Genomic DNA, 57,271 nt, shown 5'->3' with positions numbered 1-57,271 from the left:
CGAGCCCGATCCCGACGGCGGGCACCGGCGTCACGACGACGGGCGGGGCCGGGGCGAGCCCGGCGGCGAGGACGGCGAGGGCGAACTCCCGCTCCGGGGGCTCGGCGCAGTCGTAGCCGTAGTGCGCGGCCACGCGGGCCACGGCGCGGGCGCAGGTCGCGGTGGTGAGCACGGTGTCCAGGGCGAGCGCCGCGGCGCCCGCGACGAGGCCGGCGGCGGCGCTCGACGCACCCGCGGCGGCCCCGGCCGCCGCCCCGCTCAGCCCGCCGCGGACCCCGGCCGCGGCCACGTGGACCCGCGCGAGCGAGCCCCGCACGGCCCGGAGGTCCTCGACGTCGAGCCGGCGCAGGTCGGGCAGCGCCGCCACGTCGTGACCGGCCTCGACGAGCACGGCGAGCACCCGGTCCGCGCGGCCCGCGGTCCACCAGCCCAGCGCGAGCCCGGCGTCGCGCAGCGGCTCCCCGACCACACCGACCACCGCGGTACCGACGACCTCGTCCACGAGCCCGGCTCCCGGCACGTGCCGCAGCCCCGTGACGACCCACGAGCCGAGGCGGCCCCACCACCCCGGCCCGGCCTCGGCCCGCGTCCGCCAGCGCTCCGCGGCCTCCCAGGCGCGCGCGTCACCGGTGGACATGCAGCCGGCCCCGACGGTCACGGAGCGCACGGTAGGCACGCCGGAGGGCGTCGCCGTGGAGGACACGTGGACGGCGGGTGAACCGGCGGTATCGCTCCGGCAGCAGGTCAGCCCACGGTCACCCAGTCGGGCGGATCCTCGGCGAACGGCACGTCGTACTTCTCGTGCAGGAACCGTTCGCGGTAGAGGTGCTCGGCGGCGTCGACGACCCGTGCGAGCAGGCGTGCCGAGAGCACCGCGCCGATCCCGATCCCGGCCACCGGGACGAGCTGGGCGAGCTCGCGCTGCCCGATCTGGGAGAGCAGTCGCTGGTGCACCGCGGCGGCCAGCCGGCGCAGCTGTCGCTGGCGGCGCTTCTTCTTGACGCCCTCGGCGGCCTGGCTGATCAGCCCGGCGACCTCCTCGTAGGCGCCCGGCGCGTCGGCGTCGCTGGAGAGCCCGACGGCGAGCACGGCGAGGGCGAGGACCTGCTCGGACCGCTTGGTGACGTCGTAGCCGTAGTACGCCCCGACGTGCGCGACCGCGCGGGTGCAGGCGGCGACGGTCAGCAGCGCGTCCCCGGTCAGCGACGCCGCGATCACCGCCACGCCGGGCAGGCCGCCGATCCCCAGCAGCGAGGAGCCGCCGGTGGCCGCGCTGGCGCCGGAGGTCAGCAGCAGCGAGGTGGTCCCGCCCTGGACCGCCGCGAACACGGGGTAGGCGAGGTCGAGGCGCGGCATCGCGGCCTGGACGTCGGTCACCTCGAGCCGACGGATGTCCTTGAACTCGGCGACGTCGTGTCCGAGCGCGCGGTAGCGGGCGAACACCGCCTCCCGGCGGACCGTCGCCGCGCCCGCCCCGGCGCCGGCCGCGGCGAGCTGGTGCAGCACGTCGTGCACGCCGTCGTCGACCTGCTGGATCCCGGGGATCCGGCGCAGCCCGGACTGCACGAGCGCGCGGATCTCCCCGAACGAGTCGCGCAGGGGCGACAGGAGCGGGCTCGTCGAGTTGACGCGCTCCTTCCACTCCTGCACCTCACGCCACTGGTCGGCGTCGGTGGCCGGCGCGGGCTCCGTCGTTTCGACCGTCACGTCACGGAACGTACCCACTCGGCGCCCACCTGCGTCACCACGACGTCCACCGCGTCCCGGGTGCCCTCGGCGGCGGCGAGGGCCTGCTCCTGGCGTTCGAAGGCCGCGCGGTGCGGGGCGTAGCCGGCCCAGTCCTCCCGTTCCCGCAGGCGGGCGTCGCGGTCCGCGGCCGCTGCGTCCACCCAGACCGAGAGCGAGGCCAGGTCCCGCAGCGGTCGCGCGGCCGCGCCCACGCCCTCGAGGACGAGCAGCCCGGACACGGCCCGCCGTCGGGGGGCCGCGACCTCGCCGCGCCGCCAGTCCCAGGGCGCGACCTCCGGGACCGCGCCGCGCCGCAGCGGCTCGAGCAGCTGTTCGGCGGCCCGCCGCGGGCCGGCGGCGAGGCCGTCCCACCCCAGGTAGAAGGCCTCGATCGACTGGACGGTGACCGCCGGGTCGACGCGGCGCAGCGCGCGGGCGAGGGTCGTCTTGCCCGCTCCGGAGAACCCGTCGACCACCACGACGACGGTCGACCCGACCCGGCGCCCGGAGGAGCGCGCCGACGTGAGCAGGTCCGCGGGGGTGATCGTCTCGATGGGCGGACCCTACCCCCAGGGGTGACCCGTCCTCCCCCGTTCGAGAGCCACCGGGTTTCCGACCGCTGTGACCGGTGGCACAGATGGGGCACGGACGACACGACCGTCGGGAGCAGCGATGACCGGGCGCCAATACTCGACCACCGACATCTCCGCCGCCACCTTCTGGGAGGGGACCGCGGAGGAGCGGGAGCGCACGTTCGCGTACCTGCGCGAGCACGAGCCGGTGTCCTGGCAACGCCCGATCGAGAACGCGGTCGCCCCCGACCCGGAGGACCGGGGCTGGTGGGCGGTGGTCCGGCACGCCGACATCAGCGAGGTCAGCACCTCGAGCGACGTCTTCTGCTCCGGGCAGGGCGTCATGTTCGACCAGCTGACCCCGGAGTTCCTCGAGATGACGCAGTCGTTCCTCGCGATGGACAACCCGCGCCACAACGACCTGCGCAAGCTCGTGCAGGCGGCGTTCACCCCGAAGCGGATCCGCCGGATCGACGACCAGGTGGAGCAGGCCGCACGGGAGGTCGTCGACGCGTTCGCCGGCGACCCGTCGGGTGAGCTCGAGTTCGTCGAGGGCTGCGCCTCGCGGCTGCCGCTGCGGATGTTCTCGGCCATGTTCGGGGTGCCGGAGCACCTGCAGGAGCAGACGGCGGCCGCCGCGCAGGACATCGTCAGCTGGGCCGACCCCGAGCACCTCGCGGGCCGCGAACCGGCGCAGGTGCAGGTCGAGGCGGCGCAGACGCTGCACCGGATCGCGGCCGAGATCGTCGCGGACCGCCGCGAGCACCCCGGCGACGACCTGTTCACCGGTCTGGCGCAGGCCGAGGTCGACGGGCAACGGCTCACCGACGCCGAGATCGGCGCCTTCTTCGTGCTCCTCGCGGTGGCGGGCAACGACACCACGAAGCACACCTCGACCCTGACGGTCAAACACCTCACCGAGCACCCGGACCAGCGCGACTGGCTCGCGGGGGACCTCGAGGAGCGGATCGGGACCGCGGTCGAGGAGTTCATCCGGTACGCCTCGCCGGTGATGACGTTCCGCCGGACGGCGACGCGGGACACCGAGCTCGGCGGCCGGCCGATCGCCGAGGGCGACAAGGTCGTCATGTTCTACGCGTCGGGCAACCGGGACGCCGAGGTGTTCGACCGCCCCGAGGTGTTCGACCTGTCCCGGGAGAAGAACCCGCACGTCGGGTTCGGCGGCGGCGGGACGCACTACTGCCTGGGCAACCAGCTCGCGAAGACGATGCTGCGGGCGCTGTTCCGCCAGCTCCTCACCCGCGTGCCCGACATCCGGGTCACCGCCGACCCGGAGCTGCTCGGGACGAACTTCATCCACGGGGTGAAGCGCCAGCCGGTGGCGTTCACGCCGGAGGCCCGCTGAGCGACGGGGTGCATGCTGGTCGGCGTGCCACAGCGAGTGCTGGTCGCCGACGACGACCGCGCCATCCGGGAGTCGCTCGCCCGCGCCCTCGAGCTCGAGGGGTACGACGTGGTGGGGGCGGTCGACGGCGTCGAGTCGCTGACCCGGGTGCGCCGGGAGAGCTTCGACGCGCTGGTGCTGGACGTGATGATGCCGGGGGTCGACGGGCTCGCGGTGTGCCGCGTGCTGCGCGCCGACGGCGACCGCACACCGGTGCTGATGCTGACCGCCCGCCAGGAGACCGCGGACCGGGTCGCGGGCCTCGACGCGGGCGCGGACGACTACCTGCCCAAGCCCTTCGAGCTCGACGAGCTGCTCGCCCGGCTCCGCGCGCTGCTGCGCCGGGCCTCGTTCGCCCCGACCGACGAGCACGAGGAGCGCGGGGCGCTGCGGGTCGGGGCGCTGCACGTCGACCCGGCGGCCCGCCGCGCCTGGTGGGCGGACGAGGAGCTGGCCCTGTCGAAGACCGAGTTCGACCTGCTCGAGCTGCTGGTGCGCAACGAGGGCATCGTGCTCGACCACACCACCGTGTACGAGCGCATCTGGGGCTACGACTTCGGCGCGGACTCGAAGAACCTCGCCGTGTACGTCGGCTACCTGCGCCGCAAGCTCGCCGCGGCGGGGGCGCCGGCCCTGATCCACACCGTGCGCGGGGTCGGCTACACGGTGCGGCGGCCATGAGTCTGCGGACCCGCTTCGCGCTGGCCTTCGCCCTGGTCAGCGTCATCGTGGCGGGGCTGGTCGGGGTGCTGAGCTACCACGCGGCCGCCGAACGGATCACCCAGGCGACCGACACCACGCTCGCCGCGGCCACCACGGCGGTGGCGGACGGGCAGACCGGGGTCCTCGCGCCGATCGCCCCGCCGGCCTCCGACGACGGGTCCGGCGGCGGCCCGCGTGGCGGACCCGGGGGCGGACCCGGGGGCGGACCCGGTGGCGGACCGCGCGACGGCCGCCCCGGCCGCGGGGACGACCACGGCCGGCTCCAGGAGCTCGTCGGACGCAGCATCGCCCCGGACGGGACACCGACCTTCCTCGGCGGGCGCGACGTCGCGATCCCGGTCACCGACTCCGCCCGGGCGCTCGCGACGACCTCGGTCGCGGGCGTCACCGACACCGCGCAGACCACGATCGGGGACGACACCTACCGGGTGCTCACCACCTCGCAGGGCGCGGGCCGGGGCGCGTGGCAGGTCGCGATGGACATCGACCTGAGCCGCCGCGTGCTGCGCGGCATGGCGAACGAGATCGCGGTGGTGAGCCTCGTCGTGCTGGTGGTCGCCGCCGGGGCCGGGTGGCTGGTCGCGTGGCGCATCACCCGACGTCTGGAGCGGCTGACCGGGCTCGCGGAGCAGGTCACCGCCCGCGGCGGCAGTCCCGCGGAGGTGCCGGTCGACGGCCGTGACGAGGTGGGCCGGCTCGGCGCCTCGTTCGCGACCATGGTGGGCCGGCTGGCGGCGTCGCGGGAGGCGCAGGACCGGCTCGTGCAGGACGCCGCGCACGAGCTCCGCACGCCGCTGACCAGCCTGCGCACCAACGCCAGCGTGCTGCAGCGGTTCGCGGAGCTCTCACCCGAGGCCCGTGACCGGCTGATCGCCGACGTCCGGGGCGAGACCCGCGAACTGTCGCACCTCGTCGACGAGCTCGTCGCGCTCGCGCTCTCCGGCGGGGACGCCGACGAGCCCGAGGACGCCGTCGACCTCGACGCGGTGGTCCGCCACGTCGCGGCCCGCATCGGCCGCCGCACCGGCCGACAGGTCGAGGTCGACTCCGACGGCTCGGTGGTGCGGGGGCTCCCGGCAGCGCTGGAACGGGCGGTCGGCAACCTCGTCGAGAACGCCGCCAAGTTCGATCCCTCGGACCGGCCGCTGGAGGTCCGCGTGCACGCGGGCGGCGTCACCGTCCGCGACCACGGGCCCGGCATCGACGTCGGGGACGTCGAGCGGGTCTTCGACCGGTTCTACCGCGCGCCCGCCGCCCGGGGCCTGCCCGGCTCCGGGCTGGGCCTGGCCATCGTCCGCGACGTCGCCGACCGTCACGGCGGCGAGGCGTTCGTGACCTCCCCCGCCGGCGGCGGCGCGCAGGTCGGCTTCACGGTGGCGCCGGAGCGGCTCTTACCGGACTCCGAAGCGGACCACGTCGGGACTTCACCGCAGGACACGACCGTGGGTGGCACCTGATCGACCCGCCGTGGGCGATCACGTCCACGAGAGGTCCCCGCCGTGAGCGCCGACGACCAGCCCGACCGCGAGCCCACCCCCGGTCCCGCCGACGAGCCCACCGCCGAGACGAGCGCCGAGCCCACCGCCGAGCCCACCGCCGAGACGACCGCGGAGCAGCGCAGCGGGTCGCGGTGGGAGCCGGGCGCCCAGGAGACGACCCCGGTCGCCGCCCAGGGTGCGCCGGCTGCCCCGGCTGCGTCATCGCGTCCGCGCCCGCGCTGGTTGCGCGTGGTCGGCGCGGTCGTCGCCGCCCTGGTGCTCGTCGGTGGCGGCTTCCTGGCCGGGCTCGCGGTCGGCGACCACGACGGGCCGCGCGGCGGGGGCCCGGGCATCGGGCGTCAGCACGACGGCGACGGTGGCGGCCGCGGGGGCGGTCGCGACCGTGACCGTGCCGAGCGCGGCCGTGGGGGCCCCGGGCAGCAGGGAGCGCCGGTCCAGCCGGTCCAGCCCGCCCAGCCCGCCGTGCCCGGCCAGCCCGCGGTGCCCGGCCAGCCCGCGGTGCCCGGCCAGCCCGCGGTGCCCGGCCAGCCCGCGGTGCCCGGCCAGCCCGCGGTGCCCGGCCAGCCCGCGGTGCCCGGCCAGCCCGCCCAGCCCGGCCTGCCCGCCCAGCCCGGGGCCGTGCAGCCCGGCGTCGCCGTCACGGGCGCATGACCGCCGTCGTGCACGGCCCCGCCCGGCACGCGGCGCCGCCGGGCCCGTCGGCCCCCTCCACCGCACCCGCCGTCGTCGACCGTCGCGTCCGCACCGCGGCCGAGGCCGCCCTGTGCGCCGCGCTGGTCCTGGTCACCTTCTGGTGGGCCACCGGAGGCGGGCTCTCCGACCTCGGCGGCTGGGCCACCGGCCTCACCTCGCTCGGCCGGCTGACCGGCCTGCTCGCCTCGGTCCTGCTGCTGGTCCAGGTCCTGCTCATGGCCCGGATCCCCGTGCTCGAGCGCGCCTTCGGCCAGGACCGGCTGGCGGTGATCCACCGGCTCGTCGGCTTCACCTCGTTCACCGGCATGCTCGCCCACATCGGCCTGATCACCTGGGGCTACGCGGCCGGCGACCTCGCCGCGACCCCCGGCGAGCTGTGGGGCCTGACCGTCTCCTACCCCGGCATGCTGCTCGCCGCCGCCGGGACGGCGTGCCTGGTGCTCGTCGTCGTCACGAGCGTGAAGGCGGCCCGGGCGGCGCTGCGCTACGAGTCGTGGCACCTGCTGCACCTCTACGCCTACCTCGGCGTCGGGCTCGCCCTGCCCCACCAGCTCTGGACCGGGCAGGAGTTCCTCGCCTCCACCGCCCGGACGGTGTTCTGGTGGACGCTGTGGGCGGTCACCGCCGCTGCGGTCCTCGTCCACCGGGTCGCCCTGCCCCTCCGGCGCACGCTGCGCCACCGCCTCGTCGTGACCTCGGTCGTGGACGAGGGCGACGGCTGCTCGTCGGTCTACCTCGCGGGCCGGCACCTCGACGACCTGCCGGTGCGCGCCGGGCAGTTCCTCACCTGGCGCTTCCTGTCCGGGACCGGCTGGAGCCGGGCACACCCGTACTCGCTGTCCGCGGCTCCCGACGGGCGCAGCCTGCGCATCACCGTCAAGAACCTCGGGGACGGCAGCGGCCGGGTCGCCGGACTGCGTCCCGGGACCCGCGCGCTCGTCGAGGGCCCCTACGGCCGGCTGACCGACCGGGTCCGGACGGCGCCGAAGGTCGCCTTGGTCGGCGCCGGCATCGGCATCACCCCGATGCGGGCACTCGCCGAGGAGCTCACCGGCGACGTCGTCGTCCTGCACCGCTTCACCGGCAGCGCCGTCTTCGCCCGCGAGTTCGCCGTCCTCGCCGCCGAACGCGGCTTCGGTCTCGTGCCCCTGCCCGGACCCCGCCGGGCGCACGACTCGTGGCTCGGCTCGGGCGTCGGGGCCGTCGACGACCTGGCCGCCCTGCGCGCCCGCGTCCCCGACGTCGCGGAGCGCGAGACCTACGTCTGCGGTCCCGAGTCCTGGACCCGCCTCGTCGTCGGGACCCTCCGCGCGGCCGGCGTCCCCGCCGACCGCATCCACACCGAGACCTTCGGATGGTGAGCGTGCCTCCCCTGCGCTTCGACCGCGGCGCCCGCCGTATCGCCCTCTGGGGCCTGACCACCCTCAGCACGGTGGCGCTGCTGTTCTCCTACAGGACGTCGACCTCGTCCTCGACGGCCGCCGAGGCGGCCCCGACCACCTCGGGCGCCACCACGACCACGGCCGCCGCGCCCTCGACGGCGAGCACCAGCACCTACTCGGGGACCGTGACCGGCGCCGCGGCCGACACCCGGTGGGGGCCGGTCCAGGTCCGCGTCACCGTCGCGAGCGGGACGATCACGGCGGTCGACGTCGTGCAGCAGCCGGACAGCAACGGCCGCGACGAGGAGATCAACGCCCAGGCCGTCCCGGAGCTCGTCAGCGAGACGCTGCAGGCCCAGAGCGCCCAGGTCGACGTGGTCAGCGGCGCGACCTACACCTCCGAGGGCTACGTGCAGTCCCTGCAGAGCGCCCTCGACCAGGCGGGGCTGGCGTGACCGCCGCGACCGCGCCCGTCGCCCGCCGCGTGGAGCACGTCATGGGCCTGCCGATCGGCCTGGCGCTGCGCGGTCGGCATGCCGCGGGACCGGCGGCGGACGCGGCGTGGGCGGCCGTCCTCGCCTCCCTGCGCGAGGCCGACCGGGTGTTCAGCACCTATCGGGCCGACTCCGTGGTCCGCCGGATCGACCGGGGGGAGCTGGGCCTCGACGACGCCCCGGCCGAGGTGCACGAGGTGCTGGCGATCGCCGCGCGGGCCGCGCGGACCACCGACGGCGCGTTCTCGGTGTGGCGCGACGGCCGCCTCGACCCGAGCGGCGTGGTCAAGGGGTGGGCGGTGCAACGGGCATCGGCGCTCCTGCGCGACCTGCCCGACACCGACGTCTGCCTCTCCGCCGGCGGGGACCTCGTGGCGTGGTCGGACACCGTGCCGTGGCACGTCGGGATCGAGGACCCCCGCGACCCGACCCGCCTCGTGGCGACGGTGCCCGTGACCGACGGCGCCGTCGCGTCCTCGGGCACCGCCCACCGCGGCGCGCACCTCGTCGATGCCCGCACCGGCGCCGCGCCCACCGGCATCGCCGGTGTGACGGTGCTCGCCGGCTCGCTGACCGACGCGGACGTCGACGCCACCGCGGCCTACGCCCTCGGTCGCGACGCGCTCTCCTGGCTGCGACGGCGCGTGGGGCGGACCGGTCTCGTGGTGTGGGCCGACGGCACCGCCGCGCCGTTCGGGGAGGCTCTGGGACGATCTCCGGCATGACCACCGTGACGACGGCGGGTCTCACCGCCGCCGAGGCCGCACGGCGGGCCCGCGAGGGTCGGGCGAACACCCCGGTCCGCGGCTCGAGCCGGACCACCGCGACCATCCTGCGGACCACCGTCTTCTCCTTCTACAACAACATCCTGTTCGTCATCGGCATCGCGCTGCTCGCGCTCGGCCGGTACTCGGACGCCCTGGTCAGCGTCGGGCTCGGCATCATCAACGCCGCGCTGTCGGCGGTGCAGGAGCTGCGGGCCCGCCGCGCGCTCGACCGGCTGCAGCTGCTCGCCCGCGAACCGGTCACCGTGCTGCGCGACGGGGTGGAGACCGAGGTGTCCCCGGCCGACGTCGTGGAGGGCGACGTGCTGCGGGTGCGCGGCGGGGCCCAGGTGGTGGTCGACGGGCCGCTCGTCGAGGGCGCCGTCGAGGCCGACGAGTCGCTGCTGACCGGGGAGGCCGACCCGGTGCCCAAGGCCGTCGGGGCCACGCTGCTCTCGGGCAGCGCGATCGCCTCGGGCGAGGGATGGCAGGAGGCCGCGGCGGTCGGCACCGCGAGCCACGCCGGGCGGCTCACGCTGGCCGCGCGGGCCGACACGACCGACGTCACGCCGCTGCAGTGGCGCATCGACCTCGTCGTCCGACTGGTCATCCTGCTCGTGCTGCTCATGAGCGGCGCGATCCTCGCCCAGGCCCTGCTCGAGGGCTCCACGGTGCTGCGCTTCGTCCAGACCTCCGCGGTGCTCTCCGGGCTCGTGCCCTACGGCCTGTTCTTCCTCATCGCGGTCGCGTACTCGGTGGGCGGCGCGCGGATCGCGGGTCAGGGCGCCCTGGTGCAGCAGACCAACGCGGTGGAGGCCGTCAGTCGCGTCGACGTCGTCTGCACCGACAAGACCGGCACGCTCACCAGCGGCGACCTCGCGCTCGTCGAGACGCTCCCGATCGGCGAGTCACCGGTGCCCGAGCTGCTGGGCACGTTCGCCCGCTCGGTCCGCAGCACCAACGCCACCACCGCGGCGCTCGTCGACCTCCCCGGACGGCGGGTCGTCCCCGACGACGAGGTCGAGTTCCGGTCCGCGCTGCGCTGGAGCGGCCTGGTGCTGCCTGCTGCGGCGGCGCCGGAGGCGTCCGCGCGCCGCACGCTCGTGCTCGGTGCGCCCTCGGCGGTGCTGGACCGGCTCGCCGACGACGAGGTGACCGTCGACCTGGTCGAGCGCGAGTCCCGCGCCCGCGCCGAGCGCGGCTTCCGCGTCCTCGTGCTGGCCTCGTCGTCGGGGCCCCTGCGCGACGCCGACGGCCGCCCGACCCTCCCGCGGCTGCGCGCCGAGGCCCTGGTGGTGCTCGGTGACGAGCTGCGGCCCGGCGTCGAGGACACCCTCGCGGTGCTCGCGGCCGACGGGGTGGCGGTCAAGGTGATCTCCGGCGACGACCCGGTGACCGTCGCGGCCCTCGCACGCCGGGCCGGGCTGGTCGGGGCGTCGCTGACGGGCGCGCAGCTCGCGGCCCTGACCGGCGACGCGTTCGACGACGCGGTCGACGCGACCACGGTGTTCGGGCGGATCGCGCCGGAGCAGAAGGAGGAGATCGTCGCCGCGCTGCGCCGCCGCGGGCACCACGTGGCGATGGTCGGGGACGGCGTCAACGACGCCCGCGCGCTCAAGCGCGCCCACGTCGGCGTCGCGATGCGCTCGGGCAGCGCCGTGACCCGCGACGTGGCCGACATCGTGCTGCTCGACGACTCCTTCGCCACGTTGCCGCCCGCGCGGACCGAGGGCCGGCGGATCGTCGCCGGGGTCGGATCGTCGATGTACCTGTTCCTCGCCCGCGTGACGACGCAGATGCTGGTGATCCTCACGGTCACCCTGCTCGGGCTGGGCTTCCCGTACACGCCGACGCAGGTGGGCCTGACGCTGTTCACGGTCGGCCTGCCCACGTTCTTCCTGACGATGTGGGCCCGCCCGGCGCCGCCGTCCGAGGACCTGCTGGTCTCCCTGGCCCGCTTCGTGCTACCGGTCGGCATCCTGACCGCGGGGTTCGCCACCGCCGTCTACGCCTACCTCTACCGCCTCGTCTCGGACGGCCTGGCGAGCGGGGGGACGCGCGGGGTCGAGCTCTGGGAGGACTACACCGGCCTCGCCCGCACCGACCCCGACTTCGTCACCGCCTCGGCCACCCTCGGCGCGCAGAGCGGGCTGTCGGTGTTCGTCTCCACCACCGCGATCGTGCTGATCCTGCTCCTGGAGCCCCCGCACCGGATCTTCACGGCGTGGCGGCCGGTGTCCGACGACCGGCGCCCGACGTGGCTCGCGCTCGGTCTGTTCGTGGCCTTCGCCGTGGTGCTGGTGGTGCCGGCGACGCGCTCGTACTTCGGCCTGACCGCGCCCGATCCGCCCGTGCTCTACGTCAGCGGGATCGCGCTCGCCGCCTGGTTCGCGGTGCTCACGGTGACCCTGCGGTACCGGCTCCTCGAGCGGGCCGTGGGGCTGACCCCGGCGGGCGACGAGCGCGCGGGGACGCGCACCCACCACTAGAAGACGGTGACCCCGTCCCCCGGACGCAGGCGATCGAAGAAGGTCGTCGCGTCGGCGGCGGAGAGGTGGATGCAGCCGTTCGACGAGGTCGTCAGGCTGCCCTCGTGGAAGGCGATCCCGCCCTTGGCGAAGTAGACGGCGTGGTGCATCGGCTCGTCGAACTCGGAGCTGAACGCGTCCGCGTCCTTCCACAGCACGTGGAAGGAGCCCGTGGGCGTCGCCGAGGACGTCGGGCCGGGCGGGCGCAGGAAGGTCTCCGCGCCGGGCAGCATCGTCACCGGACCGACCGTCACCGTCCCGTCGCGCTGCAACCACGCCTTCCGGGCGGCGAGGTCCACGCACGCGCTCGCCGTCGCCGGGCACCGGGCGAGCTCCGCCGGGGTCACGACGGCGGGTGCCGCGGGCGGGGGTCCCGGGGCGGCGGCGGGAGTCGGCGGTGCGGCCGTCACCGCCGCGGCGACCGGCGTCGAGGTGTGGCGGTCGGCGACCAGCACGAGCACCGTGCCCATGGCCAGGAGCACCACGACGGCGGCCAGCGCCACCGGCAGGGTGCGCCGCGTGCGGGCGGGACGGGCCGCGGGAGCCCCCCGACCCGACGTCGGGACGGCTCGGTCCGGCGAGGCCACCGGGCGGCGCGGGGCGGCCGGTCGTCGGGCCCCGGCGTCGACGCCCCGGCCCGTGGCCCGTCCCGGCGGGCGGGGCTCGATCGGCGTCGGACGGGCGGGGGAGCGGTGGTTCCGCACGCGGGTCCGGGCGGAGTGGCGGGAGGCGATGGCGCGACTCCTCTCTCCCCGACGACCCGGACCGACCCACGGTAGCCACGCCCCGCGCCGCCGCCGGGCGCGGGGCCGGGGGTCGACCCTCGATCGGGGTGGACGAAAACCCCAGGTCGGGACGTTCGGCGACGATCAGCGCCGTTCGAGGAGCAGCACCGGGATCGTCCGGGACGTCCTCGCCTCGTAGTCGGCGAAGCCCGGGTACCGCTGCTTCTGGGTCTCCCAGATCGGGTCGCGCTCGTCGGCGGGCAGCTCGCGGGCGCGGACCGGGACGGTGTCGATGCGCCCGCCGTCCCCGACCTCGATCGACGCGTCCGGTCGGTCGAGCAGGTTGTGGTACCAGTCGGGGTTGTCCGGCGCGCCGCCCTTCGAGGCGAACACCGCGTACGCGTCACCCACCTGCTGGTACATCATTGGGCTGAGGCGCTCCGCGCCGCTGCGCCGCCCGACGTGGTGGAGCAGCAGCAGCGGGGCCCCCTCGAACTGCCCGCCGACGCGTCCGCCGTGGGAACGGAACTCCTCGATGACCCGCTGGTCGAAGTCGCTCATGACCTCATCCTGGCCCCGTGCCTGACGTCCGCGCGGGGGAGGTGGACCCGGTCCTGCTCGCGGAGTTCGGGCCGCTGGAGCTGTGGACGGCGACGGTGGTCGTGGTCCGCGCGGCCGCCCGGGCCGGCCGGGAACGGCTGGGGCGGCTGTCCGGGTCCTTCCACGCCGCCGAACGGATCCGCGAGCGGGGCGGGCGGCTGCTCGACGTCGCCTACCCGACCTTCGAGCGGCAGACCGGTCTCGACCCCGCCGTCCCGCCCACCGCGCTGGAGCGGGGCGCGCGGGAGGTCGTGGTGACGGGAGCGCTCGCGTCCACCCACCCGGTCGACGACGTGCGCCTCGCCGTGCTCGCCGAGGTCGGCGTCCCGCTGACCGCGCTCGACGCGGCGGCCACGATCGGCCCCTGGCGGCTGACCGCGACCCGCGGCGAGCCCTACTCCGACGGCACGCCGACCACCGCCGGCGACCTCGTGGTGGCGGACGCACGCGGACCCGTCACACCCGTCGTCGGGGACCCGCCGCGGCGGCTCGCGGCCGGGCCGCGGACGCGGGAGGTGGTGCTCTGCGCCGTGCGGGTGCCCGGGATCGAGAGCTGGGAGGTCAGCGAGGCGGTCTGGCGGGCCGCGAACTACCTCGCGGGGACCTGATCTGGCGTGTCCCGGGTCCGGCGCGCACACTCACCGGGGTCTCACGTGAGGAGGGGTCGTCGTGACGTCCACCGAACCGCGACCGGATCTCGCGCTCGCGATCCTCGACGCGCCCGAGACGGTCGCCTCGCGCCGCGGGCTGCGTGACCAGGTCGCGGCGCTGCAGGAGCGGCTCCGGCAGGTCCTGGAGGTCGACTGGGCGCCCGAGGTGCTCGCCGCGGCGGCCGTCGTCCCGGTCGCGGAGCGGCCCCGGCTGCTCGACCTGGGCGAGCTCGAGCGGGTCCGCGACGACCTCGTCGCCGCGCTCGACGCCGTCCGTGGGGCCGTGCTCGCCCGGCGGGCCCGGCACGCGGAGAACCGCGCCCTGCTCGAGCGGATGTTCGACGACCCGGACGCGCACCGCGGCGTCCGGCTCACCACCGACGACCTCGGCCTGCCCGGCTGCTGCCGCTGGCAGGTGGCCCCGGTGCTCGGGGTGGTGGGGCGGCTCGCCGGCTGGTGGCGGGTCAAGGTGTCCTCCGGCTGCCCTTGACGTCCCGGCCGCGACCCGCCGTGGCGGGGGTCGTCGAGACCGTCGGGGGGCGCGGCTAGCGTCCCGGGGCATGGCGCTCCACGTCCACCGCGCCGAACGGGCGGACACCCTCGCGGAGGCGCTGGCGGCCGTCCTCGCCACGCCCCCGGAGGACCCCTTCGCCCCGGACGTCGTGGCCGTGCCCACCCGCGGTGTCGAGCGGTGGCTCGCGCAGCGGCTCTCCCACCACCTCGGCGCGGGGGCGGGGGACGACGGGGTCTGCGCCAACGTGCGCTTCCCGCCGCCGCGGGAGCTGGTCCGCCGGGCGAGGGGCCTTCCCGACGACGGGCCGTGGCGGCCCGAGCGGCTCGTCTGGCCCCTGCTGGAGACGATCGACGCCTGTGCCGGCGAGCCCTGGCTGGCGCCGCTGGACACCTACCTGGGCGTGGTCGGCGACGCCACCGGCACCCGCGCCGGCCGCCGCTTCGCCGCGGCGCGCCACCTCGCGCGGCTGTTCGACGCCTACGCCGAGGACCGGCCCGCCATGGTGCGCGACTGGGCGGCGAAGGACGACGCGGACGTCCCGGCCGACCTGCGCTGGCAGTCCGAGCTGTTCCGGCGCCTGCGCGAGCGGCTGGGGGAGCCGAACCCCGCCGAGACGCCGGCCGCCGGGGTGGTCGGCACGGACCTGCCCGCCCGGGTCTCGGTGTTCGGTCCCACGCGGCTGTCCACCACCGAGCTCACGGTCCTCGCCGCGCTCGGCGCCGACCGCGAGGTCCACCTCTGGCTGCCGCACCCCTCGCCCGCCCTGTGGGACGCGGTGCGCGGCGGCGGGCCGGTGGTGTGCCGCCGGGAGGACCCCACCGCCGACGTGGCCGCCCACCCGCTGCTGCGCTCGCTGGCCCGCGACGCCCGCGAACTGCAGCTCCGGCTGCCGGCCGACGCGCTCGAGGTGCACCACCCGGCGTCGGGACGGCCCCCCGCGACGCTCCTGGAGCAGCTGCAGGACGACCTGCGCCACGACCGGGCGCCGGCCGGGGTCGCGCTGCCGCCCGACGAGAGCGTGGTGGTGCACTCCTGCCACGGGCCCGACCGGCAGGTCGAGGTGCTGCGCGAGGCCGTCCTGGGCCTGCTCGCGGACGACCCGACGCTGGAGCCGCGGGACGTCGTCGTCATGTGCCCGGACGTCGAGACGTTCGCGCCGCTGGTCACGGCGGCCTTCGGCGGTGACGAGGCGCCCGACGCGCACCCGGGCCACCGCCTGCAGGTCCGGGTGGCCGACCGTGCGCTCACCCAGGTCAACCCGGTGCTCGGGGTCCTCGGCACGGTGCTCGACCTCGCCGACGCCCGGCTCACCGCGAGCGAGCTCCTCGACCTCGCGGAGAGCGAGCCGGTCCGGCGGCGCTTCCGGTTCGACGCCGACGACCTCGAGCGGCTGCGGGTCCTCGTCGGGCGCGCCGGGGTGCGCTGGGGCCTGGACCGCGCCCACCGGGCCGACTACAAGCTCGGCCGGGTCGGCGAGAACACCTGGGAGGCGGGCCTCGACCGGCTCCTCGTCGGCGTCGCGATGTCCGGCGACGAGCAGGTGTGGCTCGACTCCGCCCTGCCGCTCGACGAGGTCGACTCCCGCGACGCCGACCTGGTCGGGCGTCTCGCCGAGCTGGTCGACCGGGTCGCCGAGGTGCTCGGGCGGATGCGCGGAGGCGCCGACGGCGGGCAGCCGCTCGGGGCGTGGCTGGACGCGCTGGGGTGGGCGCTCGACGCGCTCACGGCCACCGTCCCGGCCGACGTCTGGCAGCTCACCCAGGCCCGCGCCGTCCTCGCCGAGGTCCGCGACACCGCGTCCGCCGCCGACCCGCCGGTGCTCACCCTGCACGACGTCCGCGCCGTGCTGTCCGACCACCTCGCCGGCCGCCCGACCCGCGCGAACTTCCGCACGGGCACGCTGACGGTGGCCACGCTCCTGCCGATGCGCAGCGTCCCGCACCGCGTCGTCTGCCTGCTCGGCCTCGACGACCAGGTGTTCCCCCGCCAGCGCGCCACCGACGGCGACGACGTCCTCGCCCGCGACCCGCACGTGGGTGAGCGGGACGCCGCGGCGGAGGACCGCCAGCTGTTCCTCGACGCCGTCCTCGCGGCCACCGAGCGGCTCGTCGTCGTGCACTCCGGGGCCGACGAGCGCACGGGCGCCCCGCGGCCCCCTGCGGTCCCCGTCGGCGAGCTGCTCGACACCCTCGACGCGACGGCCACCGTCGGCGGCCGCCCCGCGCGCGAGCACGTCGTGCGCCGCCACCCGCTGCAGCCGTTCGCGCCCCGCAACTTCCGCGCGACGGCGGGGCGCCCGTTCAGCTTCGACGCCGGCGCCCTCGACGGCGCCCGCTCGCTCGTGACCGGACGCCGGACCCGTCCGGTGTTCCTCGAGGGGCCGCTCCCGCCGCGCGCGGCACCCGAGGTGGACCTCACCGACCTCGTGCGCTTCGTCGAGCACCCGGTGCGCGCGTTCCTGCGCCAACGGCTCTCCCTGGTCGCGCGCGGCGAGGAGGAGGAGCCCGACGAGGCGTTGCCGGTCGCGCCCGACGCGCTGGCCACCTGGGCGATCGGGGACCGGCTGCTCACCGACCGGCTCGCGGGCCACGACGTCACGGCCTGCATGGAGGCCGAACGGCGCCGGGGGACGCTGCCGCCGGGGGCGCTCGGGGTGGCCCTGCTGCGCCGGGTCGGCCGACAGGCCGAGGCGATCAAGGTGGCCGCCGATCCGCTGTGGGCGGAGCCCGCACGCGACCTCACGGTCGCGGTCGCCCTCGACGGCGGCCCCACCGTCGTCGGCACGGTCTCCGGGGTCCGCGGGTCGACGCTCGCCTCGGTGAGCTTCTCCCGCCTCGCGCCGAAGCACCGGGCGGCCGCCTGGGTGCAGCTGCTCGCCCTGGCCGCCGCGCACCCCGGCGAGCGGTGGTCGGCCGCCACCATCGGCAAGGGCGGGCGGGACGAGCCGACGGCGCGGGCCGACATCACGGGGCTCGACCCCGACCACGCCCGCGCGGTGCTCGCCGACCTCGTGGCGCTGCGGGCCGAGGGGCTGCGCGAGCCGCTGCCGCTGTTCGCGAAGGTCTCCGAGCGCTACGTCGCCGACCGCCCCCGTCGGACCACGAAGCAGGCGTTCGACTCCGCGCGGCGCGAGTGGTCGTCGCGGTACGGCGAGGCGAACGAGCCGCCGCACGTCCTGGTCTGGGGTCGCGACCGGCGGCTCGACGACGTGGCGGGCCCGGCCGGGGACGTCGAGTCGACCCGGTTCGGCGAGCTGGCGGTGCGGTTCTGGAAGCCGCTGCGCGAGGCCGAGACCGGGCGGGAGGAGCACTACCGATGACCGCCCCGACCGCGCCCGTGCGGGCGTTCGACGTCCTCGGCGACCTCCCCGAGGGCACCACGGTGCTCGAGGCCAGCGCCGGCACCGGGAAGACCTACACGATCGCCGCCCTGGCCGTGCGCCACGTGGCCGAGGGGCGGGCGACGCTCGACCAGCTCATGCTCGTCACCTTCGGGCGTGAGGCCACCCGCGAGCTGCGGGAGCGGGTCCGGGAGCGGTTCGTCGCGGTGGAGCGGGCGCTGCGGGCCGACGCCCGGCCGGACGACCCGCCGACCGACCCGGTGACCGCGCTGGTGGTCGGCGTCGAGCCGGCGGAGCGCGCCCGGCGGCGGCGCCGCCTGGCCCACGCGCTGGCGCACTTCGACACCGCGACGATCGCCACCACCCACCAGTTCTGCCAGGACATGCTGGCCGGGCTCGGGGTCGCGGGGGACACCGACGCCGACGCGGTGTTCGTCGAGTCGATCGACGACGTGGTGTCCGAGGTCGTCGACGACTTCTACGTCCGCGCCTACGCCCCCGAGTCCGCGGGCCCGCCGCCCTTCGACCACGCGACGGCCCTCGTGCTCGGGCGGGCCGCGATCGGCGACCCGACGGCGCGGCTCGCCCCGGCGCCCGGCGAGACCACCGGTCCCGCCGACGCCCGCGCGCGCTTCGCCGCCGCCGTGCGCACGGAGGTCGAGCGACGCAAGCGCGACCGCCGCCTCTTCACCTTCGACGACATGCTCACGCGCCTGCACGCCGCGCTGACCGACCGGGTCCTCGGCGAGGCGGCCCGCGCGCGGTTGCGGGAGCGCTACCGCGTCGTGCTCGTCGACGAGTTCCAGGACACCGACCCGATGCAGTGGGAGATCCTGCGGGTCGCCTTCCAGGGGCACTGCCGCCTCACCGTGATCGGCGACCCCAAGCAGGCCATCTACGCCTTCCGCGGGGCCGACGTCGTCAGCTACCTCGCCGCCGCCGACTCCGCGGACGCGCGGGCCACGCTGGCCGTCAACCACCGCAGCGACGCCGGACTGCTCTCCGCCCTCGACCGGGTCTTCGCCGGGGCGGCCCTCGGCGACGACCGGATCGTCGTCCGGCCGGTCGGCGCCGCCCACCCCGGGCCGCGGCTCGCGGGCACCCCGGCCGACACGCCCTTCCGGCTCCGGGTGCTGCCGCGGGCCGGTCTGCGTGCGAACTGGAGGACGGGCCTGCCCGAGATCGGCCCGGTGCGGGAGGCGGTCGTCGCGGACCTCGTCGCCGACCTCACCGCGCTGCTCGCCGCCGACTCCACCTGGGACGGCCGGTCGCTCGGGCCCGGGGACGTCGCGGTCCTGGTCCGCACCAACGCGCAGGCCGACCAGGTGCGCGACGGGCTCGCGGAGGCCGGGGTGCCCGCCGTGCTCGCGGGGGCGGCCAGCGTGTTCTCGACGGCCGCGGCCCGCGAGTGGCTCGCGCTGCTGGAGGCCCTCGAGCAGCCCGGTCGGGCCACCCGGGTCCGCGCGGCCGCGCTGACGTGCTTCGTCGGCACCCGCGCGGCGGACCTCGACACCGACGGATGGGAGGGCGAGAACGCCGCCCTGCTCGCGGACGTCGGCGAGAACCTGCGCCGGTGGGCCGCGGTCCTGCGCGACCGCGGGGTCGCGGCGCTGCTGGAGGCCGTGTCGACCACGACCGACCTCACGCGGCGGGTGCTGGGCACCGTCGGCGGGGAGCGGCTGCTCACCGACGTGCGCCACGTCGGGCAGGTGCTGCACGCGCAGGCCTCGGCGGGCCGGCTCGGCGTCGTCGCGATCACCGAGTGGCTGCGGCTGCGGATCGTCGAGGCCGAGCAGCGTCGGGCGGACGCGCGGCCGGAACGGACCCGGCGGCTGGAGTCGGACGCGGACGCGGTCCAGATCCTCACCGTGCACAAGTGCAAGGGCCTCGAGTTCCCGGTGGTCTACGTGCCGTTCGGCTGGGACCGCTGGGTCCGGGACACGCCCGAGGAGGTGCTCCACCACGACGCGGCGGGACACCGGGTCCGCGCGGTCGGCGGCCCCACCGAGGGCGCCGCCTGGGGCGAGCACTGCCGGGTGCACCGCCACGAGGACGACGGCGAGGACCTGCGGCTGCTCTACGTCGCGCTCACCCGGGCCCGGAGCCAGGTGGTCGCGTGGTGGGCGCCGTCCACGCACACGGCCGCGTCCGCGCTCAACCGGCTGCTGCGCAGCCCGGGACGCGGGCCGGGCCGGGAACCGGACGCGATGGTGACGTTGGCCGACGACGCGGCGGTGCTCGAGGAGCTCACCGCGCTCGCGGGTCCCGACCTCGCCGTCGAGCCCGTGGTGGCCCGGTCCGCGGTGCCCTACGTCCCCGCGGCCGAGGAGCACGGCACCCTGCGGGTCGCCCGCTTCGACCGCGAGCTCGACCTCGCCTGGCGGCGGTCGTCGTACTCGTCGCTGACCGCCGACGCGCACGCGGCGCACGCGGCCGACGCCGCGACCTCCGAGCCCGAGGAGGCCGCGCTGACCGACGAGGCCGACCTGGAGGTGGCCGCCGCGTCCGCGGCGGGGCTGCCCTCGCCGATGGCCGACCTGCCCGTCGGGGCGGCGTTCGGCGTGCTCGTGCACACCGTGCTGGAGACCGTCGACACCGCCACCGGGGAGTTCGGCCCCGCGCTCGTGGAGGCGGCGGCCGAGGCCATCGCGCGCCGGCCGGTCGCGGGGGTCGGGGCGGCCGAGCTGGCGGCGGCGCTCGAGCCGGTGCTGCGGACCCCGGTGGGCACGTCCTCGTCGGGCCCCTGGACCTACGGCGACGTGACCCCGGCCGACCGGCTGGCGGAGCTGGACTTCGAGCTGCCGCTCGCCGGGGGCGACCACCCGTCGTCGACCACGGTCACCCTGGGCGGCGCCGCCGCGCTGCTGCGGGCCCACCTCCCCGCCGACGACCCGCTGGCCGACTACGCCGACGTCCTCGAGGGGCTCTCCGGCCAGGTGCTGCGGGGCTATCTCACCGGCAGCATCGACGCGGTGCTGCGCGACCCCGACGGCCGCTTCGTCATCGTCGACCACAAGACGAACTGGCTCGGTCCGGTCTCGACGACGGGTGTGCCCGACCCGCTGACCACGGCGCACTACGGCCCCGAGCAGATGCGCAGCGCGATGATCCGGGCGCACTACCCGTTGCAGGCGATGCTCTACGGGGTCGCGCTGCACCGCTTCCTGCGCTGGCGGGTGCGCGGCTACGACCCGGCGCGGCACCTGGGCGGCGTCGCCTACCTGTTCCTGCGGGGCATGTGCGGGCCCGACACGCCCGTCGTCGACGGCACCACGAGCGGGGTGTTCCGGTGGTCGCCGCCGCCGTCGCTGGTGGTGGCCCTGTCGGACCTGTTGGCGGGAGACGCAGCGCAGCGGAGCTCGACCACGGGAGCGGGAGACGCAGCGCAGCGGAGCTCGACCACGGGAGCGGGAGACGCAGCGCAGCGGAGCTCGACCGATGAGGCGGCGGGAGGGGGGTCGTCGTGACCGTGGACCTCACGGCCGAGGAGGGCGTGCGCCACGCGGTGCGGGCCACCGGCCTGCTCGCGGCCTTCACCGACCGCGGCGTCCTCGCCCCGGCCGACGCGGCGGTGGCCCGGCGGCTCGGCCGGCTCGGCCGGGAGGACGACGACGAGGTCCTCCTCGCGGCGGCCCTCACGGTCCGGGCGCTGCGCAGCGGGTCGGTGTGCCTGGAGCTGGCCGACGTCGACCGCGTCGTCCTCACCGACGACGGCACCCTCGACGACACCTCCGACCTGCCCTGGCCCGCCGACCCGGCCGCCTGGGCGGCGCGGCTGGCCGCGAGCCCGCTCACCCGGCCCGGCGGGCCGCTACGGCTCGACGACGGGCTGCTGTGGCTGGACCGCTACCGACGCCAGGAGGACGAGGTCCACGCGAGCCTCACGGCACGTGCGACCGCCCCGCCCCCCGCCGTCGACGCCGACCGGCTGCGGGCCGCCCTCGACCGGCTCTTCGTGGACGCCGCGCCCGACGACCGGCAGCGACTCGCGTGCGCGGTCGCGACGCTGCGCTGGACCGCCGTGATCGCGGGCGGCCCGGGCACCGGCAAGACGACGACGGTGTCGCGGCTCCTCGCGGTGCTGCGCGACCAGGACCCGGCGTGCCGCATCGCGCTCGCGGCGCCGACCGGCAAGGCGGCCGCCCGCCTCGGTGAGGCGGTCGCGGCCGAGGCGCTCCCCGCGGGCGACCGGGACCGCGTCGGGGAGGTCACCGCCTCGACCATCCACCGGCTGCTCGGCTCGAGGGCCGACACCTCGTCGCGCTTCCAGCACGACCGGCACCGGCGGCTGCCACACGACGTGGTGATCGTCGACGAGACCTCGATGGTGCCGTTGACGCTGATGGCCCGGCTGCTCGAGGCGGTCCGCGACGACGCCCGCGTGGTGTTCGTCGGCGACCCCGACCAGCTCGCGCCGGTCGAGGCCGGTGCGGTGCTCGGTGACCTCGTGTCGGCCCCCGAGCTCGGGGAGCACCGGCCCGGGCCGGCCGAGCTGGAGGCGGTGGGCTGCAGCGCCCGCCCCGGCGCGAACGGCGTCGTCCGGCTCGACCGGAACTACCGCAACAACGCCGACATCGCCGCGCTCGCCCTCGCGATCCGGCAGGGCGACGCCGACGGGGCGCTGGCGTGCCTGCGTGGGGCCGGCTCGCTGGAGTTCGTCGAGTCGGCCGACCTCACCGACCGCGAGCCCGCCGGGCTCGAGGGGCTGCGCGAGGAGATCGTCGGCGGGGCCCGGGAGGTGGCGGCCGCCGCGCGAGAGGGCGACGCCCGGCAGGCCCTGTTCGTCGGGGAGGAGCACCGGCTGCTGTGCGCCCACCGCCGCGGGCCCTACGGCGTCACCCGGTGGGCCGCGCAGGTGGAGCGGTGGCTCGACGAGGACGGCGGGGTGGACGCGGACCGCGAGGACGGGGCGGTGTGGTGGCCCGGCCGGCCGCTGCTGATCACCGAGAACGACTACGACCTGGGGCTCTACAACGGCGACACGGGCGTCATCGTGGCGCGGGGCTCCCGCACCGTGGCCGTGTTCAGCCGGGGCGACGTGCCGCTGGAACGCGTGCCCGCCCTGCTCGGGGACGTCAGCACCGTCCACGCCATGACCGTCCATCGGGCGCAGGGCAGCCAGTACACGAAGGTGACGGTGCTGCTCCCCCCGCCGGAGTCGCCGCTGCTCACCCGGGAGCTGCTCTACACCGCGGTCACCCGGGCGCGGGACCGCGTGCGGGTGGTCGGCTCGGCCGAGTCGGTGCGCGCCGCGGTCGAGCGACCGATCTCACGGGCGTCGGGCTTCGCACGTCACCGGTGACCGCACGGGGTGGGCCGGGTATAAGAGCAGCCATGGACCCCGCCCTGGCCCGGAACCCCGCGGCAGCACCCGACACGTCGCCGGAGAAGCAGAGCGAGCTGAAGCTCAACGTCGGGATCGGCATCATCGGCACGATCCTGTCGCTGTTCAGCGCGGTCATCTTCTTCACGCCGGTCGACGAGCCGATCCTGGCGATCATCTTCCTCGTGGTCACGATCGTCTCGGCCGCCGTGACCTTCCGCTTCTACGGGCGGCTGAAGAAGGCCCGCGCGAACTCCTCCGGCGGGGGGCACTGACCGCTCATCGGACGACGACGAGGCCGAGGGCGCGGCAGACCGCCGCGGCCTGGGCCTCGCTGATGATGGCCCCGCGCAGGGTGCGCGGGGCATCGTCGGAGAGCCCACCCAGGTCGGCCCCGCGCAGGTCCGCCCCGACGAGTCGGGTGTGGCCGAGGTCGACGTCGCGCAGCACGCAGTCGACGAGCACGGCGTCGCGGAGGTCTGCGCCCCGCAGGTCGGCCTCGGAGAGGTCCACGCCGCGCAGGTGCACGCCCCGCCACACGACGTCCTGCAGGTTGGCCAGCCCGAGGCTGCAGCCGTCGAGCCGGTAGGAGACGGCGAGCCCGCGCAGTCCCGACAGGTCGGCGCCGATCATGCGGCACTCCGTGAAGCGGGTCTCGGTGAGCAGCGCCCCGGTGAGCCGGACGCGGGAGAGGTCAACTGACTCGAACACCGCGTCGGTGAGGTCCGCGTCGACGAGGAGCGCCCCGGCCAGGGAGCCGCCGCGCACCGTCACCCCGTCCAGCGTCGCGCCCCGCAGGTCGGCCCCCGGGAGCCGGCACTGCTCGAGCGTGACCCCCGAGAGGTCGAGCCCGGCCAGGTCCGGCTCCTCCGCCACGACGTCGCGCACAGTCCCGCCCGCGGCCAGCAGCGAGCGCACCTGCGGGCCGGTCATCTCCGTCACGCGGCCATCGTCCTCCGCGCTCGAGTGGTCACCGCGCCAGGTCCGGAGGCCCGGGTTCCTGCGTGGTCGACCACGCGGGACGGGGTGGGACGGCGCGCCTACCGGTAGCCCCGGTACCCGGCCCAGGCGAGCCGGCGACCGCGGCGGGGGTCGGACTCGATGCGGTCGTGGGCGTCGATGATCCGGGTGAGCCGGTCCTCGGCGGTGTAGCGCGGCCAGTGCGAGGCGGGCGCCCCGGTGCGGGCGAACGTGGTCCAGTCCCGCTGCACGCTCCGGGAGATCAGGCGCAGCGCGCGGCGTCCGCCGAGCATCGTCAGGACCCGCCCCGCGCGGGAGCTCGCGAGGCCGAACACGGCGTACAGCTCGGAGCCGTGCGTCGCGCGCAGCCCCAGCAGCCGGAGCAGGCGCGGCGCGAGATCGTAGCGGTAGGCGTAGACGGGGTTCCCGGCCGAGCTGTGGCCCTCCATCACCTGCACCGAGGGGTACCAGAACAGGTAGTCGCCGCCGAGGTCCTTGCGATGCGGCGTGCCCCGGTAGGCCGCGAGGACCTGCTCGCGCAGGTCGGGCTGGGTCGCGGCGAAGACGGCCTCGGCGCGCTCGTCGGTCACCATCAGGTCGAGGCGCAGCCCGGGCAGTTCGAACAGGCGGCCCTCGGTGTCGTTGGTCCCGATGATCAGGGGGACCGGGTGGGCGCCGCCCGCGGCGAAGACGTCGAGCGGGGCCTCGGGCAGCAGGTCCCCGTCGACGACGGGGGCGGTGAGCAGGACGCCGGGCGTGTCGTCGGCGGCGTGGCGGAACCGCCGGGCGGCGTGCAGGAGCTGGTCGGTCGAGGCCGCGTCGAGGAGCTCCACGGCCTCGCCGGACCGGCCGAGGACGTGCTCGAGCTCGGTGACGAAGCGCCGGCCCCAGCCCGCGGCCCGCTCGCGGGAGTAGGCGACGCCGGGCGCCGAGCTCTGGGCGATCGCGCGGTGGAACAGCCCGCGCGCCCGCGGCACCGTCATCAGGGTGGTCACCGAGATCGCGCCGGCGGACTCGCCGAAGATCGTGACGTCGTCGGGGTCGCCGCCGAACGCGGCGATGTTGTCGCGGACCCACTCGAGCGCGGCGATCTGGTCGCGGAGGCCGAGGTTCGACTCGACCGGCCGCTCCGCGGTGCCGAACGCGGAGAAGTCGAGGTACCCGAGCGCGCCCAGCCGGTAGTTGACGCTGACGTAGACGACGTCGCCGCGCTCGACGAGTCCGTAGCCCCGGTAGGTCGACGCGGAGGCGGCGCCGACGACGAAGGCGCCGCCGTAGAACCACACCATGACCGGGCGGGGACGGTCGGCGGGCGCGGCGGGGGCGACGACGTTGAGCGTCAGGCAGTCCTCGCCCATCGGGGTGTGCTTCCCGGCGCCCAGGAACTCGCCGGTCTTCTCCTGGGGCGGGACCGGCCCGAAGCTCGACGCCTCGCGCACGCCCTCCCACGGCTCGGGTGGCTCGGGGGCGCGCCACCGCAGCGGACCCACGGGCGGCGCCGCGTAGGGGATGCCCCGCCACGTGACGAGCCCGTCGCGGGCGCGGCCCCGCAGCACACCCGTCGTCGTGACCACCTCGGCACCGGTACGCGTGCGTTCCACTCCGCCCACTCTGCCACTCGTGGTGGCGGCCCGACGGCGCTCCCCGCTCGGCCGTACGCGAGAACACGAAGAGTGACACCATCAGGTGGGATCCGCCCGATCAGTGGGGCGTGTCGGCTTGTCAAGCCCCAGAATCGCGAACGTGGAGGCGGAGGTCGCGGCAGCGTTGTGGCAGGTCGAGGCTGCCTTCGTCGCGCACCCCGCCCGGGACGTCCTGGAGAGCTGCACCCCGCGCCAGGGGCCGGTGGTGCTCGCGGAGGCCGATCCGCTGTCCCTCGCCCTCGGACTCGGCACCACGATCGGCGCCCCGGACGACGTCCGCGCGCTGACGCCCTGGCTGTTGCGGGCGGTCGTCACCGACGACCGCGTCGACCTGCACTCGGTCCTCTCCCGGATCGCGGTGTTCTGGGGCGACTGGACGACCGCCGAGCGCACCGCGGTGCGCGACTTCGTCGACACCCTCTGGGTCGCGCTGCTCGACCGGCACCCGGGGCCGCACCCGGACCTGCCGGTGGCCACCGCCACCTCGTTCCTCGACGACGCCTCCGGGCTCGGCGACGGACCCGGCCGCCTGCTCGGCATCTGGGAGTACAAGGACACCGCGAGCGCGGACCACCACCTCGCGGAGCTGGTGATCGACGCGCACTACGGCGCCCGGGTCGATCCGGCCGTGGTGGTCTGGACGCGGGCACGGGCGCAGCGCGAGCGCCTCGACCGGGCGGCGCGGCGGGACCGCGACGAGCCGTGGGCGGGTGCACTGGGAGCGGCACTCGATCTCCTTGCGGTCGACCCGAATTAGCGACAACGTTTTCCGGACAATCCACCCTTGGTGACCGCGCACCGTGGTCGCAACGCCGGGTCGAGGGGTGCCGCCGCCCCCCACACCGGTCGTGGCCGCGGTCCGCCGCCGTTCCGCTGCGTGGCCCGGGAGAGCCGTCCGAGCACGGGTCGGGGACCTGTTGACGCCTTCCGGTGACGGAGGGTCACAGGTGGGGCGCAACGGTCGTTGACCTGCCGACGCCGCACCCCGGAGCGGCAGCTCCCCACGACACGACCGTTCAGGAGACTCCCCATGATCACGAAGCTCGGTATCGCGGGTGTCGGCGTGGCCGCCGGCCTCGTCGCGCTCGCGCCGCTCGCGTCCGCCACCGAGTCGCACGGCGGCCCGCAGGGCGGCGCCGGCTCCTCCACCTGCTCGGTGGCGGGTGGCTCCGCCGAGGCGGCCAACGCCGGGGGTGGCGGGCTGATCGACGCCGTCGTCCAGGCGCCGGTGGGCGGGCTCAACGCCGCCAACATCGTCTGCAACCGCATCCTGAACGACAACATCACCGACAACGTCGTCGACGTCTCCGTCCTGGGCGACGGGCTCGACCTGCTCGGCCTGCTCGGCCTCTGATCCGCGACCACCAGGAAGGACACGCCATGCAGCTGCGCAAGCCCGCCGTCATCACCCTCGGCGTCACCGCCGGCCTCGTCGCCCTCGCGCCGTTCGCCTCGGCCCACCAGTCCGACCACGGCGGCGACCGTCCGGCCCCGGCGCCGGCCCCCAGCTCGACCTGCTCGGCGCTGGGTGGCACCGCCGGCGCCACCAACGGCGGCGAGGGCGGCCTGCTCGCCAACGTCGTCGCGCAGGCCCCGGTCGGCGGCGCCAACGTCGCCAACATCCTGTGCAACTCGATCCTGAACGACAACCTCAGCCGGAACCTGGTCGTCCTCGACCTGCTCTGAGCCCCGGGCACCGTTCTGTCGACGGCCCGGCCACCGCACGGTGGCCGGGCCGTCGGCGTCCGCGGGGGTCCGTCGATCCCCTGAACGGGACGTTTCCACGACGGAGATCCACTCCGCGTGGTTGCTCTACGTGGGTTGCCTCCCCGAACCGTCGACGCGTCCGGCCCCTCGAACCGGTGGCGGATCGAGGACCACCTGAGCTGTCCGTGAAGCTGAACAACACCTTTCTTCCACGGGTGCAGCAGCGGGCAACGCCTTCCGGTGACCTGGAGTCACGTTTTCTGTACAGGCCCGTTCTCCCTGGTGACGTCGCCGACCGGCGGCACCACCCGTGACGCTCCCCAGGAGAAAACGTGATCACCAAGTTCGGCATCGTCGGTGTCGGCGTGCTGGCCGGCCTCGCGGCCGTCGCCCCGCTGGCCTCCGCCTCCGAGTCGCACGGCGACCACCACGGCCACGGCGGCCACGGCGCCTCCTCGACCTGCTCGGTCGCGGGTGGCGAGGCCGGCGCCCTCAACACGATCAACGGCGACTCGCTGGCCAACGTCGTCGCGCAGGCGCCGATCGGGGGCGCGAACGTCCTCAACCTGACCTGCAACGAGATCCTGAACGACAACCTGAACGGCAACTCGGTCGTGGTGAGCGTGCTCGGCACCGAGCTGCCCGGCCTCCCGTTCTGACCCCCTGCTGACGCGCGCGGAGACACGATGAACACGACGAAGATCGCTGCGGTGCTGCTGGGCGCCGGCGCCGGCCTCATCGGCGGGGCGCCGCTCGCGTTCGCCGGCGACATGCCGAGCCACGACAGCGGCGACCACGGCCACCACGCCACGCACGAGGGTCACGGGGACCACCACGGCAAGCGTGGCGGCGGGGACACCTGCTCGGTCGGGGGCGGCAGCGCCGGCGCCGAGAACCCCGTCGACGGCGACGCCCTGCTGGGCAACATCATCGCCCAGGTGCCGGTCGGCGGGCTCAACGCCGCCAACCTCACCTGCAACTCGGTGTTGAACCACAACCTGAACGGCAACGAGCTCGGCCTGGACCTGCTCTAGTCGCGTCCTCGCTGCTCGACGGCCCGGTCACCCCTTCCCCCAGGGTGACCGGGCCGTCGTGCGTCCGGGATCCGTGACAGGCTTGGCGGGTGGACGAGGACAGCCCACTCCCCGCGACCTGGACCGGCGACCCGCTCGTCCGGGAACTGCTGCGGCGCGGCATCGGCGGAGCGGGACCCTGGTCGCCCGCGCGCCGCGTCGGGGACGAGCACCTCGCCGAGGCCGAGGGCGACGTCGGGACCGCGATCCGGCGCCTGACCACGACCCACGTGCGGCTGGCCGCGAGCTCCGGGCTGCTCACCAGCCTCGGCGGCGCCGCCACGATGCTGCTCACCGCGCCCGCGGGCGCGACCGGCCTCTACCTCGTGTGCACCCGGCTCGCCGCCTCCATCGCGCACGTCCGCGGCCACGACCTCGACGATCCCGTGGTGCGGACGGCGGTCCTGCTCTGCGTCCTCGGCCCCGACGGCTCGGAGCTCGCCGAGCACACCGGCATCGACCTGCAGGAGGTGTCGCTGCTGACCGGCCTGCGCCGGCTCCCGGTGGAGGTCCGCGAGCAGCTCGACCGGCGGATCGGCTACCGCCTCGCGAGCCGGGCCGGTCGCCGCGGGGTGCTCAACCTGACGAAGCTGATCCCGGTCGTCGCCGGGCCCATCGGTGCCGGTGCGGACTCCATCACCGCCCGGTCGGTCGCGACCTACGCCGACGTCGCCTTCTGGACCCGCTCCCCGTAGAGATCACCCACGCGGGTGGTGCGTCGCCGCACTCCTGAGGTGCATGTGGGTGACACAGTCGCTCCCGGCGCGGAACGACGGTGGAGCGGAGGACGGCGGATGTCGCGGTGGTCGGAGTCGGACGGTTCCCGACGGCGGGTGTCCCCGTCGGGGCCGCCACGTCGCCGGCTCCGGCGGGTCCTGCTGGGACTGGGCGCCTTCACGGCCCTCGCGGTGGCCGCCCCCGCGGCCATCGCGGTGACCGAGCAGGCGCCCGTCCCCGCGGCCGCCGTCTCGTCCCTCCCGGAGGCGACCCTGCCGCCGGCGGACGCGACCGACCCGTCGATCAGCCCGGTGCCCCTCGCCCCGCAGGGTCGGGACGGCACGGGCACGCAGGTCGCGCGCTCCACGGCGCCGCTGCAGCTGGTCGCGGTCACCTGGACCGGGCCGGACCCGGACTCGATCTCGCTCCGGTCCACCGACGACAGCGGGGCGTGGGGCGCCTGGCTGCCGTTGGACGCCAACAGCGACGAGCGGGACGGGAGCACCGCGCAGCGCAGCGCGACCACGCCGGGCGGCACCGACCCGGTGTGGGTGGGGGAGCGCACGGCCGTCGAGGTGCGGGCGACCCGGGATGGGCGGCCGGTGACCGAGGGGCTCGCCGTCCAGCGCATCGACCCCGGCACCTCGGGCAACGACGAGGCGATCGGGGCCCGGGCCCGCGAGCGGCAGACCGCCGCGCGGGACGGCGCCCCGGTGGCGCCCGCCTACGTCACGCGGGCCCAGTGGGGGGCCGACGAGCGGTTGATGACCTGGCCGCCCGAGTACTCGCCGACCACGAAGGCGGTGGCGATCCACCACACCGCCGAGTCGAACGACTACAGCCCCGAGCAGTCGGCCGCCATCGTCCGGGGCATCTACGCCTTCCACGCCACGAAGAACGGGTGGGGCGACATCGGCTACAACGCCCTCGTCGACAAGTACGGGACGATCTACGAGGGCCGCGCCGGCGGACTGGACCGGCCCGTCGTCGCCGCGCACTCCGGCGGCTTCAACCGCGAGACCTTCGGCATCGCGATGATGGGCAACCTCTCCGACGTCGCGCCCACCCCGGCGGCGCTGACCTCGGTGGAGAAGCTCGCGGCCTGGAAGCTCGGCGGCATGTACCGCGACGCGGCGGCCAAGGTCACGCTGACCTCGAACGGCGGCGGCACCTCGAAGTACGCCAAGGGCAAGCAGGCGACCGTCGACGCCGTCTTCGCCCACCGCGACGTCGGCAACACGGCGTGCCCGGGCAACGCCGGGTTCGCCGCGATGGACACCATCCGCGCCGAGGTGGACAAGCTGGTCGCCGCGGCGGGTACCGACGTGCGCGCCGCCTGGACCGACCGGCCGGACCTCGGGGACCCCGACCGCGTCGAGCAGCCGACCGCGGACGGCCGCGGTCGCTTCACCGACTTCGCGCACGGCTCGGTCTACTGGTCGCCGGACACCGGGGCGCACGAGATCCGCGGGCCGATCCTCGACGCGTGGCGGGCCCGCGGCGCCGACCGCTCGGACCTGGGGCTGCCCACCGGCGAGGAGTACGGGACCTCGACCGGCCGGGCGCAGGCGTTCGAGCACGGTGTCCTGCGGTGGAGCAGCGCCGGCGGTGCCGTCGACGTCACGCCCGCCTGAGCGGACGGGCGCCCGGCGGGGGAGGATGCGCGCGTGCCCGACGACCCCGAGGACCGGACGCCGCCGCCGGACCCCCAGGGGACGGCCGACGCCGTGACCCGGTTCGCGGCGCTCGTCGAGGCCGGCGACCCGCCCCTGGACCGGGCGGCCCTGGAGATCGCCCGCCTCGCCCGGCCCGATGCCGACATCGCGGGGGCCCTCGCCGAGCTCGACCGCCTCGCCGCGGGGGTCTCCGGGGTCGACGAGCTGGTGCTGCGCCTCTACTCCGAGGAGGGCTTCGCCGGGAACCGCGAGAACTACTACGACCCGCGCAACTCCTCGCTGGTCGACGTGCTGGAGAGACGCGTCGGCATCCCGATCACGCTCGCCGTCGTCCTGATCGAGGTGGGTCGGCGGGCCGGCCTCGAGATCGAGCCGATCGGTATGCCCGGCCACTTCCTGGTGCACCCGGCCGGCTCGGCCTGGTACGTCGACCCGTTCACCGGGACCCTGCTCGACGAGGCGGACTGCCGGGCGCTGTTCGTCGCCTCGACCGGGGCGAACCCGGGCGTGCCGTTCCACCCGGACCTGCTCGTGCCCGTCACCACCGAGGCGATCCTCGTGCGGATGCTGACCAACCTGCGGGTGGTGCACCGGGCGGGCGGGCGGGTCCCGGAGCTGCGCCGGGTGCTCGAGGCCCGGCTGCACCTGCCCGGGGTCACGGCCGAGGAGGTCGTCGAGCTCGCCGCCACCATGGGTCGGCGCGGGGAGTACCTCGACGCCGCGCGCCTGCTCGACGCCTGGGGAGAACGGCTGCCCCGCCACGCCGCGGGGCTCGCCCGCGCCGCGCGCGTCTGGCGGGCGCACCTCAACTGACCGCGGGCACCCAGGTCGGTGCCGGTACGTCAGGCGTCCGCGTCCAGCCCCTGCTCGATCGCGTAGCGCGTCAGCTCCACCCGGTTGGTCAGCTGCAGCTTCCGCAGCGCGTTCTGCACGTGGTTCTCGACGGTGCGGTGGGAGAGCGTGAGGCGCTCGGCGATCTGGCGGGCGGTGAGGCCCTTCGCGACGAGGCGCAGCACCTCGGTCTCCCGCGGTGTCAGCGCCGGCTCCCCGCTGGGCTGCGTCTCCCGGCCTCCGTCCCGCGCCGACTCCTTGCGTGCCGCGGTCTCCCGGCGGCGGAACTCGCCCAGGACGAGCCCCGCGAGCTCCGGGCCGAACACCGCCTGGCCGTTCGCCGTGCGCCGGACGGCGTCGACCAGCTCGGCGGCCTGCGCGGACTTCAGCAGGTAGCCCGACGCCCCGGCCCGCACGGCGCCCAGGACGTCGCCCTGCTCGGCGCTCGCCGAGAGCACGAGCACCCGGGTGCCCGGCAGGGCCGCGAGGATCGCCGCGGTGGCGCCCGCGCCGTCGAGGTGCGGCATCTGCAGGTCCATCACCACGACGTCGGGTCGCGCCGCCGGCGCGATCCGGACCGCGGCGGCCCCGTCGCCCGCCGTCGCCACCACGTCGAAGCCGCGTTCGCCGAGGTCGCGGGCCACGCCCTCGCGCCACATCGGGTGGTCGTCGACCACCATCACCCGCGTCGCCGTGCCGTCGGCCCCGTCGTCGCTCATCTCGGGAACACCAACTCCCACTCCGTGCCCTGCCCGGGCGCCGTGACCAGCGTCGCGGTGCCGCCGAGCTCCTCGACGCGGCCGCGGACCGAGGACGCCACCCCGAGGTGGCCCTCCTCCCGCGCCGTCTCCAACCGCCCCTCGGCGATCCCGACCCCGTCGTCCCGGACGCTCACCGTCACCGCCTCGTCGTCGTCCTCCACCAGCACCCACAACCCGGTCCCCGGCCCGGCGTGGGCGTCCGCGTTGGCCGCGGCCTCCCGCACCACCGCGACGACCGTCCGGGCGAGCGCCCCGGTCACCGTCACCGGCTCCGGCGGCACGGCGAGCACGGCCTGCGCCGGCAGCGCGGCGCCGATCGCGGCCCCCAGGTCCACCGGCTCGTCGTCGGGACCGTCCAGCCCGGGCGGTCCGCGGGTGATCAGCCGGCGCAGCGAGACCTCCTGCTCGGCCGCCTCGCGCACCAGGTCCGGGTCGCCCAGCGCGGGCCCGCGGCGGCGGACCAGGGCGAGGACCTGCAGCACGCCGTCGTGGATGTCGCGGGCCAGCCGGTCGCGCTCCGCCGCGGCGGCCTCGGTGGCGATCGCCTCCTGCAGCCGCTGTGCGGAGCGCCGCATCGCCACGGAGGCGAACCCGACGGCGACACCCGCGACGAGCAGCAGCTGGGCGTCCGAGAGCAGGGCGGCGTCGAGGGCCCGGCGGGTGAACGCGAGGGCCGCCACCGACACCGCGACCGCGCCGACCGCGGGCCGCACGCCGTGGGCCACCGCCACCGCGAGCACCGCCCCCGCCGACCAGACCGTGGTGATCACCGGCTGCCCGGCGGCGATCCGCGCCGGGTCGTCCACCAGCACCGTCGTCATCGTGGTGAGGACCGTGACCACCAGGTCGACGACGACGAGCCGCGCCGCGCCGCGCAGGTAGGCGACCGACGTGAGCAGCGTCCAGGCGGCCATGAACACCACGACGCCGACGCCCAGGGCGGGGCGCGCGTACTCCTCGGCGAACCGGACGACGTTGGCGATCGCGTACGCCAGCGCCACCACGCGGTAGAGCACCAGGCCGCGCCACAGCGGCGCCAGCGTGGCGTGGACGTCGACGGTCGCGCCCCGGCGCGTGGCGCGCACCGTCCCCGTCGTGACCACCCGTGCCCCTCCCGTCGAGTCCGGTCGAGTCCGGTCGGGTCCGGCAGTCGCCGATCCGCCCCGGGCGGCCGCGTCATCCCACCGGGTCGGCCGCGTCCCTCCTCCGGGTGCGGCACCCTCGCGTTCCGGACTCCCGGGGCGTCAGCATGCCGCACCGGTGTGACATCGACCATGACCCGTGTCCGCTCCGTCCCCCCGTCCGGTGATCGCGCCGTCACCGGTGGTGGGGTCCGGCGCGGTCCCCATTACCGTGGACGCCGCCCGCGACGGGGTCCGGGTCCGGTGCGGAACGAGCGCCCGGGACCCGACGCGACGGATCGCCGCGGGCCGACGAGGAGGAGGACTCCGGTGAGCAGCGCGGTGATGGCGGTCGAGGTGACGTCGTCGGAGCTGGTCGCGGTCCGGGTGGACCCGAGGGACGCCCCGGTGGACCCGGTCGGCCCCGCCGCTTCGGTGCAGTCGGCCCCTCTGGGTGCCGACGGGGACGCCGTCGACCGTCTCGCGGACGCCTTCGCGGTGCTGCTCGAGGGCGTGGACCGGCCGGCGCGGCTCGTCGTCGCCACCCCGGCCGACACCGAGCGACGCCGGTTCGAGGAGATCGCCGAGGCCACGGCCCTGGTCGGCCTGCCGGCGCCCTCGTGGCTGCCCGGTCCGGTCGCCGCCGTCGGCGCGCGGATCGCGGGCGGGACGGTCGGGGACCGCTCGCTCGTCCTCGACGCCCGGGGCGGCGCCCTCACCGCCTGGCCGGTGGTGCGCACCGACGACGGCGCCGAGGTCGCCGCCCGCGGGCCGGTCGCCACCGGCACCCGCCTCGACCAGCTCCTCCTCGGCGTCGTCCGCGCCCAGCTGCGCTCGCTCGACCCGACGGCCGGCGACGTCGGCGGCCCCCGCCCCGGGGTGCGCGGGGACGGCGACACGCGCGGCGAGGCGGCGCGGCTGCGCCGGGAGGTGCGGCGCGCCCGGAGCCGGCTCGCCGACACCGACGCCGCCGAGGCCCGCGTCGACGCCGGCACCCACACCGTCACGGTCGACCGGGCGGTGTTCGACCAGCTCGTCGAGCACGCCGTCCGGGAGACGGTCACCGAGGTCGAGCGCTCCGCCGGACCGGAGGACGTCGACCGGCCCACCGTGGTCCACGTGCTCGCCGACGACACCACCCCGCTGGCCCGTCGTCTCACCGCGCTCGTCGGCGGCGACGCGCCGGTCGTGCCCCGCACGCCGGACGACGGGGTGCTCGGACTGGCCGCCCTCCTCGCCCCGCCCCGCCCCCGCGCCACGCGCGCGGCGTCCGGCGCGCAGGCGATCCGCGCCCGCCGCAGCGTCGGCAGCCCGTCGGCGCCGGTGGGGGTCGGCGCGGCGGTCGGCGGCACGACGGTCGGCGCGGGCCCCGCGCCCGAGGAGCCGTCGGCACCGCGCGAGCCCCGTACCCCGCCGCAGGGGCTGCCGCTCGACCCGCGCGCCGACGGCGGTGTCGAGGAGCCGCCTCGCCCGGAGGAGACCACCGTGGTCGGCGGGGAACCGGTCCCCGCCGTGACCCACGACGACGCCGCGGAGGAGCGGGTCCCGGAGATCCCCGCGGCGCGGCTCCCGTCGACGCCGGTCCAGGCGCAGCGGGGCTCGGACGGGTGGCCGCGGGCGTTCGGCACCGGGGCCGGGACGCCCGCCCTGGTGGCCGACTCCGGTTCCGGGCGCGCGGTGAACGGGTCCGGCGTCGCGGGTCACGCCGCGCTGGCCGCCGCCCGCCCGCACGACGCGCGGCCGACCTCCGACGCGCCACCCGGCGGCTCCGGGCCGCTGCGGCACCCGGACCCCGAGCCCGCTCCGACGCCGCTCGCGGCGTCCCCCGGCACCGGGCCCCTCGTCCGGGCCCGCCGCGGACCGGACACCGCACCGCAGCCGGTGGTCGCCCCCGCGGCGGCGGGTCGTGCGCCGCGGGGTGCGGTCCCGGTGCTGGTGGTGCTCCTGCTCGTCGCGGTGCTCGCGGCCGTCGGGGTGCTCGTGCTCGGGCCCGACGGGATCGGGGCCGCGTTCGGCGGCCTCGGCACCGGCGTGGTTCAGCTGGTGACGGCCTGGACGTAGGCGTCCGGGTCCTTGTCGGCGAAGTCGAGGCCCTTCGCCTGCGGGTGCTCGGCCTTGAACTGCTCGAACTTGGCGCCGAGCTCCTGACGGAGGGCCAACGACGTCACCCGGCGGAACGGGGCGAGGTCGTCGCTCTCCTCCTCCGACATGTGGTGGTTGTTCGCCTTGTCGCACTCGTCGATCGCGTTCCACCAGGCCTCGCTGCCCGGCTCCTCGTCGAAGGCCTTGCGGGCGCCGGCGCGGATGTCGTCGTGGTCGCCGATCGCGTCCTCGGTGGCGGAGGCGTCCTCGTCGTCGGCGCGACGGGCCATCGAGGGGTAGAAGTGCTCCTCCTCGGCGGAGGCGTGCACCTCGAGGTGGCGCGCGAGCGCGTCCCAGACCTGCTTCGCCTCGTCGAGGGTGTCCGGGTGGTCCCGGAGGTCCGCGAGGCGGAGGAACTGGCGACGGAACCAGTCGTGGTCGTCGAGGATCATCTCGGTGATGTCCGCGGACATACGGGCACTCCTTCGGTGGTGGTCCGGAGGAGCTACCCCGGGCCGCGGAGGAGCAATCGGCTCAGGAGAGCTGGACCCGCCCGGCGGCGTCGACGAACCAGACCTCCGCGCGGGCGTCGGCCAGGGTCGGCGCCGCGTCGGCGGCGAGGCCCCGGTAGCGGCGGGTGTCCGGCAGCGCGATCACCACGCGGCTGCGCGGGTGCGCCCGGCGCCGCTGCACGGCCGCCGCGCTCGCCGCGCGGAACCAGTCGGCGGCCAGCGTGCTCGGGTGCGTCCGGGCGCCGTCCGGCGGCCAGCCGGTGACCTCGACGTGCACGTCCTCGCCGTCCAGGGCCGCCACGAGGTCCAGGGCGGGGCCCTGCTCGGCGGCACGCCGCACGGTGCCCCCGCGGTGGGTCAGCCAGGTCGCGACCGCCGCCGCCACGTTCTGGGTCCGCGACCAGCCCTGCAGCACGTCGCGGACCGGGAGCACGACCTCCCGCGTCGGTGCGGGGGCCGCCCGCAGCGCGGCCCGCTGCGCCAGCCGTTCGCGCAGCACCAGCGACGCGGACGCCGAGAACGGCAGGAACCGCAGCGGCGTCTCGTCCGGGTCGTCCCCGGCGCGCTCCGACCGCCGGATGCGGGCGATGTCGTCGCTCGGCGCCTTCGGCCGGGGCCGCGGACGCCCGTTCCCGACGGCGGGTGCGGCCGGCTCGGCGTCGGCGTCGGCGGTGAAGATGGTGGGGTCGGTGTAGCGCAGGGTCGCGGGGACCGGAGGGGTCTCAGGAATGTCGGGGACGTCGGCCGGGGGCTCCGGCACGGTCTCCGCGGCAGCGACCGGGGCCGGGGCCGACGCGGCGGCCGTGGCCGCCTCCGCGCGGCCGGTGGCGGTGATCCGGGTGCGGATCGGCGCGTCCTTCGACCGGGCGGACCGCTCGACCAGGCCGGCCTTCACGAGCTTGCGGCACTGGTAGTTGAACGCCTTCGGGTCGACGTCCGGGTGCCCGGCGGCGAGCGCGGCGGCGATCTCGTTGTCGGTCAGTCCGTCGTCGGCGTCCGCCAGGGCGGCGAGGATGCCCGCCTGCACGGGCGGCAGACCGGTGATCGTCGGCGCGGGGGACACATCAGGCGCATCGGACGACGGGTCCGACTCCTCGATGGGCCGGTCGGGTGGCGCCGCGTCCGCCTCGGACCCGCGCGACCCGTCGTCGGGAACGTAGCCGGGGCGCAGCCGCGTGCGGACCGGCTTCTCGCCCACCCGCTCGACGGCGCCGAGGGCGACCAGCTTGCGGCACTGGTGGTTCACGGCCTTGTAGTCGATGCCCGGGTGCTGCCCGGCGAGCGCCTCGGCGAGTTCACGGTCCGAGAGACCCTCGGGGTGCTCGACGAGCGTTCGGAGGATGTCCTCCCGCGTCCCGGCGGCCGATTCGGGGACCGGGAGTGCCATGGCCGCTCTCCTCCGTGACCAAGCGCCGGGCGGGTGGACCAACCCGTGTGATGGCGCGCGCGATGACGTGCGTGACCTTTCCGTGATCCGTATGGTAACGGGGCATGCTGGCACTGACGGAGACGGCGGCCGAGGCGATCTCCAACATCCTCGAGACCAACGAGATGCCCGAGGGATCCGGTCTCCGGATCGCCGCCACGCCGAACATGGCGGAGGAGGGTCTGGAGCTCTCCGTCGCGCCGAACCCGGCGGCGGACGACACCGTGCTCGAGGGCGGCGGCGCCGTCATCTTCCTCGAGCCGATGGCTGCCTCCGCGCTGGACGACAAGGTCCTCGACGTCGAGCGCATCCCCGAGAACGAGTCCGACGGCTCCGGCGACGAGTACCGCTTCGCGATCACGCCGCAGTCCGAGCTGCAGGGCTGAGCAGGTCCGAGCAGCTCCGGGCCCCGTCGCCGGGGCCCGGAGGACGCTCTAGGCCTGCACCGCCTCCACGGGCCCGCCCACGCGGGTCACCAGCTCGCCGTCCGCGGACGGCACCAGCTCGACGTCCCGGACGCGCCCGGCCGCCTGCACGTCGCCCAGCACGACGCGCAGGGCGTCGAGCTGCTGCTCCGGTCCGGACACCGACAGCGACTCGACCTCGGTGCGGATCGAGAGCTTCTGGTCCGACTTGCCCTTCCGGATGCCGGAGATGACCTCGGACGCCACGTCCAGCACGGCCTCGTCGACGCCCTCGGTCGCCGGCAGCTCCGCGGTGGTCGGCCAGACGGCCCGGTGGACCGAGCCCTCCTGCCACCACGACCAGACCTCCTCGGCGACGAACGGCAGCACCGGCGCGAACAGCCGCTGCAGCACCCGGAGCGCCACCGCGAGCGCGGCCCGCGCCGAGTCCCGTCCGGCGTCGTCGAACTCGCCGTAGGCCCGGGCCTTGACCAGCTCGAGGTAGTCGTCGCAGAAGAACCAGAAGAACTGCTCGGTGACCTCGAGGGCGACCGCGTAGTCGAACCGCTCGAGGGCGTCGGTGGCCCGGGCCACGACCGTGGCGAGCCGTGCGAGCAGCGCCCGGTCGATCGGGGCGGTCACGGCGGCGACGTCGGGCTCACCCGCCCCGACGCCCACCCCGAGGATGAACTTCGAGGCGTTGAGCAGCTTCATCGCGAGGCGGCGGCCGACCTTCATCTGGCCGCGGTCGAACGCGGTGTCGACGCCCGGCCGTCCGCCGGCCGCCCAGTAGCGGACCGCGTCCGAGCCGAACTCCTCGAGCAGACCCATCGGCGTGACGACGTTGCCCTTGGACTTCGACATCTTCTTGCGGTCCGGGTCGAGGATCCAGCCCGAGAGCGCGGCGTGCGCCCACGGCAGCTCCCCGAACTCCAGCGAGCTGCGGACCACCGTCGAGAACAGCCAGGTGCGGATGATGTCGTGGCCCTGCGGGCGCAGGTCCATGGGGAAGACGCGCCCGAAGAGGTCGTCGTCGACGGTCCAGCCGCCCGCGATCTGCGGGGTCAGCGACGAGGTCGCCCAGGTGTCGAGGACGTCCGGGTCGCCGGTGAAGCCGCCGGGGACGTCGCGCTGGTCGGCGGTGTAGCCGGGCGGGACGTCGGTGGTCGGGTCGATCGGCAGCACGTCGTCGGCCGGGGTGAGGACCTGCTCCGGCAGGACCTCGCCGTCGGCGTCGAGCGCGTACCAGACCGGGATCGGCACGCCGAAGAACCGCTGGCGGCTCACCAGCCAGTCCCCGTTGAGCCCGCGCACCCAGTCCGCGTAGCGGTGGCGCATGTAGTCGGGGTGCCAGACGAGCTCGTCGCCGCGGCCCAGCATGGCCTGGCGCAGCTCGGCGTCGCGACCGCCGTTGCGCAGGTACCACTGCCGTGAGGAGACGATCTCGAGCGGCTTGTCGCCCTTCTCGAAGAACTTCACCGGCCGCGTGACCGGCCGGACGTCGCCCTCCAGCTCGCCCGTCCCGGCGAGCATCGTCACGATCTTCTCCTTGGCGGTGAAGACGGTGGCGCCGGCGATCTCCTCGTAGCGCTGACGGCCCTGCTCCGAGGTGATCCACTCCGGGATCTCGCGCAGCAGCCGGCCGTCGCGCGTGATGACGGTGCGGTTGGGCAGGTCGAGCTCGCGCCACCACTGGACGTCGGTGAGGTCGCCGAAGGTGCAGCACATCGCGATGCCGGCGCCGCGGTCCATCTCGGCGGCCGGGTGCGCGAGGACCGGGACCTCGACGTCGAACAGCGGCGAGCGCACCGTGGTGCCGAACAGCGGCTGGTAGCGCTCGTCGTCGGGGTGGGCGATCAGCGCGACGCAGGCGGGGATCAGCTCGGGGCGGGTCGTCTCGATGAAGACGTCGTTCTCGGGCCCGTGGTAGGCGATCCGGTGCCACGCGCCGGTGTGCTCGCGGTCCTCGAGCTCGGCCTGCGCGACCGCGGTGCGGAACGTGACGTCCCACAGCGTCGGCGCCATCGAGACGTAGGCCTCGCCGCGGGACAGGTTGCGCAGGAAGGCGCGCTGGCTGATGGCCCGGGCGCGGGCGTCGATCGTCTGGTAGGTGTGCGACCAGTCGACCGAGAGGCCGTTGCGCCGCCACAGCGCCTCGAACGCCTTCTCGTCCTCGGCGGTCAGCGTCTCGCACAGCTCGACGAAGTTGCGCCGCGAGATCGCGAGCTGCTGCTTGCCGGGCTTCTCCGGCGGGGTGAAGTCCGGGTCGTAGGGCAGGCTCGGCTCGCACCGGACGCCGTAGTAGTTCTGGACGCGGCGCTCGGTCGGCAGGCCGTTGTCGTCCCACCCCATGGGGTAGAAGACCTGCTTGCCGCGCATGCGCTGGAAGCGCGCCACGACGTCGGTGTGCGTGTAGCTGAAGACGTGCCCGACGTGCAGGGACCCGGAGACCGTGGGCGGCGGCGTGTCGACCGAGAAGACGTCGGCGCGCTGGGCTGTCCGGTCGAACGCGTAGGTGCCCTGTTCCTCCCATACGGCGGCCCAGGTGTCCTCGAGACCGTCGAGCGTCGGCTTCTCGGGAACCCGGGGGGACTGCGTCATGGTGCCAGTTTACGGAGGGTGTCGTCGGCGTTTCCGCTCGCGGGTCCCCCGGTCCGGCACACCTGCTGGGCCGGGCGGGTGGCAGCGGTAACGCTTCGGGTGCTGGTGGGGACAGAGTGACCGGGACCGCGCACGTGGCGGCGCGTGTACGTCTGTTCGGGGGAGTGGTCGACATGCACGCGCAGGAGTCGCAGCAGGCCCGGCACCGGGCCACCGGGGGACGCGGCTTCGGTCGCGAGGCCGGTGGGACGGCGGGGCCCGCCGACTACACGCCGCCGCGCCGGGAGGGCGGCCGCCACCGCGCCCCCGAGGCGCCGTCCACCGAGTTCGCCGACGTCCCGATGCAGCAGCGCGGGTCCCTCGACTCCCCGCCCTCCGGCTTCCGTCGCCTGCCCCCGCCCTTCCCGACGACGGGTGCGCCCTCCGGGGCGATCCCGGTGCAGGGCGGGTCGGCGGACGACGCGCGGTCGCCACACCCGTCGGAGTCGCTGCCGGCGGTGGGGTCGGCGGATGTCAGCGGTGGCCCACGGCGGGCACTGGACGGCAGTGGGTCGCCACACTCGTCGGGGACGCTGCCGGCGGTGGGGTCGGCGGATGTCAGCGGTGGCCCACGGCGGGCACTGGACGGCAGTGGGTCGCCACACCCGTCGGGGTCGCTGCCGACGGTGGGGCCGGAGGACGAGCCGGTGACGCTCCCCGTGCGGCGGACCGACCTCGACCGCACTCGGCGGGCGGACGACCGCGCGGCCGCGCTGCCCCGTCAGCGGCGCGCGACGGACGAGTCGGCCGCGCCGGCCCTCCAGCCGCTCGCGGTGCGTCCGCACCGGGCGCCCGCGGTGCGTCCGGGCGCCTTCGGTGCGGGGACCTACGGGTCGACCGGCGTCGGCCCCGCGCGTGGTCGCACGCCGGCCGCGGCCCGCCGGCCTCTGCCCTGGGAACAGCGGTCGGAGAGCCGCGTCGGTCTCGTGGGCACGATCGTCGGCGCGGTCGGCGTCCTGCTGGGGCTCGCACCCTGGTCCGGGCTGCTGCCGCGGGTGATGCCGAGCGAGACGCTGGGCAGCACGCCGCTGTTCAGCCTCATCGGCGCGCTGTGCGGGGTGGTCGCGCTCGGCGTCGGGGCCTTCGCGATGTTCCGGGCGGACGGGGTGGGTCGTTCGCTCTACCTCGGTGTGGGCGCCGCCTGCCTGGGCGCCGCAGCCGTGGTGGTGGGCCTGACCCTCTGACCTCGACCGGAGCGTGATTGTCGGGGGTGGCTGCTAGCTTGCGAACATGAGTTCGAACGAGGTGGTGGACCCGGTCAGTGTGGAGCTGACCGCGTTGCTCGCCCGCCTCGCCGAACTCGCCGAGCTACCCACCGACCCGCTGTCCGACGGCGGCGCGGCGTGCATCGACCGCATCGCCGTCCTGGAACGAGCCCGGGCGGCGCTGGCGGCGGCGCAGCACACCGCGATCGTCGCGTTCGGTCGCGCTCAGGTCGAAGCCCAGATCGAACTCGTCGCCGAGGGTCGGTTGGATCCGGAGAAGCTCGGCCGGGGGATCGCCGACCAGATCGCGCTGGCCGCGCACGTCTCCCCCCACATCGGCGACCGTCGCCTCCGCGTCGCGCGTGCACTCGCCACGGATCTGCCGTGCACGCGGGCGCTGCTGGTGGTCGGGCGCATCTCGGAGCAGCTCGCCGAACACGTCGTGTCCGTGACCTCGCACCTGGACCCGGAGCTGCGGGCGTTGGTGGACAAGGAGATCGCCGAACTCGGCCTCGAGGGCATGGGCCGTAAACAGGCGGAGGCGGCGGTGAAGAAACTCGCCTACCAGGCCGACCCGCAAGGCTTCACCGACCGCGCCCGCAAGGCCCGCCAGGACCGGCGGGTGACGCTGCGCCCCGCCCCGGACACCATGAGCGTGCTGTCGGGGCTGCTGCCGGTGGAGCAGGGTGTGGCCTGCCTCGCCGCCCTCCGGAAATACGCCGACAGCCTCATCGCGACCGGGGACACCGACGACCGCACCCGCGACCAGATCATCGCCGACACCCTCGTCGAACGACTCACCGGACAAGTGTTGGCCGAGGACGTCAACGTCGAGGTCGGCATCGTCCTCCCGCTCGACGCGATCACCGACCCCGACAGCGCCAGCCCCGGCGAACTCGTCGGGCACGGACCCTTGCCGGCGGGGATCGTCACCGACCTGCTGCGCCACACCGGCGGGCACCGGTGGTGGCGGCGGCTGTTCGCCCACCCCGCCCACGGTGGCCTGGTCGGCGGCGACCCCCGCCGCCGCTACTTCGACGGATTCCTCGCCACCCTGATCGCCCTGCGCGACCACGGCATGTGCCGCGACCCGTTCTGCGGGGCGCCGATCCGGCATACCGACCACATCAAGGGCTCGAAGGCCGGTGGCCCGACCAGCCTGGGCAACGGGCGCGGGAACTGCGTGCGCGGCAACCACCTCAAAGAACTGCCCGGGTGGGTCACCGAACTGCTCCACGACGGCTTCGGGCCGCATCCGCACACCGTCCGGACCACCACCCCGACCGGACACACCTACACCAGCCGAGCCGGACCATGAGCAGCGCAGCGCCCGTCTCAGCCCAGCGCCGACACCCGGATCCAGTCCTCGGCGGCGGCCGGGTCGCCGAACACCTGCAGGTCCTCGACGTCCCCGAGGGCCCGGCGCCCGGTGATCACCGCGAGCAGGTCGACGGCGCGGCCGCGCACGGCCACGTCGGCCTTCGTGTGCTCGCGCGTGATCGCGACGCCCTCCGTGCCGCGCCGGATCAGCCACTCGCCGTCCGGCGCGTCGGTGGCGTGCAGGTGGATCGACGCGTCGCCGCGGACGCGGCGGGAGGTGCTCCGGTAGGCGGTGAGCAGGTCGTACCACTCGGCGATCCCGTCGACGGCCAGCTCCGGAGCCACGTCCGCGAGGGGCTCGAACCCGACGGCGAGCTCGGCGTCGAGCCGGTGCACCAACGTCTCGTGCAGCTGTCGACGGGTCCAGAAGGCGATGGTCACCGGCCCGACGAACCCGCCGACCTCCCGCTCGGGGTCCTCGGCCGTCAGCGTGCCGACGAGGGCCGACGCGCCCTCGAGCAGCCACGTCGCCACCTCGTCCCGGGAGGCCGGCGGCTCGCCGTCGGGGACCTCGGCGTCGCGCGGCAGCATCCGCTCCGCGCCCGTCGTGATGGTCGCGACCACGCGGCGGTGCACCTGGCCGAGGTGGCGGGCCAGGTCGCGGACGGTCCAGTCCGGGCAGGTGGGGACGGGTGTGGACAGGTCGTCGCCCGCGGCCGGCGCGCTGACCGCGTCGGCGAAGGCTCCGGCCTGCAGCAGCAGGTGGTCGGCGGCGGCGCTCACGGCGCCAGCCTCTCACCCCCGGCCGGTGGGGGCGGGCTGCTCGGCGGCGTCCTTCAGCGCGGCCTCGACGACCTCGGTCACCGAGCGCCGACAGGTCCCGCAGCCCGTGCCCGCCCGGGTCGCCGCCATGCACGCCGCGACCGATTCCGCGCCGGCCGCCACGCTCGCGACCAGGTCGCCCTTGGACACCCGGTTGCAGTGACAGACGCGGGCCCGGTCCGGCAGGTCGGCCGCCGAGGCGGCGGGGCCGGACGAGGTCGGCGCGAACAGCAGCTCGGACCGCCGGACCGGCAGGGGCGTCCGCGAGTCGAATGCCTGGGTCAGGGCGGGGGCGCGCGAGACGTCGCCGACGAGGGTGGCGCCGACGAGCACCCCGTCCCGGATGACGAGGCTCTGGTGGATGCCGGGCTCGGAGTAGCGCACGACCTCGTCCGTCGCCCGCTCCGGACCCCGCAGGCCCATCTGCGCCACCTCGACCCCGGCCACCTTGAGCTTCGTCGCCAGCCGCGACCCGTGGTACTCCGCGCCGGGGTCCGCGCCGGTCACGACGTCGGCGAGCACCTCGGCCTGCTCCCAGAGCGGACCCACGACGCCGTAGACCTCGCCACGGTGCTGCGCGCACTCGCCGACGACGAAGACCGACTCGTCGTCGACCGACCGCATCCGGTCGTCCACGACGATCGCCCGCTGCGTCTCGAGGCCGCCGGCCACCGCCAGCCCGATGTTCGGCCGGATGCCTGCGGTCACGACGACCATGTCGCACGGGAGGTCGGACCCGTCGCTGAAGCGGACGCCGGACACCGCGCCGTCGGTCACGAGGATCTCCGTCGTCCGCGCCCCGAGGTGCAGGTGCAGGCCGCGGTCCTCGAGCGTCGCGCGCAGCACCGCGGCGGCCTCGGCCTCGAGCTGCTGGTTCATCAGCACCTCGGTCGGGTGCACGACGTGCACCGCGAGCCCGTGCGCCTGCAGCCCGGCGGCCGCCTCGAGCCCGAGCAGGCCGCCGCCGATCACCACCGCCGTCCGGGAGCGCGGGACGTGGGCCAGCATCGCGTGCGCGTCGTCGAGCGAGCGGAAGCCGAACACGCCCCGCGTGAGCTCCGTGCGCGACGCCCACATGCCCTCCATGGGCGGGAAGAACGAGCGCGACCCGGTGGCGAGCACGAGCGTGTCGTAGGGCGTCACGGACCCGTCGTCGCCGAGCACCACCTTCGCCGCCCGGTCGATCCGCACGATGCGCACGCCGGCGTGCAGTGCGACGCCGTTCTCGGCGTACCAGCCGACCGGATTGAGGAAGAGCTCGTCGTCGTCCGCGGCGTCGGCGGCGTGCGCGAGCACCCCGGAGAGCAGGATGCGGTTGTAGGTGCCGTGCGGCTCGTCGCCGAAGACGGTGATCTCGAAGCGCTCGCCGCCCCCGCGGGCGAGGATCTCCTCCAGGGCCCGTGCCCCGGACATCCCGTTCCCGACGACGACGAGCCTCGCGCGGTCGGGTGCCGGGGTCCCGGCCTCCTCCGCGGCGCCCGGGGTGGCCGTCATCAGACCTCCACCAGGCCGCAGTCGACGACGAGCGTCCCGGACACCCCGGCCGGGGCGGCGTGGTGGAGCTCCACGGTGCTGCCCGCGAGCAGGTCCTCGACCACCCGCAGCGACACGTGCATGTCGGACCGCGCGCCCACCGGCAGCCAGCGCGCCGGGGCACCGTCGACGACGAGGACCACCGTGGCCAGCTCCGCGGAGGAGTTGCCCGCACGGACGTAGAGGACCTGGCCCGTGACGCCCTCGGGCACCGTGTAGGTCAGGGACGGGTGGAGCAGGGTCGGCTTCTCCAGCCCCTGCCCCTCGAAGGCGAACGCGCCCTGCAGGAAGCGCGGCGTCGTCATCATGGGCCGGGGTCCTCTCCGGTGGTGGCTTCGAGGGCGACCGCGCAGACCTTGAACTCCGGCATGCGCGACGCCGGGTCGAGCGCGGGGTTGGTGAGGGCGTTGACCGTCTGGTCGCCGGCCCAGTGGAAGGGCGCGAACACGGTGTCGGCCCGGATCTCGCGGGACAGCCGCACGCGCATCCGCGCGGTGCCGCGCCGGGTGCGCAGCCGGACGTCCGCGCCGTCGGCGAGCCCGAGGCGGGCGGCGAGGTCGGGGTGGATCTCGACGGCGGGTCCGGGCTCGTCCGAGAGCAGCGCCTTCGTCCGGCGGGTCTGCGTGCCGGACTGGTAGTGCGAGCGGGAGCGACCCGTCGTCAGGCGGTAGGGGTACTCGTCGTCGGGCAGCTCGGCGGCCGCGCGGTGGTGCACCACGTGGAAGCGGGCCCGGCCGTCCGGGGTGGCGAAGCGGTCGCGGAACAGGCGCGGGGTGCCCGCGTGCTCGTCGTCGGGACAGGGCCAGAAGACGCCCTGCTCGGCCTCGATGCGCTCGTAGGAGATGCCGGCGTAGTCGGCCTTCCCGCCCGCGGAGGCCCGGCGCAGCTCGTCGAAGACGGTGCGCGGGTCGTCGGAGAAGTGCGCCCCGCGTCCGAGCCGGGCGGCGAGCTCGTGCAGCACCTCGAGGTCCGAGCGCACCCCGGACGGCGGGTCCACGGCCCGCCGTCGTCGCAGGACCCGGCCCTCGAGGTTGGTCATCGTGCCGTCCTCCTCGGCCCACTGGGCGCAGGGCAGCACGACGTCGGCGAGCTCCGCGGTCTCGGAGAGGAACAGGTCGGAGACGACGAGGAAGTCGAGGGAGGCCAGCCGCTCGCGCACGTGCGCGGCCCGCGGGGCGCTGACGACGACGTTCGACGCCAGGACCATCAGCGCGCGCACCCCGCCGTCGGTGCCGAGCCGGTCGAGCATCTCGTAGGCGGAGACCCCGGGCTGCGGGAGCTCGTCGGGGTCGACGCCCCACACCCCCGCGACGTGCGCACGGGCCGCGGGGTCGGCGAGCATCCGGTAACCGGGCAGCTGATCGGTTTTCTGGCCGTGCTCGCGGCCGCCCTGCCCGTTGCCCTGGCCCGTGACCGTCGCCCAGCCCGAGTGCGGTCGCCCGGGCAGGCCCAGCGCCAACGCCAGGTTGATCCACGCGAGCGCGGTGTCCGAGCCCTTCGCGTGCTGCTCCGCGCCCCGGGCGGAGAGGATCATCGTCGCCCGGGACTCCGCGAGCATCCGCACGGTGCGCTCCATGACCGGCACGGGCACGCCCGTGATGCGCTCGACCCGGTCCGGCCAGTACTGGCGCACCGCGCGGCGGACCGCGTCCCAGCCGGTGGTCCGGTCCGCGACGTAGGCGGTGTCGACGAGCCGCAGCCTGATCGCGAGGTGCAGCAGCCCGTTGGCCAGGGCGAGGTCGGTGCCGGGGACGGGCTGGAGGTGGACGTCGGCGGCGGCCGCGGTGGCGGTGCGGCGAGGGTCGACCACGAGGTGGTGGGCGCCCCGCTCGCGGCCCGCGGCGAACCACCGCATGGCGGGCGGCATCGTGTCGGCCGGGTTGGAGCCGACGAGCAGGACCGTGTCGGCCCGGGCGATGTCGGCGAGCGGGAACGGCAGGCCCCGGTCGATCCCGAACGCCCGGTTCGCCGCGGCCGCGGCGCTCGACATGCAGAACCGGCCGTTGTAGTCGATCGACGCGGAGCGCAGCGCGACCCGGACGAACTTCCCGGCCTGGTAGGCCTTCTCGTTGGTCAGACCGCCGCCGCCGAACAGCCCGGCGGCGTCGCGGCCGTGGCGCTCCTGGGCGACGGTGAGGCCGTCGACCACGCGCGTCAGGGCCTCCTCCCAGGTGGCCTCGCGGAACGGCTCGTCGCGGTGGTCGCGCACCAGGGGCGCGGTGAGGCGGTCGGGGTGGGCGAGCAGCTCCGCCGAGCTCAGCCCCTTCTCGCAGAGCCCGCCGCGGTTCGTCGGGAAGTCCGCACCCGCGACCTCCCAGCCCCCGCCCGCGCTCTCCGGGCGGGGCGTCAGCGTCATGCCGCACTGCAGCGAGCAGTACGGGCAGTGCGTCGACACCGGGAGCGCGGGGGTCACGGCGACCCACGCTCCGGTCGTCGTGTGTCGGCACCGTTACGGGGGCGCTACACCTCCGGGAGCCGGTGTGAGGTGCCCGTGATCAGTGCGACGAGCGTCATCTCGATCGTTCAGCCTGCCCCGAAGCGAGACAGGTCACATGCTTGGGACCCGCCTCGGTCTACTGTCCGCCGGACGGTGGTCGGCGGACCCGGCGGCCGGAGCAGGCCCCGACGTCGGGGCCCGACGAGAAGGGGCGCGAGCGTGCGCATCGGTGTCCCCCGGGAGACCCGGGAACGAGAGACACGCGTGGCGGCCACCCCCGCCACGGTCATCGGCCTCCAGAACCTCGGCTGGACGGTCACCGTCGAGTCCGGTGCGGGGTCGCGGGCGGACTTCCCGGACGACGCCTACGTCGCGACGGGTGCGGAGATCGGCGACCCGTGGTCGGCCGACGTCGTCCTCGCGGTGAACACCCCCGCCCCGGCCGACCTCGCGCGGCTGCAGGAGCGGGCGACGCTGGTGTGCCGGGTGGCCCCCGCGCAGAACGCCGAGCTGGTCGCCGACCTCGCGGCGCGCGGCATCACGGTGCTCGCGACCGACGCGGTGCCGCGCATCTCGCGGGCGCAGTCGCTCGACGTCCTCAGCTCGATGGCCAACATCGCGGGCTACCGCGCGGTGATCGAGGCCGCGAACCGGTTCGGCCGGTTCTTCACCGGCCAGGTCACCGCGGCCGGCAAGGTGCCGCCGGCGAAGGTGCTGGTCGCCGGGGCGGGCGTCGCCGGCCTCGCCGCGATCGGCGCCGCCTCCTCGCTCGGCGCGATCGTCCGCGCCACCGACCCCCGCCCGGAGGTCGCCGAGCAGGTCAGCTCCCTCGGCGGGGAGTTCCTGACGGTGGACGTGGAGCAGGAGCGCTCCACCGACGGCTACGCGAAGGCCACCTCCGAGGCCTACGACCGACGCGCCGCGGAGATCTACTCCGAGCAGGCCGCCGACGTCGACATCATCATCACCACCGCGCTCATCCCCGGTCGCGCCGCGCCGCGCCTGATCACCGCCGCCGACGTGGCCGCGATGAGGCCGGGCTCGGTGATCGTGGACATGGCCGCCGGCATGGGCGGCAACGTCGAGGGCTCGGTGGCCGACGAGGTCGTCGTGACCGACAACGGCGTCACGATCATCGGCGACACCGACCTGGCCGCGCGGCTGCCCGCGCAGGCCTCGCAGCTCTACGGCACGAACCTGGTCAACCTGCTCAAGCTGCTGACCCCCGAGAAGGACGGCGAGCTCGTCCTCGACCTGGACGACGTCGTCCAGCGGGGGATGACGGTGGCGAGGGACGGCGAGGTGATGTGGCCGCCGCCCCCGGTCGCGGTCTCCGCGGCCCCGCCGCCGGCGCCCGCGCCGGAGGTGCCCTCGCCCGTCGTCGAACCGGCGAAGCCCCGCTCCGCGGCCTGGCGCTACGGCGCGATCGCCGTCGGCCTGGCGCTGCTGTTCGTGGCCACCGCCTTCGCCCCGGCGGAGCTGGCCACCAACCTCACGGTGTTCGTGCTGGCCGTGGTCATCGGCTACTACGTCATCGGCAAGGTGCACCACGCGCTGCACACCCCGCTGATGTCGGTCACCAACGCCATCTCCGGGGTCGTGATCGTCGGGGCGCTCGTGCAGTTCGGCGCGCACGGCACGCTCGTCTCGGTCCTCGCGTTCATCGCGATCGTGCTCGCCAGCATCAACATCGTCGGCGGCTTCGCGGTGACCCGCCGCATGCTCGCCATGTTCACGAAGGGTCCGGCCGCATGAGCCCCGACACGGCGGCCACCGCCGCCTACATCGTCGCCGCGCTGCTCACCGTGATGAGCCTCGCCGGTCTCTCGAAGCACGAGACCGCGCGCAACGGCGTCGTCTACGGCATCGCCGGCATGACGGTGGCCCTGGTCGCCACCGTCGTCCTCGCGGCGGACTCGCTCGAGGCGGGCGCGGTCGCGCTGATGGTCGCGGGCTTCGTGATCGGCGGCGGCGTCGGCCTCTGGCGGGCCCGGGTCGTCGAGATGACCGGCATGCCCGAGCTCATCGCGCTCCTGCACAGCTTCGTCGGCCTCGCGGCCGTGCTCGTCGGGTGGAACGGCTACCTCGAGGTCGAGGCGGTCGGCGCGGCCCAGACCACGGTGGCGCCGGAGCTGGTCGGCATCCACTCCGTGGAGGTCGGCGTCGGCGTCTTCATCGGCGCCGTGACCTTCACCGGCTCGATCGTCGCCTACGGCAAGCTCTCCGGGCGGATGAAGTCGCGGCCGCTCACGCTGCCGGGCAAGAACGCCCTGAACCTGGGCGCGCTCGTCGCGTTCGCCGCGCTCACCGTCGCGTTCGTGCTGGCGCCCTCGCTCGGCGTCATGATCGCGATCACCGCCGTCGCCCTCGCCCTGGGCTGGCACCTGGTCGCGTCGATCGGCGGCGGCGACATGCCCGTCGTCGTCTCGATGCTGAACAGCTACTCGGGCTGGGCGGCCGCGGCGTCGGGCTTCCTGCTCAACAACACGCTGCTGATCGTCACCGGCGCGCTCGTGGGCTCCTCCGGTGCCTACCTGTCCTACGTCATGTGCCAGGCGATGAACCGCTCGTTCCTCTCCGTCATCGCCGGCGGGTTCGGCGTGGAGTCGGGCACCGCGGCCGCGGACGTGGAGGGCGAGCACCGGGAGGTCCAGGCCGACGAGGTCGCCGAGATGCTCCGCGAGGCGTCGTCCGTCGTCATCACCCCCGGCTACGGCATGGCGGTGGCGCAGGCGCAGTACCCGGTCGCGGACCTGACCCGCAAGCTGCGCGACAAGGGCGTCGAGGTCCGCTTCGGCATCCACCCGGTCGCCGGGCGCCTGCCCGGGCACATGAACGTGCTGCTCGCCGAGGCGAAGGTGCCCTACGACATCGTGCTCGAGATGGACGAGATCAACGACGACCTCGCCTCCACCTCGGTCGTCCTCGTCATCGGCGCGAACGACACGGTCAACCCGGCCGCCATGGACGACCCGGGCAGCCCGATCGCCGGCATGCCCGTGCTGCGGGTGTGGGAGGCGAAGAACGTCGTCGTGTTCAAGCGCTCGATGGCCGTGGGCTACGCGGGCGTGCAGAACCCGCTGTTCTTCCGCGAGAACACGTCGATGATCTTCGGTGACGCCAAGAAGCGGGTCGAGGACATCCTGACGGCTCTCTAGGTGGCCTTCGGCCCCGTGAGTACTTGTGGCGGTCATGACCGCCGCAACTACTCACAGGCCGACAGGCACCCTGGCGTCCACTGCCTCCGCGACCAGGCGCACGGACTGCCGCCGCTCGGCCGGGTCGTGGATCGCCGTCGTGATCATCAGCTCGTCGGCGTCGGCCTCGCGCGCCTTGCGGGCGAGGTCGTCGGCGACCTGCTCGGGCGTGCCGACGGACACCTTCGAGGCCATCGAGGCGGCGATGTGCTCCTCGGCGGCGCTCCAGTCGTGGGCCAGCGCCTCCTCGGGGCTGGGCAGCGGACCCGGGTTGCCGGTGCGCAGGCGGGCCATCGACAGCGCGTTGGCCCGGCCGAGGGCGTACGCGCGCTCCGGGTCGGGGTGCGCGATCGCGGCGGCGCCGAGGACGACGTGCGGCTCCTGGGCGCCGGACGCCGTGCTCGGGCGGAACGACTGCCGGTAGATACGGGTGGCCTCCCCGGCGTCCGCACCGCCGAAGTGGCCGGCGTAGGCGTAGCCGGTGCCGAACGCGGCGGCGGCCTGGGCGCCGTAGTAGCTGGAGCCGAGGATCCACACCGGGGGCAGCGGCACGTCGTCGGGAGCCGCGACGATCCCCGCGAACGGGTGGTCGGGGTCGAAGCCGTCGACGTAGCCGCGGAGCTCGGCGAACTGGTCCGGGAAGTCGTCGGCGGTCAGCGCCTCGTGCGAGCGGCGCAGCGCGATCGCGGTACGCGGGTCGGTGCCGGGCGCACGCCCGAGACCGAGGTCGATGCGGTCCGGGTACAGCCCGGCGAGCGCGCGGAAGGTCTCGGCCACCTTCAGCGGGCTGTGGTTGGGCAGCATGATGCCGCCGGAGCCGACGCGGATCGTGCTGGTCGCGCTCGCGACCGCCGCGATCATCACCTCGGGCGCGGAGCTCGCGACGCTCGCGATGCCGTGGTGCTCGGCGAGCCAGTAGCGCCGGTAGCCGGCGGCCTCGGCCGTGCGGGCGAGTTCGACGGTGTCGTGCAGGGCCTGCGAGGCGCGCGAACCGGAGGGGACCGGGGAGAGGTCGAGAACCGAGATCGGGATGCCCATGTGGGAGTGCAACGCCGGATCGGCGGGCCGGGATTCCCGGCCGCACCGACCCGGCGTCGGGCCTCAGTCCGGCGGCGTCAGCACCGTCAGCAGGTCGTCCCGGCCGAACATGCGCGCCGTGTCGACGGCCGTCGGGTGCCCGCCCAGCGGGTCCGCCCCGGCATCGCGCAGGGTCCGCACCACGTCGTCCTCGCCCCGGAAGACCGCACCGGCCAGCGGGGCCTGCCCGCGGTCGTTGAGCCGGTCGACGTCGGCGCCCCGCGCGATCAGCGCCCGCACCGTCGGGGCGTGCCCGTGGTAGGCCGCGAGCATGAGGAGGGTGTCGCCGGAGTCGTTGGTCAGGTTCACCGGCACCCCGGCGTCCACGTAGGCCGCGAGCGTGTCGGTGTCGCCGTGGCGGGCCAGGTCGAACATGCGGCCCGCGAGCTCGGCGACGTCCGCGGACGGCTCGGTCACGTGCGCGAGAGCGGGGCCGCGGTGTCCGGGTCGGGCGTCGGGTCGGAGGTGTCCTCGCCGTCGTCGTCCCGACCCCACCCGCAGTACGGGCACCACGGCTCGACGCGGCGGTGCAGCACCGTCAGGGCCATCGTGCCGAGCGGGAGCAGCAGCACGAGGTCGCCCCACCCCGGCCGGAACATCAACCCGGCCGCGACGCCGACGGCGGCCGCGACGACGAGCAGCACGATCCCCGCCGTCGTGGTGGCGGAGTGGAAGAGCCGCAGCCAGCGCCGGCGCCGCTCGACGACCTGCGCCGGGTTCTCCGGGCTGTCCGCGATGCAGCGCAGACAGAGGCGGTCGTCGTGGGCCAGCGTGAACAGCTGCACGACGATGAAGACCAGCACCGCGCCGAGCGACACCAGGCTGGCGTCACGCACGTCGGAGAAGCCCGCCACGATCGCGACGGCGATCAGCGGGCCGCCGACCAGCAGCGGGTGGTGTGCGATCGCGGCGCGGAGGCGGACCAGGAGTGAATCGCGGCCCTCGTCGTCGTGGCTGCCCGCCCCGGCGTCGTCCCGGTCGTGCGTGTGCCGGTCCACTCGGCCACCCCCGTCCTGCTGGTGAAGAGAGCGTATGGCCCGATCCACCGGGCCGCGACCGGCCACCCCGGAACCGGACCCGCCCGACCGGGTCAACCCCGGGCGATCAGCAGCGGCACCCGCTGCTCCGCCGAGGTCAGCGAGCCGTGATGGCCGACCAGGGCGGTCTCGCGGGGCTCGTTGCGGGACCGCACCATCGTCCAACTGCCGCGGGCCGCCGCCACGACGTCCCCGATCCGGCCCCGCGCCGTGTCGGTGACGTCGGGCCCGAACCACCCGCCGTCGACGGCCTCCTCGCGCGACACCACCCACGCCGCGTCGGCGAGTTCGGCGCGCCAGGCGTCGAGCACGTCGTCGGCGGCGCCGGGGACGGCGTGGACGTGGCGCACCCGGGTCTCGCCCGCGAGGCGCCGGACGCCGGCGAGCAGGGTCGGCGCGTGGTCGAGGTCGACCTGCCAGCCGCGGTCGGTGGCGATCATGCCGTGGTCGGCGACGACGAGGAGTGCCGCGCCGGGCCGCAGGCACTCCGCGATGGCGGCGACGAGCCGGTCGACGACCTGCAGCTGCATCCGCCACGGCAACGAGCCGGGTCCGTGCCGGTGGCCGACCGTGTCGAGGTCACCGTGGTAGGCGTAGACCAGCGCCCGGTCCTCGGGCTCGACGGCGAGACCGTGCAGCACCTCGGCGGCGAGGTCGCCGAGCGCGGACACGCCGTGGAAGCGGCCGCCGCGCAGGGCGGCGCGGGTGAGCCCGGAGCGGCGCTGGATCTCGGGCGCCACCTGGGTCACCGCGACGCCCGCCCGCAACGCCTGCTGCAGGACCGTGGGGCGGGGCTGGACCTGCTCGGGCGGCAGGTCGGCGAGCAGGTCGACCGGGTCGGTCGCCCCGTGGGCGCACCAGCGCAAGGTGTTGAGGACGACGTCGGGTGCCGCCTCCGGGTCCGCGAGCGGCGGGACCCCCATCGAGTAGCCCTCGATGCCGTGCGCGCCCGGCGTCAGGCCGGTGCCGAGCGAGGTGATGCTGACGGCCGTCGTCGCCGGGAAGCAGGCCGTGAGATCCCGCGACGACGTCCCGCGCGCCAGGTCGTGGAGCGCGGGCGCGTCGTGCGGGTGGGCGGCGAGCAGGTCGGCGCCGAGCCCGTCGACCAGCAGCACGCCCACGGCGGTGACGTCGTCGCGGTGGCGGGCGACGCCGAGCGTGTCGGCGAACCCGGGCACCCCGAGAGCGGCCGCCATGGAGGGCATGACCTCGGCGAGCGTGCCGTGACCGTAGGCGGGGAGGAACGGCCGCTCGGTCATGCCGGGGGATCGTAGGAGGTGGCTCCGCCAGGTGAGCAGTAAAGGTCGCTGTAGCGACCTCTACTGCTCACGAGCGCGGAGCGCACCTACACCGACGAGACGGCCTCCGGCGCGGTCGACTCCGGCACGCGGGTGGCGTGGTAGTCGTCGCCGCGCGTGTGGTCGGCGCCCTCGCGCGTCCCGGCCGCCCGCAGGGCGAGCGTGACCAGGGCGGCCACGACCAGGTTGCCGATCAGCGCCACGGCACCGACGTAGATCTGCACCTTCGACCCGTCGAACGGCGTCCAGCCGAACAGGTTCAGCTTGCCCAGCGCGAGCGCGGACCCGCCGAAGTGCTGCTTGCCGTTCACCGGGTTGGGGATGCCGTAGAGCATGATCATCCCCCAGATCAGGCCGACCGCCCAGCCCGCGAACAGCGCCCACCGGTGGAACCACCGGGTGTAGAGCGCGATCGCGACGGCGGGCAGCGTCTGCAGGATGATCACGCCGCCGATGAGCTGCAGGTCGACCGAGAACTGCGGGTCCACGACGACGATGAACAGCACGGCGCCGACCTTGACCACCAGCGAGGCGAGCTTGGCCTGCCGCGCCTCGTCCCGCGGCGTCGCGTCGCGGCGCAGGAACTCCTTGTAGATGTTGCGGGTCCACAGGTTCGCCGCGGCGATCGACATGATCGCCGCGGGCACCAGCGCCCCCACCCCGATCGCGGCGAAGGCGACGCCCGCGAACCACGACGGGAACTGGCCCGCGAACAGGGCCGGGACGATCGTGTTCGAGTCGGGACGGCCGGTGGAGCCGTTGACGATCGGCTTCGTGCCCGCCGCGATCGCGACGTAGCCGAGGAGCGCGAGCAGGGCCAGCAGGAACGAGTAGGCCGGCAGCGCGGTCATGTTCCGGCGGATCGTGGCCCGGCTCGAGCTGGACAGCACGCCGGTGATCGAGTGCGGGTAGAGGAACAGCGCGAGCGCCGACCCGAGCGCCAGCGTCGCGTACTGCAGCTGGTTGTTCGCCGTGAGCAGCGTCGACCCGGAGGCCTGGCCGGTGGCGGGCGACGGCTGCGCGAGCTTCGCGGCCCCGGCGTCGATGATCGAGCCCCACCCGCCGAGCTTCAGCGGCAGGTAGATGATCGCCACGAGGATGACGATGTAGATCAGGACGTCCTTGACCACCGCGATCAGCGCCGGCGCCCGCAGGCCGGACTGGTAGGTGTACGCGGCGAGCACCACGAACGCGACGAACAGCGGCGCGTGGCCCCAGAACCCCGAGCCGTTGAGCCCGATGGTGCGCAGCACCGCCTCGAGTCCGGCGAGCTGCAGGGCGATGTAGGGCATCGTCGCGACGATCCCGGTCACCGCGACCGCGAGCGCGAGCAGCGGCGAGTCGTAGCGGCCGCGGACGAAGTCGGCCGGGGTCACGTAGCCGTGCACCCGCGAGACCGACCAGAGCCGCAGCAGCGGCAGCATCACGAGCGGGAACGCGATGATCGTGTAGGGCACCGCGTAGAAGCCCAGGGCGCCCGAGGAGAACAGCAGCGCCGGGATCGCGACGAAGGTGTACGCGGTGTAGAGGTCCCCGCCGAGCAGGAACCAGGTGACCCACGAGCCGAAGCGACGCCCGCCGAGGCCCCACTCGTCGAGGTGCTCGAGGTCGTCGGCGCGCCGCCAGCGGCTCGCCATGAAGCCCATGACCGCCACGGCCACGAACAGCAGCAGGAAGACGACCAGCTGGACGACCTGCGCGCCGGTCATCGGTCACCCTCCTCGTCGCGCTCGCGGGTGACGAGGTGCACGGTCAACGTGCAGAGGATCCCGAGCGGGATGACCGCGATCTGGAACCAGTAGAAGAACGGCAGCCCGAGCAGCGTCGGCTCCGTCATGTTGAACAGCGGCGTGATCAGGCTGATCAGCGGGACGAGCAGGAGCAGGTTCCAGGCGCGGAAGCGGAAGTGGGGCCTCGCGGGCGCAGGGTCCGGGGTCTCCGGATCCGCGACGGATGACGACATCGGCGGTCCTAGCAAGCGCGTACTCGGTCGGTGGACGCGCGGATGTTAAGCGCGTGTACAGGTACGCACCAGAGGCTCTACTGCTGGGTAACCCCTTCTGTTCCCGATGTCCGATTTCATTTCCGACGACGGGCCTCGCGCCAGATCAGCACACCCGCGACGAGCACGACGACGGGGATCGGGCCCCACGCGAGGTAGCGCGCCACCGTCTCCAGCGACAGCGCGAACACGTAGCCGAGCAGGACGCAGCCGCCGCCCCACAGGATGCCGCCGACGGCGTTCCACGGCAGGAAGGTGCGCAGGTAGGGCATGCGGGCCATGCCGGCCATGCCCGGCACGAGGGCGCGCAGCAGGGCGGTGCCGCGACCGAGCAGCACGGCCTCGCCGCCGTGGCGACGCAGGAAGTCCTCGGTCGCCTGCCACCGGTGCTCGCCGACGAGGCGGCCGACCCGTGAGGCCTGCAGCCGCGGCCCGACGAGGCGACCGACCTCGTAGCCCACCGAGTCGCCGGCGACGGCGCACACGACGGCCACGACGATCATCGGGACGAGCGCGATGATCCCCTCGTGCGCGGCGAACCCGGCCACGAGCAGGGCCGTCTCTCCGGGCAGCACCACGCCGACCATGACGGCCGCCTCGGCGAACGCGAGGCCGCCCGCGATGACGTAGAGCCAGCCGCCGACGCTCTCGCCGATGCCGCGCAGGAACTCGAGCACGCGATCATCGTGCCCCAGGAGCGGGAGGACCCGGCGTCGGGAAGGCCCCGGACGTGCGTGAGGGGAACCCACGGGCCACCGGGGCGGCCGAGGGTTCCCCTCACGTGGGACGGATCAGGCCGAGAGCCGCTGCTTCAGGGCCTCGAGCTCGTCGCGCATCGACGTCGGCAGGG

The 57,271-nt window shown here is 75.4% G+C and carries 52 protein-coding genes (2 of these 52 only partly in view); 28 read left to right on the top strand and 24 right to left on the bottom strand.

Going from position 1 to position 57,271, the window contains the following annotated elements:
* From LN037_RS04190 to LN037_RS33330, 3 genes are all read right to left on the bottom strand, one after another.
* Nucleotides 1–658, bottom strand: the 5' portion of a protein-coding gene (locus LN037_RS04190) for a hypothetical protein (RefSeq protein WP_230750101.1). It extends 122 nt beyond the left edge of the window; 658 of the gene's 780 nt are visible here — the first part of the coding sequence; it begins with the start codon at nt 656–658; its stop codon lies beyond the left edge, outside the window.
* 86 nt (nt 659–744) lie between these two features.
* Nucleotides 745–1,707 carry an EcsC family protein gene (locus LN037_RS33335; RefSeq protein ID WP_230750099.1) on the bottom strand — a complete coding sequence of 321 codons (963 nt, stop codon included), beginning with the start codon at nt 1,705–1,707 and terminating at the stop codon, nt 745–747.
* The gene (locus LN037_RS33330; protein WP_230750097.1) at nt 1,704–2,204 is read right to left on the bottom strand and encodes a uridine kinase family protein; all 501 of its coding nucleotides are present in this window, start codon (nt 2,202–2,204) and stop codon (nt 1,704–1,706) included. Before LN037_RS33330 ends, LN037_RS33335 begins: the two co-directional genes overlap by 4 nt.
* A 196-nt stretch (nt 2,205–2,400) precedes the next feature.
* On the opposite strand from LN037_RS33330, the gene LN037_RS04175 reads away from it, so the two are divergent.
* The 8 genes from LN037_RS04175 to LN037_RS04140 are packed head-to-tail and all read left to right on the top strand — an operon-like array spanning nt 2,401 to nt 11,749.
* Nucleotides 2,401–3,666: a cytochrome P450 gene (locus LN037_RS04175; RefSeq protein WP_230750094.1), complete on the top strand. Its 1,266-nt coding sequence runs from the start codon at nt 2,401–2,403 to the stop codon at nt 3,664–3,666.
* A 12-nt stretch (nt 3,667–3,678) separates the two neighbouring features.
* Nucleotides 3,679–4,386: a response regulator transcription factor gene (locus LN037_RS04170; protein ID WP_255693041.1), complete on the top strand. Its 708-nt coding sequence runs from the start codon at nt 3,679–3,681 to the stop codon at nt 4,384–4,386.
* Nucleotides 4,383–5,885 carry a sensor histidine kinase gene (locus tag LN037_RS04165; RefSeq protein ID WP_230750091.1) on the top strand — a complete coding sequence of 501 codons (1,503 nt, stop codon included), beginning with the start codon at nt 4,383–4,385 and terminating at the stop codon, nt 5,883–5,885. The genes LN037_RS04170 and LN037_RS04165 overlap by 4 nt, the downstream gene beginning before the upstream one ends.
* Nucleotides 5,886–5,927: 42 nt before the next feature.
* Nucleotides 5,928–6,578 carry a hypothetical protein gene (locus LN037_RS04160; RefSeq protein WP_230750089.1) on the top strand — a complete coding sequence of 217 codons (651 nt, stop codon included), beginning with the start codon at nt 5,928–5,930 and terminating at the stop codon, nt 6,576–6,578.
* Complete coding sequence (locus tag LN037_RS04155) at nt 6,575–7,981, top strand: ferredoxin reductase family protein (protein WP_230750087.1); 1,407 nt, start codon at nt 6,575–6,577, stop codon at nt 7,979–7,981. The genes LN037_RS04160 and LN037_RS04155 overlap by 4 nt, the downstream gene beginning before the upstream one ends.
* On the top strand, nt 7,975–8,457 hold the full coding sequence (locus LN037_RS04150; protein WP_230750085.1) for an FMN-binding protein: 483 nt from the start codon (nt 7,975–7,977) through the stop codon (nt 8,455–8,457). Before LN037_RS04155 ends, LN037_RS04150 begins: the two co-directional genes overlap by 7 nt.
* Nucleotides 8,454–9,221, top strand: a complete 768-nt coding sequence (locus LN037_RS04145; protein WP_230750083.1) for an FAD:protein FMN transferase — start codon at nt 8,454–8,456, stop codon at nt 9,219–9,221. The genes LN037_RS04150 and LN037_RS04145 overlap by 4 nt, the downstream gene beginning before the upstream one ends.
* The gene (locus tag LN037_RS04140) at nt 9,218–11,749 is read left to right on the top strand and encodes an HAD-IC family P-type ATPase (protein ID WP_230750082.1); all 2,532 of its coding nucleotides are present in this window, start codon (nt 9,218–9,220) and stop codon (nt 11,747–11,749) included. The genes LN037_RS04145 and LN037_RS04140 overlap by 4 nt, the downstream gene beginning before the upstream one ends.
* Here the strand turns inward: LN037_RS04140 and LN037_RS04135 are convergent.
* Complete coding sequence (locus LN037_RS04135) at nt 11,746–12,291, bottom strand: L,D-transpeptidase (protein WP_230750080.1); 546 nt, start codon at nt 12,289–12,291, stop codon at nt 11,746–11,748. The genes LN037_RS04140 and LN037_RS04135 overlap by 4 nt on opposite strands.
* A gap of 366 nt (nt 12,292–12,657) precedes the next feature.
* Nucleotides 12,658–13,074 (bottom strand): nitroreductase family deazaflavin-dependent oxidoreductase, encoded by a 417-nt coding sequence (locus tag LN037_RS04130; protein ID WP_230750078.1) that lies wholly within the window; start codon nt 13,072–13,074, stop codon nt 12,658–12,660.
* A gap of 17 nt (nt 13,075–13,091) precedes the next feature.
* Here LN037_RS04130 and LN037_RS04125 point away from each other — a divergent pair, with 17 nt between their 5' ends.
* From LN037_RS04125 to LN037_RS04100, 6 genes are all read left to right on the top strand, one after another.
* The gene (locus LN037_RS04125) at nt 13,092–13,721 is read left to right on the top strand and encodes a hypothetical protein (RefSeq protein ID WP_230750076.1); all 630 of its coding nucleotides are present in this window, start codon (nt 13,092–13,094) and stop codon (nt 13,719–13,721) included.
* Nucleotides 13,722–13,782: 61 nt separating this feature from the next.
* On the top strand, nt 13,783–14,253 hold the full coding sequence (locus tag LN037_RS04120) for a hypothetical protein (RefSeq protein WP_230750074.1): 471 nt from the start codon (nt 13,783–13,785) through the stop codon (nt 14,251–14,253).
* Between the two features lie 70 nt (nt 14,254–14,323).
* Nucleotides 14,324–17,596 (top strand): exodeoxyribonuclease V subunit gamma, encoded by a 3,273-nt coding sequence (gene recC, locus LN037_RS04115; RefSeq protein WP_230750072.1) that lies wholly within the window; start codon nt 14,324–14,326, stop codon nt 17,594–17,596.
* Nucleotides 17,593–21,084, top strand: a complete 3,492-nt coding sequence (locus LN037_RS04110) for a UvrD-helicase domain-containing protein (RefSeq protein ID WP_230750071.1) — start codon at nt 17,593–17,595, stop codon at nt 21,082–21,084. The genes recC and LN037_RS04110 overlap by 4 nt, the downstream gene beginning before the upstream one ends.
* On the top strand, nt 21,081–22,919 hold the full coding sequence (recD, locus tag LN037_RS04105) for an exodeoxyribonuclease V subunit alpha (RefSeq protein ID WP_230750069.1): 1,839 nt from the start codon (nt 21,081–21,083) through the stop codon (nt 22,917–22,919). Before LN037_RS04110 ends, recD begins: the two co-directional genes overlap by 4 nt.
* 32 nt (nt 22,920–22,951) lie before the next feature.
* Nucleotides 22,952–23,215: a hypothetical protein gene (locus tag LN037_RS04100; RefSeq protein WP_230750067.1), complete on the top strand. Its 264-nt coding sequence runs from the start codon at nt 22,952–22,954 to the stop codon at nt 23,213–23,215.
* Between the two features lie 4 nt (nt 23,216–23,219).
* Here the strand turns inward: LN037_RS04100 and LN037_RS04095 are convergent, their stop codons facing one another.
* On the bottom strand, nt 23,220–23,873 hold the full coding sequence (locus LN037_RS04095; RefSeq protein ID WP_230750402.1) for a pentapeptide repeat-containing protein: 654 nt from the start codon (nt 23,871–23,873) through the stop codon (nt 23,220–23,222).
* Between the two features lie 107 nt (nt 23,874–23,980).
* A complete protein-coding gene (locus LN037_RS04090; RefSeq protein WP_230750066.1) occupies nt 23,981–25,501 on the bottom strand; it encodes a carboxylesterase/lipase family protein in 1,521 nt (506 codons plus the stop codon).
* Nucleotides 25,502–25,643: 142 nt separating this feature from the next.
* On the opposite strand from LN037_RS04090, the gene LN037_RS04085 reads away from it, so the two are divergent.
* From LN037_RS04085 to LN037_RS04050, 8 genes are all read left to right on the top strand, one after another.
* Complete coding sequence (locus tag LN037_RS04085) at nt 25,644–26,300, top strand: hypothetical protein (RefSeq protein ID WP_230750064.1); 657 nt, start codon at nt 25,644–25,646, stop codon at nt 26,298–26,300.
* A gap of 273 nt (nt 26,301–26,573) precedes the next feature.
* Nucleotides 26,574–26,897: a hypothetical protein gene (locus tag LN037_RS04080; RefSeq protein WP_230750063.1), complete on the top strand. Its 324-nt coding sequence runs from the start codon at nt 26,574–26,576 to the stop codon at nt 26,895–26,897.
* Nucleotides 26,898–26,923: 26 nt separating this feature from the next.
* The gene (locus tag LN037_RS04075) at nt 26,924–27,229 is read left to right on the top strand and encodes a hypothetical protein (RefSeq protein WP_230750061.1); all 306 of its coding nucleotides are present in this window, start codon (nt 26,924–26,926) and stop codon (nt 27,227–27,229) included.
* 353 nt (nt 27,230–27,582) lie between these two features.
* Entirely contained in the window at nt 27,583–27,909 is a 327-nt protein-coding gene (locus LN037_RS04070) for a hypothetical protein (RefSeq protein ID WP_230750059.1), read from the top strand.
* 27 nt (nt 27,910–27,936) lie between these two features.
* Nucleotides 27,937–28,284, top strand: coding sequence for a hypothetical protein (locus LN037_RS04065; protein WP_230750057.1), 348 nt, complete (start codon nt 27,937–27,939; stop codon nt 28,282–28,284).
* 89 nt (nt 28,285–28,373) lie between these two features.
* Nucleotides 28,374–29,018: an EcsC family protein gene (locus LN037_RS04060; RefSeq protein WP_230750055.1), complete on the top strand. Its 645-nt coding sequence runs from the start codon at nt 28,374–28,376 to the stop codon at nt 29,016–29,018.
* 99 nt (nt 29,019–29,117) lie between these two features.
* Nucleotides 29,118–30,674, top strand: a complete 1,557-nt coding sequence (locus LN037_RS04055) for an N-acetylmuramoyl-L-alanine amidase (RefSeq protein ID WP_230750053.1) — start codon at nt 29,118–29,120, stop codon at nt 30,672–30,674.
* Nucleotides 30,675–30,707: 33 nt separating this feature from the next.
* The gene (locus LN037_RS04050; RefSeq protein ID WP_230750051.1) at nt 30,708–31,529 is read left to right on the top strand and encodes a SirB1 family protein; all 822 of its coding nucleotides are present in this window, start codon (nt 30,708–30,710) and stop codon (nt 31,527–31,529) included.
* A 29-nt stretch (nt 31,530–31,558) separates the two neighbouring features.
* Here the strand turns inward: LN037_RS04050 and LN037_RS04045 are convergent, their stop codons facing one another.
* Nucleotides 31,559–32,266, bottom strand: coding sequence for a response regulator (locus tag LN037_RS04045; protein WP_230750048.1), 708 nt, complete (start codon nt 32,264–32,266; stop codon nt 31,559–31,561).
* Entirely contained in the window at nt 32,263–33,411 is a 1,149-nt protein-coding gene (gene macS, locus LN037_RS04040) for a MacS family sensor histidine kinase (protein WP_230750046.1), read from the bottom strand. Before macS ends, LN037_RS04045 begins: the two co-directional genes overlap by 4 nt.
* Before the next feature lie 348 nt (nt 33,412–33,759).
* Between macS and LN037_RS04035 the strand changes: the two genes are divergently transcribed.
* Complete coding sequence (locus LN037_RS04035; RefSeq protein WP_230750044.1) at nt 33,760–35,490, top strand: hypothetical protein; 1,731 nt, start codon at nt 33,760–33,762, stop codon at nt 35,488–35,490.
* Here the strand turns inward: LN037_RS04035 and LN037_RS04030 are convergent.
* Together LN037_RS04030 and LN037_RS04025 are read right to left on the bottom strand one after the other, a co-directional pair.
* Nucleotides 35,466–35,984, bottom strand: a complete 519-nt coding sequence (locus tag LN037_RS04030) for a hemerythrin domain-containing protein (protein WP_230750043.1) — start codon at nt 35,982–35,984, stop codon at nt 35,466–35,468. The two genes, LN037_RS04035 and LN037_RS04030, sit on opposite strands and share 25 nt — an antisense overlap.
* A gap of 61 nt (nt 35,985–36,045) precedes the next feature.
* Nucleotides 36,046–37,410: a hypothetical protein gene (locus LN037_RS04025; protein WP_230750041.1), complete on the bottom strand. Its 1,365-nt coding sequence runs from the start codon at nt 37,408–37,410 to the stop codon at nt 36,046–36,048.
* A gap of 104 nt (nt 37,411–37,514) precedes the next feature.
* Here LN037_RS04025 and LN037_RS04020 point away from each other — a divergent pair, with 104 nt between their 5' ends.
* Nucleotides 37,515–37,835 (top strand): hypothetical protein, encoded by a 321-nt coding sequence (locus LN037_RS04020; protein WP_018330495.1) that lies wholly within the window; start codon nt 37,515–37,517, stop codon nt 37,833–37,835.
* A gap of 48 nt (nt 37,836–37,883) precedes the next feature.
* Here the strand turns inward: LN037_RS04020 and valS are convergent, their stop codons facing one another.
* Nucleotides 37,884–40,454, bottom strand: a complete 2,571-nt coding sequence (gene valS / locus LN037_RS04015; protein ID WP_230750039.1) for a valine--tRNA ligase — start codon at nt 40,452–40,454, stop codon at nt 37,884–37,886.
* A 173-nt stretch (nt 40,455–40,627) separates the two neighbouring features.
* On the opposite strand from valS, the gene LN037_RS04010 reads away from it, so the two are divergent.
* Nucleotides 40,628–41,677: a hypothetical protein gene (locus LN037_RS04010; RefSeq protein ID WP_230750038.1), complete on the top strand. Its 1,050-nt coding sequence runs from the start codon at nt 40,628–40,630 to the stop codon at nt 41,675–41,677.
* A gap of 46 nt (nt 41,678–41,723) precedes the next feature.
* Nucleotides 41,724–43,016 carry a DUF222 domain-containing protein gene (locus LN037_RS04005; protein WP_230750035.1) on the top strand — a complete coding sequence of 431 codons (1,293 nt, stop codon included), beginning with the start codon at nt 41,724–41,726 and terminating at the stop codon, nt 43,014–43,016.
* A 17-nt stretch (nt 43,017–43,033) separates the two neighbouring features.
* Here the strand turns inward: LN037_RS04005 and LN037_RS04000 are convergent, their stop codons facing one another.
* From LN037_RS04000 to LN037_RS03985, 4 genes are read right to left on the bottom strand one after another with little or no spacing between them, the layout of a single operon-like run.
* Nucleotides 43,034–43,801, bottom strand: coding sequence for a maleylpyruvate isomerase family mycothiol-dependent enzyme (locus LN037_RS04000; protein ID WP_230750034.1), 768 nt, complete (start codon nt 43,799–43,801; stop codon nt 43,034–43,036).
* 12 nt (nt 43,802–43,813) lie between these two features.
* The gene (locus tag LN037_RS03995) at nt 43,814–45,334 is read right to left on the bottom strand and encodes an FAD-dependent oxidoreductase (RefSeq protein WP_230750032.1); all 1,521 of its coding nucleotides are present in this window, start codon (nt 45,332–45,334) and stop codon (nt 43,814–43,816) included.
* Complete coding sequence (locus LN037_RS03990; protein ID WP_230750030.1) at nt 45,334–45,678, bottom strand: molybdopterin oxidoreductase; 345 nt, start codon at nt 45,676–45,678, stop codon at nt 45,334–45,336. The genes LN037_RS03995 and LN037_RS03990 overlap by 1 nt, the downstream gene beginning before the upstream one ends.
* Nucleotides 45,678–47,786: a molybdopterin oxidoreductase family protein gene (locus LN037_RS03985; protein ID WP_308286100.1), complete on the bottom strand. Its 2,109-nt coding sequence runs from the start codon at nt 47,784–47,786 to the stop codon at nt 45,678–45,680. The genes LN037_RS03990 and LN037_RS03985 overlap by 1 nt, the downstream gene beginning before the upstream one ends.
* Nucleotides 47,787–48,029: 243 nt before the next feature.
* On the opposite strand from LN037_RS03985, the gene LN037_RS03980 reads away from it, so the two are divergent.
* Together LN037_RS03980 and pntB are read left to right on the top strand one after the other, a co-directional pair.
* Nucleotides 48,030–49,565: a Re/Si-specific NAD(P)(+) transhydrogenase subunit alpha gene (locus LN037_RS03980; RefSeq protein WP_230750028.1), complete on the top strand. Its 1,536-nt coding sequence runs from the start codon at nt 48,030–48,032 to the stop codon at nt 49,563–49,565.
* Nucleotides 49,562–50,968 carry a Re/Si-specific NAD(P)(+) transhydrogenase subunit beta gene (gene pntB / locus LN037_RS03975; RefSeq protein ID WP_230750026.1) on the top strand — a complete coding sequence of 469 codons (1,407 nt, stop codon included), beginning with the start codon at nt 49,562–49,564 and terminating at the stop codon, nt 50,966–50,968. Before LN037_RS03980 ends, pntB begins: the two co-directional genes overlap by 4 nt.
* 51 nt (nt 50,969–51,019) lie before the next feature.
* On the opposite strand, the gene LN037_RS03970 is transcribed toward pntB, so the two are convergent.
* From LN037_RS03970 to LN037_RS03935, 8 genes are all read right to left on the bottom strand, one after another.
* The gene (locus tag LN037_RS03970) at nt 51,020–52,045 is read right to left on the bottom strand and encodes an LLM class flavin-dependent oxidoreductase (RefSeq protein ID WP_230750024.1); all 1,026 of its coding nucleotides are present in this window, start codon (nt 52,043–52,045) and stop codon (nt 51,020–51,022) included.
* A gap of 63 nt (nt 52,046–52,108) precedes the next feature.
* Nucleotides 52,109–52,459, bottom strand: coding sequence for an ankyrin repeat domain-containing protein (locus tag LN037_RS03965; RefSeq protein ID WP_255693176.1), 351 nt, complete (start codon nt 52,457–52,459; stop codon nt 52,109–52,111).
* Nucleotides 52,460–52,497: 38 nt separating this feature from the next.
* Nucleotides 52,498–53,082 (bottom strand): hypothetical protein, encoded by a 585-nt coding sequence (locus LN037_RS03960; protein ID WP_230750019.1) that lies wholly within the window; start codon nt 53,080–53,082, stop codon nt 52,498–52,500.
* A 92-nt stretch (nt 53,083–53,174) separates the two neighbouring features.
* Nucleotides 53,175–54,380, bottom strand: coding sequence for an alkaline phosphatase family protein (locus tag LN037_RS03955; RefSeq protein WP_230750018.1), 1,206 nt, complete (start codon nt 54,378–54,380; stop codon nt 53,175–53,177).
* An 86-nt stretch (nt 54,381–54,466) separates the two neighbouring features.
* Complete coding sequence (mctP, locus tag LN037_RS03950) at nt 54,467–56,128, bottom strand: monocarboxylate uptake permease MctP (RefSeq protein ID WP_230750016.1); 1,662 nt, start codon at nt 56,126–56,128, stop codon at nt 54,467–54,469.
* Nucleotides 56,125–56,382 carry a DUF3311 domain-containing protein gene (locus tag LN037_RS03945; protein WP_230750015.1) on the bottom strand — a complete coding sequence of 86 codons (258 nt, stop codon included), beginning with the start codon at nt 56,380–56,382 and terminating at the stop codon, nt 56,125–56,127. The genes mctP and LN037_RS03945 overlap by 4 nt, the downstream gene beginning before the upstream one ends.
* 116 nt (nt 56,383–56,498) lie before the next feature.
* Nucleotides 56,499–57,098, bottom strand: a complete 600-nt coding sequence (locus tag LN037_RS03940) for a DedA family protein (protein ID WP_230750013.1) — start codon at nt 57,096–57,098, stop codon at nt 56,499–56,501.
* Between the two features lie 114 nt (nt 57,099–57,212).
* On the bottom strand, nt 57,213–57,271 hold the final stretch of the coding sequence (locus LN037_RS03935; protein WP_230750011.1) for a phosphoenolpyruvate carboxykinase (GTP). The gene runs 1,768 nt beyond the window's last position; the window shows 59 of its 1,827 coding nt (coding positions 1,769–1,827); the start codon falls outside the window, past its right edge — the gene reads right to left on this strand; it ends in the stop codon at nt 57,213–57,215.

Source organism: Actinomycetospora soli (assembly GCF_021026295.1).
In the GTDB taxonomy this organism is placed as follows: Bacteria; Actinomycetota; Actinomycetes; order Mycobacteriales; family Pseudonocardiaceae; genus Actinomycetospora; species Actinomycetospora soli.
Note: the sequence above shows the minus strand (reverse complement) of the source record. Positions and strands in the feature narration are given on the sequence as shown.

Bases quoted from the DNA above. Each gene is read 5' to 3' on its own strand.
- LN037_RS04175 (WP_230750094.1), top strand. From the start codon at position 2,401: ATGACCGGGCGCCAATACTCGACCACCGACATCTCCGCCGCCACCTTC.
- LN037_RS04170 (WP_255693041.1), top strand. From the start codon at position 3,679: ATGCTGGTCGGCGTGCCACAGCGAGTGCTGGTCGCCGACGACGACCGC.
- LN037_RS04165 (WP_230750091.1), top strand. From the start codon at position 4,383: ATGAGTCTGCGGACCCGCTTCGCGCTGGCCTTCGCCCTGGTCAGCGTC.
- LN037_RS04155 (WP_230750087.1), top strand. From the start codon at position 6,575: ATGACCGCCGTCGTGCACGGCCCCGCCCGGCACGCGGCGCCGCCGGGC.
- LN037_RS04150 (WP_230750085.1), top strand. From the start codon at position 7,975: ATGGTGAGCGTGCCTCCCCTGCGCTTCGACCGCGGCGCCCGCCGTATC.
- LN037_RS04140 (WP_230750082.1), top strand. From the start codon at position 9,218: ATGACCACCGTGACGACGGCGGGTCTCACCGCCGCCGAGGCCGCACGG.
- LN037_RS04130 (WP_230750078.1), bottom strand. From the start codon at position 13,074: ATGAGCGACTTCGACCAGCGGGTCATCGAGGAGTTCCGTTCCCACGGC.
- recC (WP_230750072.1), top strand. From the start codon at position 14,324: ATGGCGCTCCACGTCCACCGCGCCGAACGGGCGGACACCCTCGCGGAG.
- LN037_RS04110 (WP_230750071.1), top strand. From the start codon at position 17,593: ATGACCGCCCCGACCGCGCCCGTGCGGGCGTTCGACGTCCTCGGCGAC.
- LN037_RS04100 (WP_230750067.1), top strand. From the start codon at position 22,952: ATGGACCCCGCCCTGGCCCGGAACCCCGCGGCAGCACCCGACACGTCG.
- LN037_RS04095 (WP_230750402.1), bottom strand. From the start codon at position 23,873: ATGACCGGCCCGCAGGTGCGCTCGCTGCTGGCCGCGGGCGGGACTGTG.
- LN037_RS04080 (WP_230750063.1), top strand. From the start codon at position 26,574: ATGATCACGAAGCTCGGTATCGCGGGTGTCGGCGTGGCCGCCGGCCTC.
- LN037_RS04075 (WP_230750061.1), top strand. From the start codon at position 26,924: ATGCAGCTGCGCAAGCCCGCCGTCATCACCCTCGGCGTCACCGCCGGC.
- LN037_RS04065 (WP_230750057.1), top strand. From the start codon at position 27,937: ATGAACACGACGAAGATCGCTGCGGTGCTGCTGGGCGCCGGCGCCGGC.
- LN037_RS04055 (WP_230750053.1), top strand. From the start codon at position 29,118: ATGTCGCGGTGGTCGGAGTCGGACGGTTCCCGACGGCGGGTGTCCCCG.
- LN037_RS04045 (WP_230750048.1), bottom strand. From the start codon at position 32,266: ATGAGCGACGACGGGGCCGACGGCACGGCGACGCGGGTGATGGTGGTC.
- LN037_RS04030 (WP_230750043.1), bottom strand. From the start codon at position 35,984: ATGTCCGCGGACATCACCGAGATGATCCTCGACGACCACGACTGGTTC.
- LN037_RS04025 (WP_230750041.1), bottom strand. From the start codon at position 37,410: ATGGCACTCCCGGTCCCCGAATCGGCCGCCGGGACGCGGGAGGACATC.
- LN037_RS04020 (WP_018330495.1), top strand. From the start codon at position 37,515: ATGCTGGCACTGACGGAGACGGCGGCCGAGGCGATCTCCAACATCCTC.
- valS (WP_230750039.1), bottom strand. From the start codon at position 40,454: ATGACGCAGTCCCCCCGGGTTCCCGAGAAGCCGACGCTCGACGGTCTC.
- LN037_RS04010 (WP_230750038.1), top strand. From the start codon at position 40,628: ATGCACGCGCAGGAGTCGCAGCAGGCCCGGCACCGGGCCACCGGGGGA.
- LN037_RS04005 (WP_230750035.1), top strand. From the start codon at position 41,724: ATGAGTTCGAACGAGGTGGTGGACCCGGTCAGTGTGGAGCTGACCGCG.
- LN037_RS03995 (WP_230750032.1), bottom strand. From the start codon at position 45,334: ATGACGGCCACCCCGGGCGCCGCGGAGGAGGCCGGGACCCCGGCACCC.
- LN037_RS03990 (WP_230750030.1), bottom strand. From the start codon at position 45,678: ATGACGACGCCGCGCTTCCTGCAGGGCGCGTTCGCCTTCGAGGGGCAG.
- pntB (WP_230750026.1), top strand. From the start codon at position 49,562: ATGAGCCCCGACACGGCGGCCACCGCCGCCTACATCGTCGCCGCGCTG.
- LN037_RS03970 (WP_230750024.1), bottom strand. From the start codon at position 52,045: ATGGGCATCCCGATCTCGGTTCTCGACCTCTCCCCGGTCCCCTCCGGT.
- LN037_RS03965 (WP_255693176.1), bottom strand. From the start codon at position 52,459: ATGTTCGACCTGGCCCGCCACGGCGACACCGACACGCTCGCGGCCTAC.
- LN037_RS03955 (WP_230750018.1), bottom strand. From the start codon at position 54,380: ATGACCGAGCGGCCGTTCCTCCCCGCCTACGGTCACGGCACGCTCGCC.
- mctP (WP_230750016.1), bottom strand. From the start codon at position 56,128: ATGACCGGCGCGCAGGTCGTCCAGCTGGTCGTCTTCCTGCTGCTGTTC.
- LN037_RS03945 (WP_230750015.1), bottom strand. From the start codon at position 56,382: ATGTCGTCATCCGTCGCGGATCCGGAGACCCCGGACCCTGCGCCCGCG.